This window comes from Roseovarius ramblicola, assembly GCF_042430665.1.
In the GTDB taxonomy this organism is placed as follows: domain Bacteria; phylum Pseudomonadota; class Alphaproteobacteria; order Rhodobacterales; family Rhodobacteraceae; genus Roseovarius; species Roseovarius ramblicola.
Genome location: NZ_JBHMEC010000017.1, coordinates 503,064 through 556,797, shown reverse-complemented (window position 1 = coordinate 556,797; position 53,734 = coordinate 503,064). Strand labels below are relative to the sequence as shown.

The 53,734-nt window shown below is 68.0% G+C and carries 60 protein-coding genes, 1 pseudogene and 1 riboswitch (2 of these 62 only partly in view); of the genes and pseudogenes, 46 read left to right on the top strand and 15 right to left on the bottom strand.

Annotated elements, in window-relative coordinates:
- From ACFFU4_RS13410 to ACFFU4_RS13325, 18 genes and pseudogenes are all read left to right on the top strand, one after another.
- A protein-coding gene (locus ACFFU4_RS13410) for a 3-hydroxybutyrate dehydrogenase (RefSeq protein ID WP_377070276.1) crosses the window boundary here: on the top strand, positions 1 to 472 show its 3' portion. The gene continues 302 nt to the left of window position 1, outside the view; 472 of the gene's 774 nt are visible here — the last part of the coding sequence; the start codon falls outside the window, past its left edge; it ends in the stop codon at positions 470 to 472.
- A 45-nt stretch (positions 473 to 517) separates the two neighbouring features.
- The gene (locus ACFFU4_RS13405; RefSeq protein ID WP_377070275.1) at positions 518 to 955 is read left to right on the top strand and encodes a tellurite resistance TerB family protein; all 438 of its coding nucleotides are present in this window, start codon (positions 518 to 520) and stop codon (positions 953 to 955) included.
- Between the two features lie 14 nt (positions 956 to 969).
- On the top strand, positions 970 to 1,701 hold the full coding sequence (locus tag ACFFU4_RS13400) for a phosphate/phosphite/phosphonate ABC transporter substrate-binding protein (protein WP_377070274.1): 732 nt from the start codon (positions 970 to 972) through the stop codon (positions 1,699 to 1,701).
- A 121-nt stretch (positions 1,702 to 1,822) separates the two neighbouring features.
- Complete coding sequence (locus tag ACFFU4_RS13395; protein ID WP_377070273.1) at positions 1,823 to 2,596, top strand: ABC transporter ATP-binding protein; 774 nt, start codon at positions 1,823 to 1,825, stop codon at positions 2,594 to 2,596.
- A 27-nt stretch (positions 2,597 to 2,623) separates the two neighbouring features.
- Positions 2,624 to 3,343 (top strand): transporter substrate-binding domain-containing protein, encoded by a 720-nt coding sequence (locus tag ACFFU4_RS13390; RefSeq protein WP_377070272.1) that lies wholly within the window; start codon positions 2,624 to 2,626, stop codon positions 3,341 to 3,343.
- 58 nt (positions 3,344 to 3,401) lie between these two features.
- Positions 3,402 to 4,286: an ABC transporter permease gene (locus ACFFU4_RS13385; protein WP_377070271.1), complete on the top strand. Its 885-nt coding sequence runs from the start codon at positions 3,402 to 3,404 to the stop codon at positions 4,284 to 4,286.
- Positions 4,283 to 5,089 (top strand): ABC transporter permease, encoded by an 807-nt coding sequence (locus tag ACFFU4_RS13380; protein ID WP_377070270.1) that lies wholly within the window; start codon positions 4,283 to 4,285, stop codon positions 5,087 to 5,089. The genes ACFFU4_RS13385 and ACFFU4_RS13380 overlap by 4 nt, the downstream gene beginning before the upstream one ends.
- Positions 5,086 to 5,694, top strand: coding sequence for a nucleotidyltransferase family protein (locus ACFFU4_RS13375; protein WP_377070269.1), 609 nt, complete (start codon positions 5,086 to 5,088; stop codon positions 5,692 to 5,694). The genes ACFFU4_RS13380 and ACFFU4_RS13375 overlap by 4 nt, the downstream gene beginning before the upstream one ends.
- A 189-nt stretch (positions 5,695 to 5,883) precedes the next feature.
- Complete coding sequence (locus ACFFU4_RS13370; protein WP_377070268.1) at positions 5,884 to 6,240, top strand: hypothetical protein; 357 nt, start codon at positions 5,884 to 5,886, stop codon at positions 6,238 to 6,240.
- Positions 6,161 to 7,504 (top strand): DNA-packaging protein, encoded by a 1,344-nt coding sequence (locus ACFFU4_RS13365; RefSeq protein WP_377070267.1) that lies wholly within the window; start codon positions 6,161 to 6,163, stop codon positions 7,502 to 7,504. Before ACFFU4_RS13370 ends, ACFFU4_RS13365 begins: the two co-directional genes overlap by 80 nt.
- A 129-nt stretch (positions 7,505 to 7,633) precedes the next feature.
- On the top strand, positions 7,634 to 7,930 hold the full coding sequence (locus ACFFU4_RS13360) for a DNA primase (protein ID WP_377070266.1): 297 nt from the start codon (positions 7,634 to 7,636) through the stop codon (positions 7,928 to 7,930).
- A 40-nt stretch (positions 7,931 to 7,970) separates the two neighbouring features.
- Complete coding sequence (dnaG, locus tag ACFFU4_RS13355; RefSeq protein WP_377070265.1) at positions 7,971 to 9,926, top strand: DNA primase; 1,956 nt, start codon at positions 7,971 to 7,973, stop codon at positions 9,924 to 9,926.
- A 149-nt stretch (positions 9,927 to 10,075) separates the two neighbouring features.
- Positions 10,076 to 12,067 carry an RNA polymerase sigma factor RpoD gene (gene rpoD / locus ACFFU4_RS13350; protein WP_377070342.1) on the top strand — a complete coding sequence of 664 codons (1,992 nt, stop codon included), beginning with the start codon at positions 10,076 to 10,078 and terminating at the stop codon, positions 12,065 to 12,067.
- A 31-nt stretch (positions 12,068 to 12,098) separates the two neighbouring features.
- A complete protein-coding gene (locus ACFFU4_RS13345) occupies positions 12,099 to 12,491 on the top strand; it encodes a hypothetical protein (protein ID WP_377070264.1) in 393 nt (130 codons plus the stop codon).
- 52 nt (positions 12,492 to 12,543) lie between these two features.
- Positions 12,544 to 12,672 (top strand): annotated as a pseudogene (locus ACFFU4_RS13340) (Txe/YoeB family addiction module toxin); the annotation flags it as partial.
- A gap of 46 nt (positions 12,673 to 12,718) precedes the next feature.
- Entirely contained in the window at positions 12,719 to 13,006 is a 288-nt protein-coding gene (locus tag ACFFU4_RS13335; protein WP_377070263.1) for an HlyU family transcriptional regulator, read from the top strand.
- A 90-nt stretch (positions 13,007 to 13,096) separates the two neighbouring features.
- Positions 13,097 to 14,206, top strand: a complete 1,110-nt coding sequence (locus tag ACFFU4_RS13330; RefSeq protein WP_377070262.1) for a Ppx/GppA phosphatase family protein — start codon at positions 13,097 to 13,099, stop codon at positions 14,204 to 14,206.
- Positions 14,206 to 14,922 (top strand): RlmE family RNA methyltransferase, encoded by a 717-nt coding sequence (locus ACFFU4_RS13325; RefSeq protein ID WP_377070261.1) that lies wholly within the window; start codon positions 14,206 to 14,208, stop codon positions 14,920 to 14,922. The genes ACFFU4_RS13330 and ACFFU4_RS13325 overlap by 1 nt, the downstream gene beginning before the upstream one ends.
- A gap of 88 nt (positions 14,923 to 15,010) precedes the next feature.
- Here the strand turns inward: ACFFU4_RS13325 and metG are convergent, their stop codons facing one another.
- Complete coding sequence (metG, locus tag ACFFU4_RS13320; RefSeq protein WP_377070260.1) at positions 15,011 to 16,741, bottom strand: methionine--tRNA ligase; 1,731 nt, start codon at positions 16,739 to 16,741, stop codon at positions 15,011 to 15,013.
- A 208-nt stretch (positions 16,742 to 16,949) separates the two neighbouring features.
- On the opposite strand from metG, the gene ACFFU4_RS13315 reads away from it, so the two are divergent.
- Positions 16,950 to 18,218 (top strand): MFS transporter, encoded by a 1,269-nt coding sequence (locus ACFFU4_RS13315; RefSeq protein ID WP_377070259.1) that lies wholly within the window; start codon positions 16,950 to 16,952, stop codon positions 18,216 to 18,218.
- Between the two features lie 161 nt (positions 18,219 to 18,379).
- The gene (locus ACFFU4_RS13310) at positions 18,380 to 19,282 is read left to right on the top strand and encodes an EamA family transporter (RefSeq protein ID WP_377070258.1); all 903 of its coding nucleotides are present in this window, start codon (positions 18,380 to 18,382) and stop codon (positions 19,280 to 19,282) included.
- Between the two features lie 251 nt (positions 19,283 to 19,533).
- On the opposite strand, the gene ACFFU4_RS13305 is transcribed toward ACFFU4_RS13310, so the two are convergent.
- Both ACFFU4_RS13305 and ACFFU4_RS13300 read right to left on the bottom strand, forming a co-directional pair.
- Positions 19,534 to 20,241, bottom strand: a complete 708-nt coding sequence (locus tag ACFFU4_RS13305; protein ID WP_377070257.1) for an NUDIX hydrolase — start codon at positions 20,239 to 20,241, stop codon at positions 19,534 to 19,536.
- Between the two features lie 25 nt (positions 20,242 to 20,266).
- Entirely contained in the window at positions 20,267 to 20,665 is a 399-nt protein-coding gene (locus tag ACFFU4_RS13300) for a DUF983 domain-containing protein (protein WP_377070256.1), read from the bottom strand.
- A 220-nt stretch (positions 20,666 to 20,885) separates the two neighbouring features.
- On the opposite strand from ACFFU4_RS13300, the gene ACFFU4_RS13295 reads away from it, so the two are divergent.
- Genes ACFFU4_RS13295 through ACFFU4_RS13280 form a run of 4 tightly spaced genes read left to right on the top strand, consistent with a single transcriptional unit; the run spans position 20,886 to position 22,949 of the window.
- Positions 20,886 to 21,455, top strand: a complete 570-nt coding sequence (locus ACFFU4_RS13295; RefSeq protein ID WP_377070255.1) for an EF-hand domain-containing protein — start codon at positions 20,886 to 20,888, stop codon at positions 21,453 to 21,455.
- A 54-nt stretch (positions 21,456 to 21,509) separates the two neighbouring features.
- Positions 21,510 to 22,100, top strand: coding sequence for an RNA polymerase sigma factor (locus ACFFU4_RS13290; protein WP_377070254.1), 591 nt, complete (start codon positions 21,510 to 21,512; stop codon positions 22,098 to 22,100).
- Positions 22,087 to 22,455, top strand: coding sequence for a hypothetical protein (locus ACFFU4_RS13285; protein ID WP_377070253.1), 369 nt, complete (start codon positions 22,087 to 22,089; stop codon positions 22,453 to 22,455). The genes ACFFU4_RS13290 and ACFFU4_RS13285 overlap by 14 nt, the downstream gene beginning before the upstream one ends.
- Positions 22,455 to 22,949, top strand: coding sequence for a periplasmic heavy metal sensor (locus ACFFU4_RS13280; protein WP_377070252.1), 495 nt, complete (start codon positions 22,455 to 22,457; stop codon positions 22,947 to 22,949). The genes ACFFU4_RS13285 and ACFFU4_RS13280 overlap by 1 nt, the downstream gene beginning before the upstream one ends.
- Positions 22,950 to 23,468: 519 nt before the next feature.
- Here the strand turns inward: ACFFU4_RS13280 and ACFFU4_RS13275 are convergent.
- Entirely contained in the window at positions 23,469 to 23,780 is a 312-nt protein-coding gene (locus tag ACFFU4_RS13275) for a hypothetical protein (RefSeq protein ID WP_377070251.1), read from the bottom strand.
- A gap of 90 nt (positions 23,781 to 23,870) precedes the next feature.
- On the opposite strand from ACFFU4_RS13275, the gene ACFFU4_RS13270 reads away from it, so the two are divergent.
- A complete protein-coding gene (locus tag ACFFU4_RS13270) occupies positions 23,871 to 24,629 on the top strand; it encodes an alpha/beta fold hydrolase (RefSeq protein WP_377070250.1) in 759 nt (252 codons plus the stop codon).
- Between the two features lie 9 nt (positions 24,630 to 24,638).
- Here ACFFU4_RS13270 and ACFFU4_RS13265 read toward each other — a convergent pair whose 3' ends face one another.
- Complete coding sequence (locus ACFFU4_RS13265) at positions 24,639 to 24,824, bottom strand: CTP synthetase (RefSeq protein ID WP_377070249.1); 186 nt, start codon at positions 24,822 to 24,824, stop codon at positions 24,639 to 24,641.
- A gap of 245 nt (positions 24,825 to 25,069) precedes the next feature.
- On the opposite strand from ACFFU4_RS13265, the gene ACFFU4_RS13260 reads away from it, so the two are divergent.
- From ACFFU4_RS13260 to ACFFU4_RS13250, 3 genes are all read left to right on the top strand, one after another.
- The gene (locus ACFFU4_RS13260; RefSeq protein WP_377070248.1) at positions 25,070 to 25,951 is read left to right on the top strand and encodes a GAF domain-containing protein; all 882 of its coding nucleotides are present in this window, start codon (positions 25,070 to 25,072) and stop codon (positions 25,949 to 25,951) included.
- 109 nt (positions 25,952 to 26,060) lie between these two features.
- Positions 26,061 to 27,581, top strand: coding sequence for an aldehyde dehydrogenase (gene adh / locus ACFFU4_RS13255; RefSeq protein ID WP_377070247.1), 1,521 nt, complete (start codon positions 26,061 to 26,063; stop codon positions 27,579 to 27,581).
- 126 nt (positions 27,582 to 27,707) lie between these two features.
- Positions 27,708 to 27,827 carry an entericidin A/B family lipoprotein gene (locus ACFFU4_RS13250; RefSeq protein WP_377070246.1) on the top strand — a complete coding sequence of 40 codons (120 nt, stop codon included), beginning with the start codon at positions 27,708 to 27,710 and terminating at the stop codon, positions 27,825 to 27,827.
- A 30-nt stretch (positions 27,828 to 27,857) separates the two neighbouring features.
- Here the strand turns inward: ACFFU4_RS13250 and ACFFU4_RS13245 are convergent, their stop codons facing one another.
- On the bottom strand, positions 27,858 to 28,895 hold the full coding sequence (locus ACFFU4_RS13245; protein ID WP_377070341.1) for an AI-2E family transporter: 1,038 nt from the start codon (positions 28,893 to 28,895) through the stop codon (positions 27,858 to 27,860).
- A gap of 140 nt (positions 28,896 to 29,035) precedes the next feature.
- Positions 29,036 to 29,662, bottom strand: a complete 627-nt coding sequence (locus ACFFU4_RS13240) for a histidine phosphotransferase family protein (RefSeq protein WP_377070245.1) — start codon at positions 29,660 to 29,662, stop codon at positions 29,036 to 29,038.
- A gap of 26 nt (positions 29,663 to 29,688) precedes the next feature.
- On the opposite strand from ACFFU4_RS13240, the gene ACFFU4_RS13235 reads away from it, so the two are divergent.
- The 7 genes from ACFFU4_RS13235 (at position 29,689) to ACFFU4_RS13205 (ending at position 35,570) form a co-directional block, all read left to right on the top strand.
- On the top strand, positions 29,689 to 29,871 hold the full coding sequence (locus ACFFU4_RS13235; RefSeq protein WP_377070244.1) for a DUF3553 domain-containing protein: 183 nt from the start codon (positions 29,689 to 29,691) through the stop codon (positions 29,869 to 29,871).
- 121 nt (positions 29,872 to 29,992) lie between these two features.
- Positions 29,993 to 30,760 carry an L-ornithine N(alpha)-acyltransferase gene (olsB, locus tag ACFFU4_RS13230; RefSeq protein WP_377070243.1) on the top strand — a complete coding sequence of 256 codons (768 nt, stop codon included), beginning with the start codon at positions 29,993 to 29,995 and terminating at the stop codon, positions 30,758 to 30,760.
- Positions 30,757 to 31,587, top strand: coding sequence for a lyso-ornithine lipid O-acyltransferase (gene olsA / locus ACFFU4_RS13225; RefSeq protein ID WP_377070242.1), 831 nt, complete (start codon positions 30,757 to 30,759; stop codon positions 31,585 to 31,587). The genes olsB and olsA overlap by 4 nt, the downstream gene beginning before the upstream one ends.
- 184 nt (positions 31,588 to 31,771) lie before the next feature.
- Positions 31,772 to 33,001: a beta-ketoacyl-ACP synthase I gene (gene fabB / locus ACFFU4_RS13220; RefSeq protein WP_377070241.1), complete on the top strand. Its 1,230-nt coding sequence runs from the start codon at positions 31,772 to 31,774 to the stop codon at positions 32,999 to 33,001.
- Between the two features lie 7 nt (positions 33,002 to 33,008).
- Positions 33,009 to 33,800, top strand: a complete 792-nt coding sequence (locus ACFFU4_RS13215; protein WP_377070240.1) for an enoyl-ACP reductase FabI — start codon at positions 33,009 to 33,011, stop codon at positions 33,798 to 33,800.
- 73 nt (positions 33,801 to 33,873) lie between these two features.
- Entirely contained in the window at positions 33,874 to 34,179 is a 306-nt protein-coding gene (locus tag ACFFU4_RS13210) for a hypothetical protein (RefSeq protein ID WP_377070239.1), read from the top strand.
- 83 nt (positions 34,180 to 34,262) lie between these two features.
- A complete protein-coding gene (locus tag ACFFU4_RS13205; protein WP_377070238.1) occupies positions 34,263 to 35,570 on the top strand; it encodes a glycine cleavage T C-terminal barrel domain-containing protein in 1,308 nt (435 codons plus the stop codon).
- Positions 35,571 to 35,577: 7 nt separating this feature from the next.
- On the opposite strand, the gene ACFFU4_RS13200 is transcribed toward ACFFU4_RS13205, so the two are convergent.
- Complete coding sequence (locus ACFFU4_RS13200; protein ID WP_377070237.1) at positions 35,578 to 36,453, bottom strand: glycosyltransferase family protein; 876 nt, start codon at positions 36,451 to 36,453, stop codon at positions 35,578 to 35,580.
- Positions 36,454 to 36,564: 111 nt separating this feature from the next.
- Between ACFFU4_RS13200 and miaB the strand changes: the two genes are divergently transcribed.
- The 9 genes from miaB to trmB all read left to right on the top strand — a co-directional run bounded on the left by miaB (position 36,565) and on the right by trmB (position 45,025).
- Positions 36,565 to 37,887 (top strand): tRNA (N6-isopentenyl adenosine(37)-C2)-methylthiotransferase MiaB, encoded by a 1,323-nt coding sequence (gene miaB / locus ACFFU4_RS13195; protein WP_377070236.1) that lies wholly within the window; start codon positions 36,565 to 36,567, stop codon positions 37,885 to 37,887.
- Positions 37,888 to 38,052: 165 nt separating this feature from the next.
- Complete coding sequence (locus ACFFU4_RS13190; protein WP_377070235.1) at positions 38,053 to 38,634, top strand: OmpA family protein; 582 nt, start codon at positions 38,053 to 38,055, stop codon at positions 38,632 to 38,634.
- Between the two features lie 13 nt (positions 38,635 to 38,647).
- A complete protein-coding gene (locus ACFFU4_RS13185) occupies positions 38,648 to 38,953 on the top strand; it encodes a hypothetical protein (protein ID WP_377070234.1) in 306 nt (101 codons plus the stop codon).
- Between the two features lie 129 nt (positions 38,954 to 39,082).
- Entirely contained in the window at positions 39,083 to 40,084 is a 1,002-nt protein-coding gene (locus ACFFU4_RS13180) for a PhoH family protein (protein WP_377070233.1), read from the top strand.
- 3 nt (positions 40,085 to 40,087) lie between these two features.
- Positions 40,088 to 40,597 (top strand): rRNA maturation RNase YbeY, encoded by a 510-nt coding sequence (gene ybeY / locus ACFFU4_RS13175; RefSeq protein ID WP_377070232.1) that lies wholly within the window; start codon positions 40,088 to 40,090, stop codon positions 40,595 to 40,597.
- A gap of 23 nt (positions 40,598 to 40,620) precedes the next feature.
- Positions 40,621 to 41,508 (top strand): hemolysin family protein, encoded by an 888-nt coding sequence (locus ACFFU4_RS13170; protein ID WP_377070231.1) that lies wholly within the window; start codon positions 40,621 to 40,623, stop codon positions 41,506 to 41,508.
- Positions 41,501 to 43,009 (top strand): apolipoprotein N-acyltransferase, encoded by a 1,509-nt coding sequence (gene lnt, locus ACFFU4_RS13165; RefSeq protein ID WP_377070230.1) that lies wholly within the window; start codon positions 41,501 to 41,503, stop codon positions 43,007 to 43,009. The genes ACFFU4_RS13170 and lnt overlap by 8 nt, the downstream gene beginning before the upstream one ends.
- A 38-nt stretch (positions 43,010 to 43,047) precedes the next feature.
- A riboswitch (SAM-SAH riboswitch) is annotated at positions 43,048 to 43,095 on the top strand.
- A gap of 6 nt (positions 43,096 to 43,101) precedes the next feature.
- Positions 43,102 to 44,268, top strand: a complete 1,167-nt coding sequence (gene metK, locus ACFFU4_RS13160) for a methionine adenosyltransferase (protein ID WP_377070229.1) — start codon at positions 43,102 to 43,104, stop codon at positions 44,266 to 44,268.
- 43 nt (positions 44,269 to 44,311) lie between these two features.
- A complete protein-coding gene (gene trmB, locus ACFFU4_RS13155; protein WP_377070228.1) occupies positions 44,312 to 45,025 on the top strand; it encodes a tRNA (guanine(46)-N(7))-methyltransferase TrmB in 714 nt (237 codons plus the stop codon).
- A 62-nt stretch (positions 45,026 to 45,087) separates the two neighbouring features.
- On the opposite strand, the gene ACFFU4_RS13150 is transcribed toward trmB, so the two are convergent.
- From ACFFU4_RS13150 to ACFFU4_RS13120, 7 genes are all read right to left on the bottom strand, one after another.
- A complete protein-coding gene (locus ACFFU4_RS13150; protein ID WP_377070227.1) occupies positions 45,088 to 45,726 on the bottom strand; it encodes a sulfotransferase family protein in 639 nt (212 codons plus the stop codon).
- A 185-nt stretch (positions 45,727 to 45,911) separates the two neighbouring features.
- Positions 45,912 to 47,069: a glycine cleavage T C-terminal barrel domain-containing protein gene (locus ACFFU4_RS13145; RefSeq protein ID WP_377070226.1), complete on the bottom strand. Its 1,158-nt coding sequence runs from the start codon at positions 47,067 to 47,069 to the stop codon at positions 45,912 to 45,914.
- A 189-nt stretch (positions 47,070 to 47,258) separates the two neighbouring features.
- A complete protein-coding gene (locus tag ACFFU4_RS13140; protein WP_377070225.1) occupies positions 47,259 to 47,771 on the bottom strand; it encodes an Lrp/AsnC family transcriptional regulator in 513 nt (170 codons plus the stop codon).
- 137 nt (positions 47,772 to 47,908) lie between these two features.
- Complete coding sequence (locus tag ACFFU4_RS13135; protein ID WP_377070224.1) at positions 47,909 to 50,152, bottom strand: xanthine dehydrogenase family protein molybdopterin-binding subunit; 2,244 nt, start codon at positions 50,150 to 50,152, stop codon at positions 47,909 to 47,911.
- A 1-nt stretch (position 50,153) separates the two neighbouring features.
- Positions 50,154 to 50,618: a (2Fe-2S)-binding protein gene (locus ACFFU4_RS13130; RefSeq protein ID WP_377070223.1), complete on the bottom strand. Its 465-nt coding sequence runs from the start codon at positions 50,616 to 50,618 to the stop codon at positions 50,154 to 50,156.
- Between the two features lie 447 nt (positions 50,619 to 51,065).
- Entirely contained in the window at positions 51,066 to 51,671 is a 606-nt protein-coding gene (locus ACFFU4_RS13125) for an MlaC/ttg2D family ABC transporter substrate-binding protein (protein ID WP_377070222.1), read from the bottom strand.
- A complete protein-coding gene (locus tag ACFFU4_RS13120) occupies positions 51,661 to 52,419 on the bottom strand; it encodes an MlaA family lipoprotein (RefSeq protein ID WP_377070221.1) in 759 nt (252 codons plus the stop codon). The genes ACFFU4_RS13125 and ACFFU4_RS13120 overlap by 11 nt, the downstream gene beginning before the upstream one ends.
- Before the next feature lie 289 nt (positions 52,420 to 52,708).
- Between ACFFU4_RS13120 and ACFFU4_RS13115 the strand changes: the two genes are divergently transcribed.
- Positions 52,709 to 53,170, top strand: coding sequence for a RidA family protein (locus ACFFU4_RS13115; RefSeq protein ID WP_377070220.1), 462 nt, complete (start codon positions 52,709 to 52,711; stop codon positions 53,168 to 53,170).
- Positions 53,167 to 53,734 carry the 5' portion of a glycerophosphodiester phosphodiesterase family protein gene (locus ACFFU4_RS13110; RefSeq protein WP_377070219.1) on the top strand. 200 nt of this gene lie beyond the right edge of the window, so the window shows 568 of its 768 coding nt (coding positions 1-568); it begins with the start codon at positions 53,167 to 53,169; the stop codon falls past the right edge of the window. Before ACFFU4_RS13115 ends, ACFFU4_RS13110 begins: the two co-directional genes overlap by 4 nt.

Sequence of the window (53,734 nt, the reverse complement as noted above, 5' to 3'; positions counted from 1 at the left end):
GGACAAATGGGACGCGATCATCGCGATCAACATGAACTCGGCCTTTCACACCACCGCCGCCGCGCTGCCCCTGATGCGCAAGGCGGGCTGGGGCCGGATCGTCAACATCGCCTCGGCGCACGGGCTCCGCGCCTCGCCCTTCAAGGCCGCCTACGTCACCGCCAAGCATGGTGTCGTCGGCATGACAAAGACGGTCGGGCTCGAGACCGCGAAGGAGCCGATCACCTGCAACGCCGTCTGTCCCGGCTACGTGCTCACCCCGCTGGTGGAAGCGCAAATTCCCGATACGGCCAGGCAATACGGCATTTCCGAGGATGCCGCGATCGAGCAGGTGATCCTCGCCAAACAGCCGTCCAAGGATTTCGTCACGGTCGAACAGCTTGCCGGGACCGTGCTCTATCTCTGCTCGGACGCGGCGGCGCAGGTCACCGGCACGACGATCAGCGTCGATGGCGGCTGGAGCGCGCAGTAACAACGGGGCATTGGCGCGGGCGCGCGGGCGGTCTATATCGGCGGCATGTTCGGAGATTTGCTCAGCCGGCTTCTGGCCCCCGCCCCCGAGACCCTGCCCGACGAGGACGCGCGGCGCGCGCTGTCGGCGTTGATGGTGCGCCTAGCGCGCGCCGACGGCCATTATGACGCCGACGAGCGCGCGCGCATCGCCCGCATCCTGTCCGAGCGGTACGCGCTGGACGCGACCGGGGCCGAGGTGCTGCGCGGCGACGCCGAGGCGCTCGAGGCCGAGGCGCCCGATACGGTGCGCTTCACCCGCGCGATCAAGGACGCGGTGCCCTATGAGGCGCGCGCCGAAATTATCGAGGCGCTGTGGCAGGTTGCGCTGGCCGATGGCGCGCGCGAGGCGCACGAGGACTCGCTCATCCGGCTGGTGACGAGCCTTCTGGGCCTCACCGATCAGGACAGCGCCCGCGCCCGCCAACGGGTCATGCGCGGATGATTGCCAGCCTGCCGATGTATGACCGGCCCGAGACGGCGGCGGCCAATGACCGGCTGTGGCAGGGCGTGCGCACGCGGCTGGGCGAGGGGCCGGAGCGGCTCACCCGTGAGGGAGACCTCTGGGACCATTGGCAGAGCCCCGACCTGCTCTTGTCGCAGACCTGTGGTTTGCCTTACCGTTCAAGGCTTTACGACAAGGTGAACCTTGTGGGCCCCCCGGTCTGCGACCTGCCGGATTGCCCTCCGGGCCACTACTACAGCGTGTTCGTTGCACGCCGCGACGATCCGCGCGACGACCCGCGCGAATTCGCCGGGGCGGTGCTGGCCTACAACGACGCGCTGTCGCAATCGGGCTGGGCCGCGCCGCAGGCATGGGCGGCGGAGCGGGGTTTTGCCTTTACCGAAACACTGCGCACGGGCGCACACGCGGCCTCTGCCCGGGCGGTTGCCGAGGGCCGCGCGGACATCGCCGCGCTCGACGCGCTAAGCTGGAGGTTCATGGCGCGAACCGACAGGTTCGCGCGCGACCTGCGGGTGGTCGGACGCACCGATCCCACACCCGCGCTGCCCTGGATCACCGCCGCCACGCGCGACCCCGCCCCGATCCGCGCCGCGCTCTCGGCGGCGCTGGCGGCGATGACGCGGGAGGATCGCGACACGCTGGGGATTTCGGGGCTGGCCCGGATCGCACCCGAGGCCTATCTCGCGCTGCCGATCCCGGCGCCGCCTGCCTCCGAATTGACCTGATCGGGCGTCAATTCGGAGGTCACGCGCCCTGTTCCGCCGTATTGCAAGTTGCATCGCGCGGAATTTTCGGCCCTATTGTCACGAGAACGTCACAAGACAAAAGTCCGACAGGGGGACGCGCGTGGCCGAGACGCCGGTGATCGAAATCCGCAACCTGCACAAGGCCTATGGTGCGCTTGAGGTCATAAAGGGCGTCGATATCACCGCGCCGCGCGGCCATGTCATCTCGCTCATCGGATCGTCGGGATCGGGCAAATCCACCATCCTGCGCTGTGCCAACCTGCTGGAGGACAGCCAGCAGGGCGACATCCTGTTCAATGGCGAACCGGTCAAGTGGAAGGGCGAGGGGCTGGGCCGCCATCCCGCTGATGCCAAACAGGTTTTGCGCATCCGCACCAATCTGAGCATGGTGTTCCAGCAGTTCAACCTTTGGGCGCACATGACCATCCTGCAAAACGTGATGGAGGCGCCGGTCACGGTGCTGGGCCGCGACCGGGCCGAGGTGGAGCACGCGGCGCGCGGCTATCTCGACAAGGTGGGCATCGGCGACAAGTGCGACGTCTACCCCGCACAGCTCTCGGGCGGGCAGCAACAGCGCGCCGCAATCGCCCGCGCGCTGTGCATGGAGCCCGAGGCGCTGCTCTTTGACGAGCCGACCTCGGCGCTAGACCCGGAACTGGAGCAGGAGGTGATCCGCGTCATCAAGGACCTCGCGAACGAGGGACGCACGATGATGCTCGTTACCCACGACATGAGCATGGCCCGCGACGTGAGCGATCATGTCGTCTTTCTCCATCAGGGCCTGATCGAGGAAGAGGGCGCGCCGGACGCATTGTTCGGCGCACCGGAATCAGAGCGGCTGCGGGGCTTTCTCAGCTCCACGATGGCCGCCTGAAATTTACCAACCAGGAGGGAAAAACACATGAAGAAACTACTGATTTCCACCGCCGCCGTGACCATGATGGCCGGCATCGCGATGGCGCAGGACGTGGTGCGGCTGGGCACCGAGGGGGCCTATCCGCCGTGGAACTTCATCAACGATGCGGGCGAGGTGGACGGCTTCGAGCGCGATCTGGGCGACGAGTTGTGCACGCGCGCCGAGCTCAACTGCGAGTGGGTGACGAACGACTGGGACAGCATCATTCCCAATCTCGTCTCGGGCAACTACGACGCCATCATCGCCGGCATGTCGATCACCGACGAGCGCGACGAGGTGATCGACTTTACCCAGAACTACACGCCCCCGGACCCGTCCGCCTACCTGGCGATGTCCGACGATGTCGATCTGACGGGCGGCGTGATCGCGGCGCAGACCGGCACGATCCAGGCAGGCTACGTGGCCGAATCGGGCGCGACCTTGCTGGAATTCGCCACGCCCGAGGAGACCATCGCGGCGGTGCGCAACGGCGAGGCCGACGCGGTTCTGGCCGACAAGTCCTACCTCGCACCGATCGCGGAGGAGGACCCGGGCCTGATGTTCGTAGGCGATGACGTGCCGCTGGGCGGCGGTGTCGGGATGGGCGTGCGCGAATCCGACGGCGAGCTGCGCGAGACCTTCGATGCGGCGATCCAGTCGATGAAGGATGACGGCACGCTCAACACGATGATCGAGAAATGGGAAGTGTCCTCGACCTTCGAGTGACCGCTTTCATCCCCGCGCGCCATGCGGCGCGCGGGCCGATCCGCCGGGGGCCGCGCGCATGTTTTCCTTCTGCTCCGATCCCGCGACGCTCGACGGTGCGCGGTGGCTGGCCTGTTACCTGACCACGGTCAAGCACGCCAATCTCTACATCGCGGTGGGCACGGTGCTGCTCTTGCTGGCGATCACCGCGCCGACGGCCCTCGCCTTCGGCTTTGGCGGGGCGATGGCGGCGCGGTCGCGGATCTGGCCGCTGTCGTGGTTCGGCAAGTCGTATATCGCCATCGTGCGCGGTGTGCCGGATATCGCGTTCTTCCTGTTCTTCGTGATCGCGCTCGACCAGATTTTCGAGGTGATCCGCCATCAGGTCAAATGCCCCGACTGGCCCGACGAGATCTGGCAGGGCAATGATTTCGTGGTGTGCCAGGCGGCCAAGCTGCCCTTGGGCAACTCGCCGCAATGGGTGCATGACACCTATGGATTTTTCCTCGCCGTTCTGACGTTCGCCATCGTGTTCGGGGCGTTCGCCGCCAGCGTGCTCTATGGCGCGATGCGCGCGGTGCCGCGCGCGCAGATCGAGACGGCGGAGGCCTATGGGATGAGCCGCCGGCAGAGTTTCTGGCGCATCCTCGTGCCGCAGATGTGGGTCTATGCGCTGCCGGGCCTCAGCAACCTGTGGATGGTGCTGACCAAGGCCACGCCGCTGCTGTTCCTCCTCGGGGTGGAGGATATCGTCTACTGGGCGCGCGAGATGGGGGGCACCGCGCTGCCGCGCTTTACCGACTATCCGCATGGCGACTGGCGGATGTGGTATTTTCTGGCACTTCTGGTGTTCTATCTCGGACTGACCAAGGTCTCGGAGGTGGCGCTCGAGCGGGTGATGCAGCGCCTCAGCCACGGGCAGGCCACCACCGGCGGCGAAGCGCAGCGGAGGGCGGGCGCATGAGCTGCTGGCAGACGGTGCAGGATTACGCGCTGCGCAGTCTCGGCCATGGCGAACGGCTGTTGCCGCGCGAGGGCTATACGCTCTGCGAGCATTTCACGCTGATCGGGTCGGGCATGATCTGGAACGTGTATTTCGGGGCGCTGGCGCTTTTGGCGGGGTTTTTCCTGGCCACGCTGGTGGCGGTGGGCAAGGGATCGCGCAACCGGGTGATCCGCAAGCTGTCGGAATGGTTCATCTTTGTCTTTCGCGGCTCGCCGCTCTTCATCCAGTTCTTTTTCGCCTATTTCCTGTTTCTGTCGCTGAAATCGGTCAGCCCGGTCTTTGACGCATTCACGTCGGCGTGGCTGGGGGCGCTGATCGTGCTGTTTCTCAATACCGCAGCCTATTCCGGCGAGATCTTCTATGGTGCGCTGCGATCGATCCCCAAGGGCGATGTGGAGGCGGCGGACGCCTATGGCTTTTCGGGCTGGACGCGGTTTCGCAGGATCATCTGGCCCACCATGCTGCGGCTGGCGTGGCCTGCCTATACCAACGAGGCGATCTTTCTGTTCCATTCGACGACGCTGGTGTTCTTTTCCGGCTTTCCGGCGTGGCAGCAGCGGGGCGACGCGCTGTATTATGCCAATTATTTCGCCGACAAAACCTTCAACCCGTTTGTGCCCTACCCGATCCTCGCGGGGTATTTCATCCTGCTGACGCTGGTGGTGATCGGGATATTCGGTGCGGTGAACCGGCGGCTGAACCGGCACCTGCCGCAGGAGGCGCGTCGCGGGCTGCGGCTGCGGCTCAACGTCATCCGGTGAGCGGTGCGGTGGCGATCCTGGTGCCGGCGGCGGGGGCGTCGCGGCGGATGCGGGGGCGCGACAAGCTGATGGAGGAGGTGCGCGGGCGGGCGCTGCTGGCCGATCGGGTGGCGGCGGCGCTGGACCTCGGCGGCGAGGTGCTGGTGACGTTGCCGCCCGGGGGGGACGCGCGGGCGCGGGCGCTGGCGCCGCTGACGGGGCCGCGCCTGTGGCTGGAGGAGGTGCCGGAGGCGGGCGAGGGCATGGCCGCGTCGCTGCGCCGGGGGGCGGATTGGGCCACGGCGCGCGGGGCGGGGGCGCTGATGGTGCTGTTGCCCGATCTGCCGGATCTGACGGTGGCGGATTTGCGGGCGGTTCTGGGGGCGTTTGACGGGGTCCGTATCCTGCGGGCCACTGCCGAGGATGGCCGCGTGGGGCACCCGGTGGTGTTCCCGGCGCGGTATCTGCCGGAGATGGCGACGCTGCGCGGGGATGCGGGCGCGCGGGCGATCCTTGCGGCGCATGAGGTAGCGCATGTCGCGCTGCCGGGCGCGCGCGCCGTGACCGACCTCGACACCCCCGAGGACTGGGCTGCGTGGCGCGCGGGCGGGATGCCGAAACCTTAAGAAAACCCAAACATGACGGGCGTTTGGCCGGTGGCGCAGATTTGACCGATCGCAGGAGATCGCGTATAGGTTGTGCCTTGCTGGACGAGATGGACGGGCGGTCGCGGGGTGCCAAAGGCGACCGTCTTTTCGTGCCGGCGCGGGCGGGGGGCATCGCGAGAAGGGAAACGGCATGAGGCAGCGACACGCATGGTTCTGATCACCCCGGAGGAGGGGCCCTCGGGCCTGAGCAATGCGATCAATTCGCTTGAAGAGCAGCTTGCGGACATGCGCGGCGAGCTCGAGGCGCTTTATCGGCGGATACGGGCCGGGGAATTCGACGAATTGAAGAACGCGACGCGGGCCACGGCGGAAATCCGTCAGTGGCTCAGGATCGCCATCGATATGGAGGCACAGCTTGAAAAACGCAGACAACACGAGCGTGGCATCGTCCACGGCTACGCCATCGACTTCGACGCCGCCCGGGTTGAGATCCGGTGCCGCATGGATCGTCTCGCAAGGAAGCGATGCGCAGCACGAGTTCCTCGATGCCCTGGGCGAGGGTGAATTGCTGGCGCTGCCCTATGTGTTCGAGTTCTGGGCGATGGCGCATCAGTTGCCGCCCGGCGGCGACTGGCGCACATGGGTGATCCTGGGCGGACGCGGCGCGGGCAAGACGCGGGCGGGGGCCGAATGGGTGCGCGCCCGCGTCGAAGGCGCGAAGCCGCTGGACGAAGGTGCGTGCAAGCGGCTGGCGCTGGTCGGCGAGACGGTCGAGCAGGTGCGCGAGGTCATGATCTTTGGCGAGAGCGGGATCATGGCGTGCAGCCCCCCGGACCGCCGCCCCGAGTGGCAGGCCACGCGCAGACGGCTCGTATGGCCCAACGGGGCGGTGGCGCAGGTGTTTTCCGCGCACGAGCCCGAGGGGCTGCGGGGGCCGCAGTTCGACGGTGCCTGGGTGGATGAACTGGCCAAGTGGAAGAAGGCGCGCGACACCTGGGACATGCTGCAATTCGGGCTGCGGCTGGGCGAGGCGCCGCAGGTCTGCGTGACCACGACGCCGCGCAACGTGGGCGTGCTCAAGGATATCCTTGCCAGCGACAGCACGGTGGAGACGAGCGCGCCCACCGAGGCCAACACCGCCAATCTGGCGCAGGGGTTCCTCGAGGAGGTGCGCGCGCGCTATGCCGGCACGCGGCTGGGGCGGCAGGAGCTTGACGGCGTGTTGATGGACGCCGCCGAGGATGCGCTGTGGACGCCCGCTATGATCGAGGCGGGGCGGGTCGGGGCGGCGCCGGAGCTGGACCGGATCGTGGTGGCCGTGGACCCGCCGGTGACTGGCCATTCCGGGTCGGATGAATGCGGGATCGTGGTGGTGGGTGCGGTCACGCAAGGGCCCGTGTCGGACTGGCGGGCCTGGGTGCTGGCCGATGCGAGCGTCAGCGCCGCGAGCCCGATGGCCTGGGCGAAGGCCGCGATCCGCGCGATGGAGCGCTGGGGGGCCGACCGCCTGGTGGCCGAGGTCAACCAGGGCGGCGACCTGGTGGAACAGGTGATCCGGCAGGTGGACCCGCTGGTGCCGTTCCGCAAGGTCCACGCGAACCGGGGCAAGGTGACGCGCGCCGAGCCGGTGGCTGCGCTCTACGAGCAGGGGCGGGTGCATCACCTGCGCGGACTGGGCGCGCTGGAGGACCAGATGTGCGCGATGACCGCGCGCGGCTATGAGGGGCGCGGCAGCCCCGACCGGGTGGACGCGCTGGTCTGGGCGCTGACCGAGCTGATCGTGGAGCCGGGGGCGACGTGGCGCCGCCCGAGCGTGCGCGCGCTGTGAGCGGCGGGCGGGCGGTGCGGCGGTGGCGGATGATCACGCGTCGCCCGCCCGCCGGTCTGTCGCGACCCGCTGGCACGCGGGACGGGAATCGCTTAGCTTGCGACCTGTTTCAAACGGGAGGCCGGATCGATGCGGATGATATCCTTGGGGCTTGTGGTGCTGTGCGCGCTGGCACCACTGGCTGCGGCGGCGCAGAATCCGATCTGCGCCCCCACCGGCGAGATCGTCGCTGCCGCCGTCGAGGCGCGCAAGGCCGGGCAGGGGGCCGGGGACGCGAAGGCCGGGATCACCGACAGCCTCGGTGCCGGGCGGGAGGGCTATGCGCCCGCCGTGCCCCCGCTGGTGGACTGGGTTTACGATCTGCCCGACAAGGACCTCGACAAGGATGTGGCCGCGGCGTGGGTGGCACAGTGCGAGGCGCAGTGAGCCTCTGGACATGAGCGCGCCCGCACCCGATATATGAGGCATGAGCCTGCCCCCGGGATTCCTTGATGAATTGCGCACGCGTCTGTCGCTCAGCGATGTCGTGGGCCGCAAGGTCATGTGGGACATGCGCAAGTCCAACCAGGCCAAGGGCGACATGTGGGCCCCGTGCCCCTTTCACCAGGAAAAGACCGCGTCCTTTCACGTCGATGACCGCAAGGGGTTCTATTACTGCTTTGGCTGCCACGCCAAGGGCGACGCGATCAGCTTCGTCCGCGAGACCGAGAATGTCGAGTTCTTCGAGGCGGTGCGCATCCTGGCGGGCGAGGCCGGGATGCCGATGCCCGAGCGCGACCCGCAAGCGCAGGAAAAGGCCGACCGGCGCGCGCAACTGACCGAGGTGATGGAGCAGGCGGTCAGGTATTTCGGCCTGCAACTGCGCGCGGGCGCGGGGACAGCGGCACGGGACTATCTCAGGCGCCGGGGGTTGAGCGGGGAGACGCTCACGCAGTTCGACATCGGCTTTGCCCCCGATGGATGGCAGGGGCTGTGGGATCACCTGACGGGCAAGGGGGTGGTGCCGGAGATGATCCTGGCCTGCGGGTTGGCGCGCGAGAGCGAGCGGGGCGGGCGCCCCTACGACGTGTTCCGCAACCGCATCATGTTCCCCATCCGCGACGCGCGCGGGCGCTGCGTCGCCTTTGGCGGGCGGGCGATGGACCCGAATGACAACGCCAAGTATCTCAACTCGCCCGAGACCGAGATTTTCGACAAGTCGCGCACGCTCTACAATCTTGCGCCCGCGCGCGAGGCGGCGGGCAAGGGTGCCCCCCTGATCGTGGCCGAGGGCTACATGGACGTGATCGCGTTGGTGGCCGCCGGTTTCGGGGCGGCGGTGGCCCCCCTGGGCACGGCGGTCACGGAGGATCAGTTGCAGCTATTGTGGCGGATCGCGGACGAGCCGGTGATCATGCTCGACGGCGATCGCGCCGGCCTCGGCGCGGCCTACCGGGTGATCGACCTTGCCCTGCCGCTGCTGGAGGCGGGGCGGACGCTGCGGTTTGCGCTCATGCCCGAGGGAAAGGACCCCGACGACCTGCTGCGCGCCGAAGGCCCCGGCGCGGTGCAGGCGCGCATCGACGCGGCGCTGCCGCTGGTGCGGCTGTTGTGGCAGCGCGAAACCGAGGGGCGCGATTTCGCCACGCCCGAGCGCAAGGCGGCGCTGGAGCGGACCTGCCGCGACAAGGCGGCGTTGATCCGCGACCCGTCGCTGCGTGGCTATTACGAGCGCGAGCTGAAGGATCTGCGCTGGCAGCTCTTCAACCCGCGCAGGCAGGCGGCGCAGGCACCGCGCGGGCGCGGGCCGAGGGGCAAGTGGTCCCCGCCCGAGACGGCGCGCGCCGAGACGCGCAACTCGGTGCTGGCCTCGGGCGACCCGGCGCAGGCGGTGCGCCTGCGCGAGGCGGTGATCCTCGCCACGCTCATCTCCTGTCCGGACGTCGCCGAGATGTTCGAGGCCGAGATCGAGCGGATGCCGTGCCGCGACCCCGACCATGCGGCCTTGCGCGCGGCGATCCTGCACCACGCCGGGGCAGGGGAAAAAACACTGCGTGCGCAGATCGCGGCGGAGATCGGCGACGAAACCCTTGAAAAGCTGATGGCGCTGCCCCATGTCGCGCTGGCCCCGCCGGTGCGCCACCCGGGTGACGCCGAGCGCGCGACGCTCACCCTGCGCGAGGAATTCGCCAAGTTGGCGGCGGGCGCTGGCGTGGAGGCGGAACTGCGCGAGGCGGTCGAGGATATCGACGGCCTGGCCGACGAGACGCTGACATGGCGCGTGGCGCAGGCGGCGGAGGCGCGCAACCGTGCGCAGCGCAGCGTTGAGGAGGATCGCACCGTCTACGATCTTGGAGAGAATGGCCTGCGCCTCGATCGCGAGGAGCGCGAAGCGTTTGCCCGGCTGCTCGGGCAACTGGACCGCCCCAAGCCGGGGCATTGACGAGCCGGAGCGTGGCCGAATCGCAATTCGTTGCGGAAGAGGCAGGAAATAAACAGTAAACGGGTGTGCGAATCAGTTGATCGCGCTATTGATTCGGGTCAACGAATCAGATGGCTGCAACCGCCCCCGGAATCGCCAAGGAGATGCGCATGGCCGCCAAGGACACCGACGAGCAAAAGCCCGACGAGCAGGAACCGGAGGTTTCGCTCGACATGAGCCAGGCCGCGGTGAAGCGGATGATCTCGGAGGCCCGCGAAAAGGGCTTCATCACCTATGACCAGCTCAACCAGGTGCTGCCGCCCGACCAGGTGTCGTCCGAGCAGATCGAGGACGTGATGTCGATGCTGTCGGAGATGGGCATCAACATCATCGAGGCCGAGGAGGCCGAGGAGGATGACGGCAAGACCACCGCCGTCGCCGAGATCGGCAAGAAGGGCGAGATCACCCTCGGGTCGGGCAAGGAGGAAAAGCTCGACCGTACCGACGATCCGGTGCGCATGTATCTGCGCGAGATGGGGTCGGTCGAGCTGCTGAGCCGCGAGGGCGAGATCGCCATCGCCAAGCGCATCGAGGCGGGCCGCAACACGATGATCGCGGGCCTGTGCGAGAGCCCGCTGACCTTTCAGGCGATCACCATCTGGCGCGACGAGCTTCTGGGCGAGGACATCCTGCTGCGCGACGTGATCGACCTCGAGACCACCTTTGGCAACACCCCCGGCGAGGAGGGCGAGGAGCCGGTGGTCGCCGCGAATGTCAGCACGCCGCCCGCCGGCGCGGCGACCGACGGGGCCGACAAGTCGCAGGAGCTTGACGCCGACGGCAACCCGATCCAGCGCGCCGAGGACGACGACGAGGAGGACGAGCAGGCCAACATGAGCCTCGCCGCGATGGAGGCCGCGCTCAAGCCGCGCGTGCTCGAGACGCTCGACCGCATCGCCGAGGATTTCGCGCAACTGAGCGAGATGCAGGACAGCCGCATCTCCGCCACGCTGAACGAGGACAGCTCGTTTTCCGAGGCGCAGGAGGCGAAATACCAGAAGCTGCGCGCCGAGATCGTCGAACTGGTCAATTCGCTGCACCTGCACAACAACCGCATCGAGGCGCTGATCGACCAGCTTTACGGTATCAACCGCCGGATCATGCAGATCGACGGCGCGATGGTGAAGCTGGCCGATCAGGCGCGCATCAACCGCCGCGAATTCATCGAGGAATACCGCGGGCGCGAGCTTGACCCCGCCTGGCTTGAGGACATGGCGAAGAAGCCCGGGCGCGGCTGGCAGATGTTCATCGAGCGGTTCGCCGACAAGGTGGCCGAGCAGCGCGCCGACATGGCGCAGGTGGGCCAGTATGTCGGCCTCGACATCAGCGAATTCCGCCGCATCGTCGGGCAGGTCCAGAAGGGTGAGAAGGAGGCCCGCGTCGCCAAGAAGGAAATGGTCGAGGCCAACCTGCGGCTGGTGATCTCGATCGCCAAGAAATACACCAACCGCGGGCTGCAGTTCCTTGATCTCATTCAGGAAGGCAACATTGGCCTGATGAAGGCGGTGGACAAGTTCGAGTATCGCCGCGGTTATAAATTCAGCACCTATGCCACATGGTGGATCCGGCAGGCGATCACCCGCTCGATCGCCGATCAGGCGCGCACCATCCGCATCCCCGTGCACATGATCGAGACGATCAACAAGCTGGTGCGCACGGGCCGCCAGATGCTCCACGAGATCGGCCGCGAGCCGACGCCGGAAGAGCTGGCAGAAAAGCTCCAGATGCCGCTGGAGAAGGTCCGCAAGGTGATGAAGATCGCCAAGGAGCCGATTTCTCTGGAGACGCCCATCGGCGACGAGGAAGACAGCCAGCTTGGCGATTTCATCGAGGACAAGAACGTCATCCTGCCGCTCGACAGCGCGATCCAGGACAACCTGCGCGAGACGACGACGCGGGTGCTGTCGTCGCTCACCCCGCGCGAGGAACGGGTGCTGCGGATGCGGTTCGGCATCGGGATGAACACCGATCACACGCTCGAAGAGGTGGGGCAGCAGTTCTCGGTGACGCGCGAGCGCATCCGGCAGATCGAGGCCAAGGCGCTGCGCAAGCTGAAGCATCCCAGCCGGTCACGGAAGCTAAGGAGTTTCCTGGATCAGTGAGGTTTTAGCTTTTATCGGTTTTGAGGCGAAAATGACCGGAGACCTGATTTCCGAACTCGACATGCGACGTGGACTGACTGACACGGGAAGGCAGTGCCTCCGGGTTCTTCGTGACGAGACTTCAGTATTGCCATTCGATCTGAAAATTCAGAAGCGTGGTCATTTTGGGGATGTGCTTCGTTGGACCTGTAACGGAAAGCTCTGGTTCGACGCTCTCCCGGCGAAGCAATGGGTTTTATTTTATCTCAACAAACGGGCGTTAAGCGAGCCTGGCTTGAGCTATTCTTCTGTTTCTGCACGCCTGCCACATGCAGTTGAGCGACGAGATTTAATCGTGAATGTGCGTCTTCACGACAAGTCCGAAGCGTCGACAATGGCAGCTTTGATAAGGGATGCCGCGCGATTTCTGTCCAGCCCTGTGTAGCGCAGGCGCCGACACTCCTTCGGCATGATCGCATGCCGGGCTCGCCGGATTTCGCCCTCCCGAGCCGCTGCGGGGCGATCTGGCGGGGTATTGGTCGCGGCGGATCGACCGGGAGCATCGTCTGGTCTATCATGTGACGCAGGACGAGATCGTCATCCTGCAATGCCGGTATCATTATTGAGGGCAGTCCCCGCGAGGGCCGTGCCCGCACCACAAAGGAGGCCCCGATGTCCATCCTGTCAAAACTGTTCGGAGGCGGTGGCGGTGACGCGAAGCGCGATGCACCGGGATTTCCCGCCGAGGACTACAACGGCTACAGCATCACGCCCGCGCCGCAGCCGGAAGACGGCGGCTGGCGCGTGGGCGCGCGGATCGAGCGGCAGGTGGGCGGCGAGGTGAAGGTGCACCACCTGCTGCGCGCCGACGTGCTGCGCGACGAGGGCGAGGCGGCGGCGGTGTCGCTGCGCAAGGCGAAACAGGTGATCGACGAGCAGGGCGAACGGATTTTTCACTGATCGCCGGGCGCGGCACGGCGGCGCGGGGTCTTGCACGGGCGCGCGGATGCGCCTACTCTCAAGGTAACTTGTAATGGAGGGCGTGTTGTCATGGCGCCCAAGCGTCCGATTGGTGCGGGCGCTATCCCGGACCCGGTCGAGAGCCCCGCGCCGAGCCTGCCGGATCGGGTGCCGCTTTACGCGGCGCTTGATCTTGGAACAAACAGTTGTCGCATGCTGATCGCCCGCCCCGAGGGCAGGACGTTTCGCGTGATCGACAGTTTCTCGAAATCGGTTCAGCTCGGCACCGGGCTGGAGCGGTCGGGGCGTTTGTCGCGCGCCGCGATCTACCGCACGATTCAGGCGCTGCGCGTGTGCCGGCAGAAGCTGCGCCGCCACAGGGTAACGCGGATGCGGCTGGTGGCCACCGAGGCGTGCCGCCGCGCCGTCAACGGTGCCGAGTTCATGGCGCGGGTGGAGCGCGAGACCGGCCTGACGCTCGATGTGATCCCGACCGAGGAGGAGGCGCGGCTGGCGGTGATCTCCTGCGCGCCGCTGGTGAGCGCGCGGACCGAGCAGCTTCTGGTGGTGGATATCGGCGGCGGCTCGACCGAGCTTGTCTGGATCGACCTGCGCGACGTGCCCGAAGCCGAGCGCAAGCGCGCCATCATGCAGATGCACATGGGGTTTCAGTCCAAGGGGACCGCCCCCGCCGCGCGGGTGGTGGACTGGATCAGCGTGCCGCTGGGGGTGGCGACGCTGCGCGAGCAGTTCCGCGATGTCGAGGACGATGCCGCGCGCTTTGCGCTGATGAGCTGGTATTTCGAGGAGAACCTCGCCGAGTTCGCCCCCTACAAGGACGAGCAGAGCCGCGACGGATTCCAGATCGTCGGCACGAGCGGCACCATCACCACCGTGGCGGCGAGTCACCTGGGCCTACGCCGCTATGACCGCAACAAGGTGGACGGGCTGACCATGACCAGCGACGAGATCGACCGGGTGATCCGCTCCTACCTCTCGCTCGGCCCCGCCGGGCGGCGGCGCGATCCGCGCATCGGTCAGGACCGGCAGACGCTCATCATGTCGGGTGCCGCGATCCTTCAGGCGCTGCTGCGCTGCTGGCCCACGGACCGGCTGTCGGTGGCGGACCGGGGGCTGCGCGAGGGGATGCTCTATGCGCAGATGGCTGCCGATGGCGTGCTCGAGGATGGAGAGGACTGATGGCGAAGGGGCCGGACGGCAAGAACACATCCGGGCGCGGGCAGCGCGATCTGACCGTGAAGGTCAAGACCGCGCGAGGGCGGCGCGCGTCGTCGACGCGGTGGCTGCAGAGGCAGCTCAACGACCCGTATGTCAAGCGCGCGCAGGCCGAGGGCTACCGTGGCCGCGCCGCGTTCAAGATCATGGAACTGGACGACAGGTTCCGCTTTCTCGTGCCCGGCGCGCGGGTGGTCGATCTGGGCTGTGCGCCCGGCGGCTGGTGTCAGGTGGCGGTGCCGCGCATCAACGCGTTGGGCGACCGCGCGGGCAAGCGGCAGGGCCGTCTCATCGGTATCGACCTGCAGGAGGTGGAGCCGATCGCCGGGGCCGAGATCCATCAGCTCGATTTCATGGACGAGGGCGCCGACGAGCAGGTCAAGGCCTGGCTCGGCGGCAAGGCGGACGTGGTGATGTCGGACATGGCGGCGTCAAGCTCGGGGCACAAGCAGACCGATCACCTACGCATCATCGCGCTGTGCGAGGCGGCGGCCTATCTGGCCTTCGACGTGCTGGAGGAGGGTGGCACCTTTGTGTCCAAGGTACTGGCGGGCGGGGCCGAGGGCGATTTGCAGAAGGTTCTCAAGCAGCGATTCGCCAAGGTGGCCAACGTGAAGCCCCCGGCCTCGCGCGCCGACAGTTCCGAGAAATTCGTGGTGGCCACGGGCTTTCGCGGCTGAGAGGCGCGGGGGCGGGCCACCGGCGCTCCGGGGCGGTTCACGCCGCGTGGACATGCCCGGCGGCGGCCCGCGGGCGTGGCCGCGACGCTCAGCCCCGGGTGCCCGAGAACCGCGCCTGCCAGTCCTCGCGCGCCTCGTCGGTGATCTTGGCAAAGAGCACATCGGGCACCTCGAAGGCGTGGCCCGGTGCCAGGTGCCCGAGCGCGGCGGGGACGTCGTCGGGCCAGCTAGTATCGTCGGTCTTCATCGCCGTCAGCATCGCCTGCGCCGCGTCGGGAATGAAGGGCGCGGACAGCACCGCGTAGAGCCGGACGAGATTGAGCGCGAGCCGGATCTGCGCCGCTGCCTGCGCGGGGTCCTCCTTGAAGGTGGCCCACGGCGCGGCCTCCTGCAGGTACTCGTTGCCCTCGACCCAGATCGCCCGCAGCGCGCCCGCCGCCTTGCGGATCTCGATCGCCTCCATGTGCGCCTCGTAATCCCCGATCCGCGCCGACAGCCGGTCGGTCAACGCCTGTTCCTGCGGGCCATACACGCCCCCTTCCGGCACTGCCTCGCCGAATTTCGAGCGGCAGAACTTGGTCACGCGGGAGACAAAATTGCCCAGTACGTCGGCAAGGTCCTTGTTCACGCTGGCCTGAAAATTCTCCCATGTGAATTCGCTGTCGGAATTCTCGGGCGCGTGGCTCAGCAGCCACCAGCGCCAGTAATCGGCGGGCAGGATGTCGAGCGCGTCGTCCATGAACACGCCGCGCCCCTGGCTGGTGGAGAACTGGCCGCCATCGTAGTTGAGGTAATTGAACGACTTGATGTAATCGACGAGCTTCCACGGCTCGGTCCCGTCATGGTTTGCGCCCATCAGCGTTGCTGGAAAGCTGAGCGTGTGGAACGGCACGTTGTCCTTGCCCATGAACTGGGTGTAGCGCACATCCGCGGCCCCTTTGTCGGTGCGCCACCAGCGCTCCCACGCCTCGGCCTCCAGCCCCTGCGCCTCGGCCCATTCGGCGGCGCAGGCGAGGTACTCGATGGGTGCGTCGAACCACACGTAGAAAACCTTGCCCTCCATGCCCTGCCAAGGCGCGCCCTCGAACTGCACCGGGATGCCCCAGTCGAGATCGCGGGTGATGCCGCGATCCTGGAGCCCGTCGCCGTCGTTGAGCCACTTGCGCGCGATAGAGGTGGTGAGCAGCGGCCAGTCGGCCTTGGTGTCGATCCAGTCGCTGAGCGCGCGGCGCATCACCGATTGCCGCAGATAGAGGTGGCGCGTCTCGCGCACCTCCAGATCGGTCGCGCCCGAGATCGCCGAGCGCGGCGCGATCAGGTCGGTGGGGTCGAGTTGCTTGGTGCAGTTCTCGCACTGGTCGCCGCGGGCCTTGTCATAGCCGCAATTGGGGCAGGTGCCCTCGATGTAGCGATCCGGCAGGAAGCGGCCATCGGCCTTTGAATAGACCTGTTTCTCGCGCACCTCCTCGATAAGCCCGGCCTCGTGCAGCCGCACCGCGAGATGCTGGGTCAGGCGGCGGTTCTGCGGGCTGGAGGAGCGACCGAAATGGTCGAAGCCGAGGCGGAACCCGTCGGAGAGCCGTTTCTGAACGGACCACATCTCGGCGCAGTATTCATCCACCGGCTTGCCCGCCTTGGCGGCGGCAAGTTCGGCGGGGGTGCCGTGCTCGTCCGTGGCGCACAGATAGAGCACCTCGTGGCCGCGCCCGCGCAGGTAGCGCGCGTAGAGATCGGCGGGAAGCTGGCTGCCCACGAGATTGCCGAGGTGCTTGATCCCGTTGATATAGGGGATCGCCGAGGTGATGAGGTGACGTGCCATCGTGCCGGACTGCCTTTGTCGCCTTGAACTGGGTTCCCCGCGTTTAACCGCCCCGTGCCCAAAGGGCCAGAGGCCGCGCCCCTGCCTGCCGCATATTTGCGCATGTGCCGGGGCGCGCTGCGGGGGCTGCGAATCGGGTTTGACGCGGCCCGCCGTCGGGTGTAGCGGCGCGGGCGTACGGGGCTGTCAACCACAGGGAATCGCCACGATGTTCAAGGTTATCGGCTCGGTCTGGGCGCTGCTGCTGGGCATGATGCTCGTGATGATCGGCAACGGGATGCAGGCCACGCTCATGGGGGTGCGCGGCGGCATCGAGGGCTTTGGCACGCTGGAGCTGTCGATCATCACCTCGGCCTATTTCGTGGGCTTTCTGGCGGGCAGCCGGGCAACGCCCGAGATGATCCGCCGGGTGGGGCATGTGCGGGTGTTCGCGGCCTTGGGCTCGTTCCTGTCGGCGGGGCTGATCGCGTTCCCGGTGCTGACCGATCCCTATAGCTGGACGGTGATCCGGGTGCTGCTGGGCTTCTGCCTCGCGGGGGTCTACGTGACCGCCGAGAGCTGGCTCAACAACGCCGCCACAAACACCACGCGCGGCAAGATCATCTCGGCTTACATGATCGCCCAGACCTCGGGCATCATCGCCGCGCAGGGGCTGATGAACCTGGGCGACGCGGGCGGCTATCTGCTGTTCGTTGTGCCCTCGATCCTCGTGTCGCTGAGCTTCGCGCCGATCCTTCTGTCGGCCTCGCCCACGCCCGCCTTCGAGACCGACAAGCCGATGACCTTGCGCCGGCTCTATGACAGCTCGCCGCTGGCCAGCGTGGGGATGCTGATCCTTGGTGGCATCTTTGCCGCACAGTTCGGCATGGCCTCGGTCTATGGCGCGCAGGCGGGGCTCAGTGTGGCGCAGATCAGCGGCTTCGTCGCCGCCATCTTTGCCGGCGCGGTGGCGTTCCAGATGCCCATCGGCTGGCTGTCGGACCGGATCGACCGGCGGTGGCTCATCCTCGGGGTGGCGGCGGTGGGCGCGGTCAGCACCGGGGTGGGCGCATTCCTCGGGGTCGATTTCGAGACGCTGCTGGTGCTGGGCTTCATCATGGGGGGGATGGCCTCGCCGCTCTATTCGCTGTTCATCGCCTATACCAACGATTTCCTTCAGGTCGAGGACATGGCCGCCGCGTCGGGCGGGCTGGTGTTCGTCTACGGGATGGGGGCAATCGCCGGGCCGATGGTGACGGGGCAGTTGATGGACATGGTCGGGCCGCACGGGTTCTGGCTCTTTCTGGCGGTGCTGTTCGCGCTGATCGCGGCGTATGCCGCGTGGCGGATGACCTGTCGGCCCTCGGTGCCGGTGGACGAGACCGGGGCCTATGTCGGCGTCTCGCCCACCGGCTCGCCGGTGGCGCTGGCGGCGGCGCAGGAATGGTACGTGGAGACCGCCGAGGACAGCGCAGCGGAAGAGGCGCGCGAGGGCTGAGGCGCGCGGCCCGGGCGGCGGCCGGTCGCCGCACCGCATCCGGCAACCTTTGCGGCCGCCCCTCCAGCCCGGCCCGACGCCGGTTTCCGGCCGCCTCGGGTATGTGGCGCGCTGCTCTCTTGCTGGCTGGCCTGTCGCGTCGATCCGGTGCATGACGGGGCATGGACGCCTGGATTATCCTCTCCGTCGCCGCGGCGGCGTTTCAGACCCTGCGCTTCGTGCTGCAGAAGCGGCTGAGCATGGGCGCGCTCAGCGCCGGCGGGGCGACGCTGGCGCGATTTCTGTATTCCGCGCCTTTCGTGGTGGTGCTGGCCGGTGGCTACCTCATCGCCACGGGCGCGGTCTGGCCGGGTCTGACACCTGCCTTCTGGCTCTATGCCGTGGCTGGAGGGCTGGCGCAGATCGCAGCCACCTGGGCCGTGGTCGCGCTCTTTGCCGAGCGCAATTTCGCGGTGGGTATCGTCTTCAAGAAGACCGAGGTGGTGCAGACCGCGCTGGTCGGCCTCGTGGTGCTGGGCGACCGGATCGGGCTGGCGGGTCTGGGCGCGATCATCGTCGGGCTGGCCGGTGTTCTGCTTTTGTCGCAGACGCCCGGCACAGCCGGGCGCTGGTGGCGGCACCTCGGCTCGCGGGCGGCGATGCTGGGCCTCGGTTCGGGGGCGTTCTTTGCCGTCTCGGCGGTGGGCTATCGCGGCGCGACGCTGGAGATCGCGAGCGCCGATCCGCTGGTGCGGGCGGGGATCACGCTGACGGCCGTGACGCTGATGCAGGCGCTCGCGCTGTCGTTGTGGCTCGGCTGGCGCGAGCCGGGGCAGGTGGGCCGCGTTTTCGCGGCGCGGCGGGTGGCGGTGTGGATCGGGCTGTCGGGCATGGCCGGGAGCCTGTGCTGGTTCACCGCCTTCACGCTTCAGGCCGCCGCGCTCGTCTTTGCCGTGGGTCAGGTCGAGGTGATTTTCTCGCTGCTGGCGTCGGTGCTGATCTTCGGCGAGAGGCTCACACGGCGCGAGGGGTTTGCCATCGCGCTGGTCACGGTCTCGGTGGTCGCGGTGGTGATGGTGCGGTGAAGGCGGGTGATCTGGCCTGAAGGGGACTTCTGGGTGAGCCGCGCATCGACGGGCCGCAGTGCGGCGATCCAACGTCAGTTTGGCAGTGCTTTATGCCAGCCAAACCCGAAAAACATCAGAGATCAGAGCAGGTTGCAGCCAAATCGCCGTGCCGGGGGGGCGGCCCGGCGATGCGCGGCGGGCTTCGCCCTTGATTCCGCGCATGGGTATAGACGTCAACGTCCGCTCAAGGCCACAAACGACGAGGACCCTCAGTCCGTTTCCATCCCACTGAGCCGCAGGAACAGGCTTGCCTCGTCATCGTTGCGGAAGAACGGCACCGAGGCGGGCGGGCTTCGGTCATGGGCGCGGGCGCTCACCTCGGCGAGCACCACCTCGGTAATGAACGGCAGGTCGTGGCGGCGCACCTCAGCGAGCGGCACCCACTGCAGGTGGCTCAGTTCCTCGCAGGCGGCCGAGAAATCATCCGGGTCGCCCGCGATCGCCTCGGCATGGACGAGGAAGAAACGCGCGTCGAAGCGGCGCGGGCGGCCCGGCGGCGTGATCGCGCGGAACACGAATTGCAGCGCATCGGCCACCGGCACGAGGCCACGGCCGGCGAAGCCTGTCCAATCCGGCGGGACCGCGCCGGGCCACGCGCCGGGCGTGCCGAGGGCGAGACCGGTTTCCTCCCACAGCTCGCGGATCGCGGCGGCGGCGAGCGCGTGGCCGAGATCGCTCTCGCAATCCGCGCGCAGCCGGTCGGCGCAGACCGGCGGCAGCGGTCGGGCGAGCGGCACATCGGCATCGCCCACGTCCACCGCACCGCCGGGAAACACCACCTTGTTGGGCATGAACACGGCACCGGCCCCGCGCTGGCCCATCAGCACATGGGGCGCGCCCGCGCGTTCGCGCAGCACGATCACCGTGGCGGCATCGCGCACCGGCACCTGTGCCGCGTCTGTCTGCGTCTCGGTCATGCGCCCCTCCAATCGTCTCGGGGCGTCAGTCCTCGTCCCCGAAACCGTGCATTCTCTTGGCCCATTGCAGGCCCACCATGCCCCCCTTGAGGCGCGGCAGAAGGTAGAGCGACAGCGCGATGGTGCCAACAGAGAATGTGGTGAACAGTACGAGCGGCTCGGGTCGCCATGTCTCGAACACGAACATCAGGAGCGGTGCCATCAGATGGCCGACGATCAGGATGGTCAGGTAGGCGGGCCCGTCATCGGCGCGCTGGTGGCTGAGGTCCTCGCGGCACACCGGGCAGTGGTCGCGCACCTTGAGATAGCCGCGCAGAAGCGGACCGCTGCCGCAATTGGGACACTTGCCGCGAAACCCGCGCCACATGGCGCGCCGGGTGTCGCGCTCGGCCTCTGTGACCTCGGTGATGGTTGTGTCGCGCATTCCTGCTTCCTCGCGGCTGTTGGCGCGAACATGGCCGGGCGCGCACCGGATTTGAAGGCGACAGCCCGTCCTTGCGGCACCATGTCGCGCGCCCGTGCGGGACGGACGCGAAAAAACCGGGCACGGCGCGCCGGAACCGGCAGAGGAGAGCGTATCAGCAGACAGGTGCGCGCGAAAGAGGCGGTGCCGGGAAACACGATGAACAGCAAGAGGGAAGATAATGCAACATATTGGACGTCTGGCGGGTCTCGCGCTCGTTATCGCTCTGGGCGGCGGGCTGAGCGCCGCGGTCGAGGCGCAACAGCAGAACGGCATGGGCCAGGGCATGGGGATGCATCACGGGATGCAGGGTGACGGCCCGATGGACATGGCCGAGCGTTTCGGCGAGGCCGATGCCGACGGCGACGGCAAGGTCAGCCGCGACGAGATGGTGACGCGCATGACCGAGCGGGCCACAGGCCGGATCGAGGCGCGGGTGGACCGGATGATCGCGTATCACGACGGCGACGGCGATGGCATGCTGACGCTGGAGGAAATGCGCGCAGGCCCCGCCGGGCGCATGTTCGACCGGCTCGACGCCGATGGCAATGGCGCGGTGTCACGCGAGGAATTCGCCAGGATGCGCGAGATGCGCGGGAAGATGCGGCGTGGCAAGGGCCGTGGCATGCATCACGGCATGCATCAAGGCATGCGGCATGGCGAGGGCGACGGCATGGCCCGTCACAGCCTCGGCAAGGGCAGCGTGGTGCAGGGTGATCTTGTTATCCACCACCACTATCACGAGAACTGAGCCCGCCCGCGCCCGCCGCTTGGCACGCGGCGGGCGCGGCGCTAGCCTCGTGAGATGACCATGCCGCTGGACGCCCATGACGACCTGTCAGACGAGGACCTGCTCGACGCCTTTGCCGGCGGCGACAGGGCGGCTGCGCGCACCCTCACGCTACGGCTCACGCCGCGCGTGCTGGCCCATGCCGCGCGGCTTCTGGGCAATCGCGCAGAGGCCGAGGAGGTGGCGCAGGAGGCGATGCTGCGGCTGTGGCGGCAGGCCCCGCGTTGGCGCGCGGGCGAGGCGCGTGTCACCACCTGGCTCTACCGCGTGGTGGCCAACCTGTGCATCGACCGGAAGCGGCGGGCGCGCGGCGGCACGGTGGCGCTCGACGATGTCCCCGAGCCGCCCGACCCGGCCCCCGACGCGCCCGCGTTGATGCAGACACGCACCCGCGCCGCCGCGCTGCAGGCGGCGCTGGCGGAGTTGCCTGCGCGGCAGCGGCATGCGGTGGTGCTGCGCCATATCGAGGGCTGCACCAATCCCGAGATCGCCGGGATCATGAACACCACGGTCGAGGCGGTCGAAAGTCTGACCACGCGCGGCCGGCGCGCACTGGCAACCGCGCTGTCCGCGCGCAAGGAGGAGTTGGGATATGTCGATGACTGACGAGGACAGGCGGCAGGAGGCGGCGCTCGCGCCGTTTTTCGAAGCCGCACGCAAGGCCGCGCCCGCGCCCTCACCCGACCTGATGGCGCGGGTGCTGGAGGACGCCGGGGCCGAGCAGGCGCGGTACGCGGCGGTCGTGGCGCGGCCTGCCGCGCCGCGCGCCGGTCTGTGGGCGCGTATCACGCGGGCGCTGGGCGGCTGGCCGGCGATGGCCGGACTGGGTGCGGCGGGGCTGGCCGGGGTGTGGATCGGGCTCGCCCTGCCCGAGACGCTGCCGGGTCTGGCGTCGGCTACGGGCGATTACGTGGTCGATATCGCGCCCGATCTGGCGCTGGAGACGGGAGGGGGGTTCTGATGTCTGAGCAGTCCGGGAACCACGGGCGCGGCTGGCGCGTCGTGCTGATCCTGTCGCTGGCGCTCAACCTGGTTGTGCTCGGGGCGATTGGCGGCTGGGTGTTGCGCCACGGGATCGGGCCGCATGGCGCATACGGCCCGCACGCCGCGCGAATGGCGCAGATGGGCGGGCCGCTGACCCACGCGCTCGACGCCGAGGGGCGCGAGGCCGTCGCGGCGCGATTGCGCGACGGGCGGGGCGCGCATGCGGCGCGCCGCGCGGCGCTTCGTGAAAGCTTCGAGGCGCTGCTGTCCGACCTGCGGGCGCAGCCCTTTGATCCGGCACCGGTGGAGGCACGGCTCGCCGCGCAGCGCGTGCGGGTGGCGGAGAGATTCGAGGCCGGACACGCCGCGCTGGTGGCGCACCTCATGGCGATGAGCGACGCCGGACGTTCCGCCTATGCCGGGCGGCTGGAAGAGAACGTGCGCCGCTGGCGGCACCGGCACCATCGCTAGGGTTGGCCACCTGACAGAAGCGTCCGCAGGGAAGGCGGGTATCGGGCACTGGTCCGGTATCCTTGTGTGAAACAGTCGAAGGACGACCGGCAGCCGGAAATGCGGACGACGGTGGAGTGGGACGACCGACGGGAATGGCCTGGAGGGGACGGTGGCCGTCTGGTCCCGGCGCGGAGTCAAGGCCGAAGGCCGCCGCGCCATCGCATGTCCGCCCCGTCGCACCGGAGGTGCGCCGGTATACGCGGCACGCCTTCGGCGTGACGGACAGGCGATATGGCTCAGCCAGCGCGCCGATTAAGACTTTTGCGGGTATGGAGGGATAAAGTGCCCTGAAACACCGTTGGCTCGCCTGCCCGCGGACATGCGATGGCGCGGCTCACTGCAATGCCCCCTCCAGACCAATCGCACCCCTCGCGACGCATTCGGTCACAGGCCGCACCGTTCGCACCCGGCGCTAAACTCCAAGCCACCAATCAGCCGGGCAGGGCTGGATCGGAACAGCCCGTTGACAGCGCACATCTAGGCGGAGAGGACGTAGCGCCACAACAGGTAGAGCAGCGCTCCAAACAGCATCAGGTTGAGCACGATCCCGCCCGCGATCCGCAGGAGTGCCGTCTTGCGCCGCGCGCGCCGCCCGCTGCCGCCGGGGGCGGCGTCTGCGGTGCGCGGGGCGAGCAGGCGGGCGAGCCTTGGGTGGTCCGTCCCGCGCTGACCCGCCTGAAGCGTGGCGTCGGCGCGGCGCGTCAGGCGGTCTCGCGCCGGTCCGCGCGACCCCGTCCTGTCGCACAGGCGCGCGGCGATCCGGCCGCGGGGTTGGCTGGTGTCTGTCATCGGCATGCAGCCTTCGTCTGTGTCCTCGTGCCGGGCGCAGGTCCGGCACCGGGGCTGGTCATCGGCGTGGCACGGCGCTATGCACGTCCCATGTTGAACATGATCGAGCATGGCAGCCCCTCTGACAAGCCGGGAGTGCTGATCGCGCACGGGCTCTACGGCTCGGCGCGCAACTGGGGCGTGATCGCCAAGCGGATGTCGGACAGCCGCCGCGTGGTGGCGGTGGACATGCGCAATCACGGCGGCAGCCCGTGGTTCGACAGCCATGGCTACGACGATATGGCCGGTGACCTGGCCGAGGTGATCGGGCATCTGGGCGGTGCATGGGACGTGTTGGGCCATTCGATGGGCGGCAAGGCCGCGATGGTGCTGGCGCTGACGCGGCCCGATCTGGTCAACAGCCTGATCGTGGCCGATATCGCGCCGGTGGCCTACACGCACAGTCAGGTCCAGTATGTCGAGGCGATGAAGGCGGTGGATCTGGACCGCGTCGAGCGGCGCGCCGACGCGGGCGCGCAACTGCTGGAGCGGGTGGATAACCCCGATCTGGTCCCGTTCTTCCTGCAATCGCTCGACGTGAAGGAAAAGCGTTGGCTTCTCAATCTCGACACGCTGACGCGCGAAATGCCGAAAATCATCGGGTTTCCCGATGTGTCCGGGGTCTACGAGGGCCGCACGCTGTTCCTGACGGGGGCGGAGTCGGACTATGTCGCGCCGCAGCACCGTGACCGGATCAAGGCGCTGTTTCCCGCCGCGCGCTTCGCGAAGATCCCCGGCGCGGGCCATTGGCTCCACGCCGAGAAGCCCCGCGAATTCGAGGCGGCGGTGCGCGCGTGGCTCGACGGCTGAGCGCGGCGGTCAGCCATTCTCCCAGAGCTTTTTCGTCACCACATAGGTCACCGGAAAAGCCGCGACGAAACCGAGTGCCGCGGCGATCAGGATCGGGATCAGCGTATCCTGCCCGATCACGAGCGCGGCGATGACGGCAGAGCCCGCGAGGGTGGAGCCGATGAAGAGATGCAGGATGAAACCAAGGCGCAGCATGGGCCCCTCCGGGTCTGAGGATCGTTGCGGCGATTGTTAGTCGCGGTTTCGCGCGGGCACCTTGATCTGGGTCACGATAGTCCGGATTTGCAGGCACGGGCCGCGCGAGGTATCCTTGTCGGATAGCGATATGCGGGAGACGCCCCATCACCGACAAGCGCAACCATATCGACAAGGTCCTCGAACAGTCGCAGTCGGCCTCAGCCCCGGCGCGGTCGCGGGTGGTGGCGTCCTGGCGGCGCTCGATGCTCACGCATGGGCTGGACCCCGCCGAGCGGCGCGCGCCCGAGCGGGTGGAGGCGGCCGAGTTGCGGCAGCGGCAGGTGGGGCTGGAGCAGTTCCTGCAAGTGGCCGCGCCGAAGCTGGATCAACTTTTCGGTCTGCTGGGCCATTCGGGCTGTGCCGTGCTGCTGACCGACGCCGAGGGGGTGGTGCTGGATCAGCGCTGCGCCGAGGGAGATGCGTCGATCTTCGACGATTGGGGTCTGTGGCAGGGGGCCGACTGGTCCGAGGCCGCCGAGGGCACCAACGGGATCGGCACCTGCATCGCCGAGGACCGCCGCGTCATCATCCACCGTGACGAGCATTTTCTTGCGCGCAACACCGCGATGAGCTGCATGGATGCGCCGATCTACGGGGCCGACGGGCGGATCATGGCGGCGCTTGACGTGTCCTCGGCGCGGTCGGATCAGACCGAGGCGTTCAACCGGCTGATCGGCGCGATGGTGGCGCAGACCGCGCGGCAGATCGAGGCCGACAATTTCCGCGCCGCCTATCCGCGCGCGCGTATCCTCTATGCCGATCACGACGACAGCGAGGCGGCGATGCTGCTGGCCGTCGATGGCGACGATATCGTCGTGGGGGCCACGCGCGCCGCGCGCAAGGCGTTCGGTCTGGGGCAGGCGGCGGCGATCCGCCCGGTGCCTGCAAGCGACATTTTCGGCCGCGAGGACGGGCCGCGCGGCTTTGAGAAGGCCGAGCGCGCGGCGGTGATTCGGGCGCTGGCGCGGGCCGGGGGCAATGTCTCGGAGGCCGCGCGCGCGCTCGGGATCGGGCGCGCGACGCTCTATCGGCGGATGAAACGGCTGGGTCTCAACGAAAGCACTGGCGACCTGTCTCAGGACTGAGACAGGTGCGCCCGCCCGTCCTCCGCGCATGGGGTGACGCGGGGTGCTGTGGTGTGCAGGGTAGCCTCATTCCCCGGCGGAGGACCGGGGGACAACCGGAGGAAACCCAATGAACGAGATGACACAGGTGGCGGGCCAGCAGGGCGCGCCGTTCAAGACCCGTTACGACAATTTCATCGGCGGCGCGTTCGTGCCCCCCGTGAACGGGCGCTATTTCGACAACATCACCCCGATCACCGGCGCGGTCGTGTGCGAGGTGGCGCGCTCGGACGCGGCGGATGTGGATCTGGCGCTCGATGCCGCCCATGCCGCGAAAGAGGCCTGGGGGCGGACATCCGCCACCGAACGGTCGAACATCCTGCTGAAGGTCGCCGATGTGATGGAGGCCAATCTGGAGCTTATCGCGCTGGCCGAGACATGGGACAACGGCAAGCCCATTCGCGAGACGATGGCCGCCGACATTCCGTTGGCGGTCGATCATTTTCGCTATTTTGCGGGCGTGCTGCGCGGGCAGGAAGGCACCATGTCCGAGATCGACCATGACACGGTCGCCTATCACTTCCACGAGCCGCTGGGCGTCGTGGGACAGATCATCCCGTGGAATTTCTCGATCCTGATGGCGGCGTGGAAGCTCGCGCCGGCGCTGGCGGCGGGCAATTGCATCGTGCTCAAGCCCGCCGAGCAGACCCCTGCCGCGATCATGGTGCTGGCCGAGTTGATAAACGATCTTTTGCCTGCGGGTGTGCTGAACATCGTCAACGGTCTGGGGGCCGAGGTGGGGGCGCCGCTGGCGAGATCGCCGCGCATCGCCAAGATCGCCTTTACCGGCTCGACCGAGACCGGGCGTAAGATCATGCAGGCCGCGAACGAGAACCTTATTCCCGTCACGCTGGAACTGGGCGGCAAGTCGCCCAACATCTTCTTTTCCGACGTGATGGCGCAGGACGACGCATTCCTCGACAAGGCGGTCGAGGGCTTCGTGCTCTTTGCCTTCAATCAGGGCGAGGTGTGCACCTGCCCGAGCCGCGCGCTCATTCAGGAGGATATCTACGAGGAGTTCATCACCCGCTGCATCGCCCGCGTGAAGGCGATCAAGCAGGGCGATCCGCGCGACCCCGAGACGATGGTGGGCGCGCAGGCAAGCGCCGAGCAGCAGGACAAGATCATGTCCTACCTGACCATCGGTGTCGAAGAGGGGGCCGAGGTTCTGGTCGGCGGCGAGGCCGCGCGCTTCGACGGGGACCTCTCGGGCGGCTATTACGTGCAGCCCACGATCCTGAAAGGCCACAACAAGATGCGGGTCTTCCAGGAAGAAATCTTCGGCCCCGTGGTCAGCGTCACCACCTTCAAGGACGAGGCCGAGGCGTTGGCGATCGCCAATGACACGATGTACGGCCTCGGCGCCGGGGTCTGGACCCGCGACGGCAGCCGCGCCTATCGCTTTGGTCGCGCGATCGAGGCGGGGCGTGTTTGGGTCAACAACTACCACGCCTATCCGGCGCATGCGGCCTTTGGCGGCTACAAGCAGTCGGGCGTCGGGCGCGAGAACCACAAGATGATGCTCGACCACTACCAGCAGACCAAGAACATGCTGGTCAGCTACAACCCCAACAAGCTCGGGTTTTTCTGAGGCTGTAAGCGCAACGAGTGCTGGCCGTCGGGGAAACCCGGCGGCCTTTCGGCATGTGTGCGATGACGTTTGCGACCGGTTGGCCAGCGTTGTATGGATGTGGCGACAAAAAAGGGAGACTGCGGGATGAAACGGCTGACGATCGGGTTGCTGGCCTGCATGGCGCTGGCGGCGTGCGAGACGGTGCAGGGGGCGGGGCGCGACCTGCAAAATGCCGGGCGTGCCGTGGAGCAGGCGGCGGACTGAGCCGTCGCCGCGCGCGCGGAGCGCGCGGGCTCAGGCGGCCGGACGCGGCGCGTCGAGCTCGTCCTCGGTCTCGGGCAGGCCCTCGCGCGACAAGAGCACCGCGATCGGCCGCAGCCCCGGCAGGTGGCTGAACACGATCATCGCGCCCACCATGATCGGCACCGCGAGAAACATTCCCGGTATGCCCCAGACCGCGCCCCAGAAGGCGAGGCTGATGATGATGCCAAATGACGACACCCTGAGCGCGCGACCCATCAGCATCGGGTCGATGATGTTGCCGTTGAGGAACTGGATCGCGCCGGTGATGGCAAAGATACCCAGCGTGACCGGGCCGCTGCCCAGTTGCACGAAGGCCACCAGCGCCACCAGTACCGTGGCCACGATCGAGCCGATGGCGGGGATGTAGTTTAGCACGAAGGTGAGGATGCCCAGCGCCCCGGCGAGATCGAGCTCGAAGAAGCGCGCCACGCCGTAGACCATCCCCCCCGTGACCGCGCTGACCAGCGTCTTGACCAGCAGGTAGTGGTTCACCCGGTGGATGATCGAACCGATGATGCGGCCCGCGCGCTCGGCCTGTGCGCGGTCTCCCAGCAGGCTTTCGAGCTTGGTGTCGAACCACACCCGCTCGGCGAAAAGAAAGCCCACGAAGAGGATCACCAGCACCGTGCCCTGCATCAGGCTGCCCGCCTGTCCGGCGATGGTGCGCAGATAGCCCGCGACGTCGAAGGTGGCCACCGCCTGCCGCACCGCCGTCTCCGCCTGCGGGCCGAGCCACGCCACCGCTGCGGCCAGCGCCTCGGGGGCGCGGTCGGCATAGGCGATGGTGGTCGAGAGCACCGTGTTGGCCTGCGCCAGGATGATCGCCGACAGGCTGAGCAGCGCCGAGGAGATCATCACCAGCGCCGTGAGGCTGGCCAGCCAGTTGGGGATGCGCGCCGGGCCGATGCGTACCCGCGCGATGGAATTGATCGCGTCGGAGGTGAGGCTGAAAAGGATGATCGCCGTGGCCAGAGAAATGAGCAGGAACCGTGCCTGCACCAGCAGGAACAGCACCACGGCAAACGCCATGATGATCTGTGCGACGGTGCGCACGCGCTGGAAATCCTGCGTCTCGGTGCGGAGGGGGCGGGGCTTGGTCACTTGGGCGGGCGCTCGCTTGTCGGCTGATCGGGCGGTTTACCCTCAATATCGGGAAAAACCGGGGAAGATCAATCTTGCGCGGGCGTCGACAGGACGATCGCGACGTTTTGCGCGTCGCGGGTGACCGTGATCCGGGCATTGCCGCGCGCGATATGCGCGGCCAGCAGGTGAAACTCCACCTGCCGGGGGTCGGGGGCGGGCAGGGCCGACTGGTCCGCCAGCCCGTCCCACAGCGCAGGATCGGCAGTGAGATCGCCCCCGGCTGTGACGGTGACGCGGACGTCCTGCGCGCTGCGCGCCACTGCCAGCGTGCCGCCGCGCGGCAGCGCGTGGGCGGCGCACAGGATCGCAAGGGCCAGGTGCTGTTCGGTTGCCGGTGTGAGTGGGCCGTCCAGCGCCCAATCGAACTGCAGCCGGGGGCGCGCGGCGAGGTGGCCGCGCGCCGTCGCTCCGAGGGAGGCGGCATCGCGCGCCGCGCCCGTGCCCGCCCGTCCGAAGGCCGTGCGCAGCATTTCGAGCGTGGCGCGCGCGCCGGTCAGGCTGTCGCGCAGGAGCGCCATCACCCCGGGGTCGGCGGTGCCGGGCGCGCCCGAAAGGAAATCGAGCCCGGTGAGCGCCGCGCCGACGGGGCTTGCGAGATCGTGGCAGATGCGCGAGCCTGTGAGGGCCGTGATGTCGGGGTCATCCGGCGGCATGGCTTCGGTCGGGCAGGGGGCAGGACATGACGGATCTCAACGCGCTGCTGGAGCCGGGGATGCTGGTGGAGAACCCCGACCGCCCCGACTGGGGTGTGGGGCAGGTGCAGTCGAATATCGGCGGGCGCATCACGGTGAACTTTCGCGAAGAGGGCAAGGTGGTGATCGACGGCAACCGCGTGACACTGTTGCCGGTCCTTGATGGCTGATCGCGGTTAGCAAAGGGTTAACACCGGTTGATATCACGGGCGGTGCAAACGGGCCAGCACCGCGTTGCAACCCGGGGCGCGGCTGCGTAGAAGCCTTGCAGCCGCATCAGAGACGAGGCCGATGACCGGACATGCCCCCCGATTCCGTGCCGAGCTTGCGCATGACCCCGCCGATATCGAGGCCGCGCAACGGCTACGCTACGAGGTTTTCGTCGAGGAACTGGGTGGCGACGGGCCGCTTGTGGATCACGCCGCACGGCTGGAACGCGACCGCTTCGACCCGGTCTTCGACCATCTGATCCTGCGCGATCTGAGCCGCGCGGGTGCCGTGGTGGGCGTCTACCGTCTGCTGCGCGAGGAGGGCGCGGCGCGCGCCGGGCAGTTCTATTCCGAGGACGAGTACGACCTCGCGCCGCTCCGCGCGAGCGGGCGGCGGCTGCTGGAGCTGGGCCGGTCCTGCGTGGCGCGCCCCTATCGCGGCGGCGAGGCGCTCTATCAACTGTGGCAGGGGCTGGCGCGCTATGTCGAGCGGCACGGGATCGAGGTGCTGTTCGGTGTGGCGAGCTTTCACGGCACCGATGTGGGCGCGCTGGCGCAGCCTTTGTCGTTGCTCCATCACCGTCATCTCGCGCCGCCCGCGCTGCGGGTGCGGGCGCGGGAAGGGCATTTCCAGCCGATGGACCTGGTGGCGGAGACCGATGTGGACCGGTTCGCGGCGATGCGCGCCGTGCCGGCGCTGATCAAGGCCTATCTGCGGCTGGGAGGCTGCGTGGGCGAGGGGGCCTATGTCGATCATGCGTTCAACACCACCGATGTGTGCCTGGTCATGGATACCGCGCTGCTGAGCGCGCGCCAGCGCGCGCTCTACACGCGCGGCGGCGACGGATGAGCGTCACTTGGCACTCGCCCGCGCCCCGGCCCGCAGTCGCCCGCGCCCCGGGGCACTGGCGGCGGGTGGCGTGGCGCGGGGCGCGCATCGCGCTGGTGATCGGGGCGGGGGTACTGGCGACGCTGCTGCTGCGGCCGGTGGAGCGGCCGGTGCACGGCATGGCGCGGCCGTGGACGCAGCCGGTCACCGTGTGGGTGTGCCGCCGGGTGCTGGTCATCCTGCGGATCGCGCACGAGGTGGCGGGCACGCCGATGGAGGGGCCCGGTGCGGTGGTGGCAAACCATGTCTCATGGCTCGACATCTTCGCTCTCAATGCGCGCAAACGGGTGTATTTCGTGTCCAAGGCCGAGGTGGCGGGCTGGCCCGGCATCGGGTTCCTGGCGCGGCTGGTCGGCACGGTGTTCATCACCCGCGACCCGCGCGCGGCGAGGGCGCACACGGCGCTCTTGCAGGCGCGGCTGGCGGCGGGGCAGCGGTTGTTGTTCTTTCCCGAGGGCACGAGCACCGACGGGATGCGCGTGCGCCCGTTCAAGACGACGCTGTTCGAGGCGCTCTGCGCCCCCGGCACGGGGCTGGACGGGGCGCGGGTGCAGCCCGTCACGCTGGTCTACGAGGCCCCCGAGGGCACCGACCCGCGCGTCTACGGCTGGTGGGGGGACATGGCGTTCGCAAGCCACCTGCTGACGGTTCTGGGGATGCCGCGGCAGGGGCGGGTGCGCGTGGTGTGCCACACTCCCGTGCCGCTCGGCGAGGGACGCAAGGCGCTGGCCGCCGCTTGCGAGGCGGCGGTGCGGGCGGGGATGCCGGAGGACCGGCGCGGGGTGTGAAGAGGGGGCGGACTGGCCCGGTGCGGACGGTCGGTATAATGGCCCGGCGCGGCGCATCGCCTTGCGCTCATGATCCGCAACAGGGCATTCCGGGCGAAACCGTCTTTGCCGTGCGCCGCTAACCGCTTGCCCCCCATACCGGGCTGTCCTACACAAGGCGGGAGCGCAACGAAGGAGGGCGGCGATGCGTCGAGTCGTGGTGACCGGGCTGGGAATCGTCTCCAGCATCGGCAACAACGCCGAGGAGGTTCTGGCCTCGCTGCGGGAGGGGCGATCGGGGATCGTCGCGGATGACGCGATGGCCGAGCACGGCTTTCGCAGTCGGGTGGCGGGCGCGATCAATATCGACATCGCCGCGCATGTCGACAAGCGCACGCTGCGGTTCATGGGGCCGGGTGCTGCCTATGCCCATATCGCCATGGAGCAGGCCATCGCCGATTCGGGGCTGGAGGAGGCCGATATCGTCAACCCGCGCACCGGGCTGATCGCCGGTTCGGGCGGGCCATCGACCTCGGCCATGTTGCAGGCGCACCAGACGGTGCTCAAGTCCGGCGGCACGCGGCGCGTCGGGCCGTTCGCCGTGCCCAAGACCATGTGCTCGACGATCTCGGCCAATCTGTGCACCGCGCACCGGATCAAGGGCATCAACTACTCCATCACCTCGGCCTGCTCGACCTCGCTGCACTGCATCGGCAACGCTGCCGAGCAGATCATGATGGGCAAGCAGGACGTGATGTTCGCCGGCGGCGGCGAGGAACTGGACTGGACGCTGTCGTGCCTGTTCGACGCGATGGGCGCGATGTCATCGAAGTTCAACGACGATCCGGCACGCGCCAGCCGCGCGTTCGACGCCGATCGCGATGGGTTCGTGATCTCGGGCGGCGGCGGCATCGTGGTGCTGGAGGATCGCGACCACGCGCTGGCGCGTGGCGGGAAGATCTATGCCGAGATCACCGGCTACGGGGCCACCTCGGACGGCGAGGATATGGTCGCGCCCTCGGGTGAGGGCGGCGAGCGGGCGATGCGGCTGGCGCTCTCGACGCTGCCCGAGGGCCGCGCGGTGAGCTATATCAACGCGCATGGTACATCCACCCCGGTGGGCGACGTGGGCGAGGTCGAGGCGGTGCGCCGCATCTTCGGGCACGGCACGACGCCCCCCATCAGCTCGACCAAGTCGATGACCGGCCACAGCCAGGGGGCCACCGGCGCGCAGGAGGCAATCTACTGCCTGCTGGCGCTCGAGCACGATTTCATCATCCCGTCGATCAATGTCGAGACGCTCGACCCCGCGCTCGACGCGGGCGAGATCGCCACCGCACGGGTGGACGCGGCCGGGCTCGACACGGTGATGACCAACAGTTTCGGCTTTGGCGGCACCAACGGGGCCATGCTGCTGAGCAAGTATCACGGATGACGGGCAGATGACGATTTCGATGCAGGGCAAGCGCGGGCTGATCATGGGGGTGGCCAATGATCGGTCGATCGCCTGGGGGATCGCCCGCGAGATGCGCGCGGCGGGGGCAGAGCTGGCCTTTACCTACCAGGGCGAGGCGTTCGGCAAGCGCGTGGCCCCGCTGGCCGAAAGCCTCGGGTCCGACCTGCTTCTCGACGTGGACGTGACCGACGACGAGTCGCTCGGAGCGGCGTTCGGCACGCTGGCCGGGCGCTGGCCGACGATTGATTTCGTGGTCCATGCCATCGCCTATTCGGACAAGTCGGAGCTGACCGGGCGGTTCCTCAACACCTCCCGCGCGAATTTCAAGCATTCGCTCGATATCTCGACCTATTCCTTCATCGAGGTGGCGCGGCGCGCCTATCCGATGATGAAGGCGAATGGCGGATGCCTGCTGACCCTGACCTATCAGGGGTCGAACAAGGTGGTCCCGAATTACAATGTCATGGGCGTGGCCAAGGCCGCGCTGGAGGCGACGACGCGTTACCTCGCCAACGATCTCGGCCCCGACGGCATCCGCGTCAACGCGCTTAGCCCCGGCCCGATGAAGACGCTGGCGGGCGCGGCGATCGGGGGTGCGCGCAAGACCTTCAAGCACACGGAGATGAACGCGCCGATGCGCGCGAATGCCACGCTGGAGGCGATCGGCGGCACGGCGGTCTGGCTTGCCTCGGACGCCGGGGCGTGCACCAGTGGCGAGATCATCCATATTGATTGCGGTTACCATGTTCTGGGGATGCCACAGGCCGAGAACCTCTGAGCGCCACCCCCGCGCCGTTCCGGTGCCGTCTTTTCGCCGCATTTCCGCCACCGTCCGGTGGCAATGTTTCGCGATGGCGATGCCATTCCCCGATATCGCGCCGCCCCGGGCGGATAGACGCGCCGCGCGCGCACGGCGCGCGCGACTCTGGGCCTGGCCGGTGCGGCTGGCGCTGCTGGCCTGTCTCGGGGTCGCGATCTGGCAGGAGCCGCGGTTGTCGCCCTCGCTGCACGCGCGGATGCAGGCGACCGTCGCCCATGCGCAGGCCATGCTGGAGCGCACGGCGGGGGCCGGGCGGCGGCTGGCCTGGGCTGGTCGCATCTCTCCCTACAAGGGGGCGGGCGTCTCGGGGTGGATCGTCGAGGTGTTGTCACCCTGAGGCGGCACGCGGGGCGGGCCACGCCACGCGCCCGTGATCGCGGCATGTGTTGATCACGACGCGAAAATGCCCATCTTGAGGGCATGACACAGATGAACCGCACCCACCCGAACGTGCCGGGCGTGGATCAGTCGGACCGCACGGTCCCCGCGAACCTGCGCCAATCCGGTCCCACCCCCGTGCAGATGCTGATTTCCACCCGCGTGCGCAAATCGCCGTTCTGGCACCTGTCGATCGAGGCGGGGGCGTGGCGCGCAACGGTCTATAACCGCATGTACCACCCGCGCGGATATGCAAGGCCCGAGGATGGCGGGGCGATGGCCGAATACCGCGCGCTGGTCAACGGCGTGACCCTGTGGAACGTCGCGGTGGAGCGGCAGATCCGGGTCAAGGGTCCCGACGCGGAGGATTTCGTCAACACCGTCATCACCCGTGACGCCACCTGCATCGCGCCGATGCACGGCAAATACTGCATCCTGTGCAACGACCGGGGCGGTATCCTCAACGATCCGGTGCTGTTGCGGCTGGCCGAGGATGAATTCTGGTTCTCGATCTCCGACAGCGACCTGATGCTGTGGTTGCAGGGGGTCAACACGCCCCGGCGCTGGGATGTCGATATCCGCGAGCTGGACGTGGCCCCGTTGCAGGTGCAGGGGCCGTTGTCGGAGGATCTGATGGCCGATCTGCTGGGTGAGGGGCTGCGCGACATTCCCTATTACGGGCTGATGGAGGCGCAGATCGAGGGCTGTCCGGTGGTCATCAGCCAGACTGGGTTCAGTGGCGAGAAGGGATACGAGATCTATGTCCGCAATGCCTCGCAGACCGCCGAGCGCGTGTGGTACGCGCTGCGCGGGATCGGGGCGCATTACGGCCTGCGGGTGATCGCGCCGGGCCATCACCGCCGTATCGCGGCGGGCATCCTGTCCTGGGGGCAGGACATGGATGCCGAAACCTCGCCGTTTCAGGTCAACCTCGCCTACCAGGTGCCGCGCCACAAGAGCGCCGACTACATCGGCAAACCCGCGCTCGAGGCGCAGCGCGACGAGATCGAGGCGGGGCGCTACCCGTTCGCGCTCAAGCTGGTGGGGCTCAAGATGGGCGGCAAGCCGATCACCGATTACGCGCCGGATTTCTGGCTGGTCGCCGACGAGGATGATCTGCGCTGCGGTTATGTCACCTCACCGTGGTATTCGCCCGACCTGGAGCAGAACATCGCCCTGGCCTTTGTGCCGTGGGACAAGTCGGGCATCGGCACGCGGCTGCGGGTGGAACTGCCGGAGATGTATCAGGAAACCTCGGGAAGGTCGGTCTCGGCGATCGTGTCGGAGGTGCCGTTCGTGGCCTCGGCCCATCCCAGCGCGCGCGAGCGCCGGAAAGACGGCGGATCCTGAGCGCCGGTCAGAACCACTGCCCCGGCTCGATCAGCCCGAGATCGAGCAACTGGCGCGAGTGCCATTCGAAGGGCACCGAATTGTGACAGGTGAAGGTGGCGATGTCGAAGGTCGAGCCGGGGTTGCTCTTGAGCGCCTTGGCGGTGCGGAAGGAAGCGATGGCCGCCGTCAGGCTGTTGTGCCAGGGGCAGGCGTAGGTGTTGTATTCCTCGTCCGAAAAAGTGTGATCGGCGCGCAGCGTGACGTCGGGCTGAGCGCGAAACAGCGCTATGCGGTCGATCTTGCGACGGTCGGGGGGGATGTGCTCCTCGAACCGCCAGCGCAGCCCGCCGTGAAAATCGAGCTGGCGCTCCCTGGGGTGGTTGTGGTTGCCGGGGTCTGGCCGCCCCAGCGCGTAATAGCCCGACCGGTCGAGTTGCGCCTCTTCGAGAGAGACGGCATCGGGGTGGCGCCCGAGATCGGGTGCGTAGAGGTCGATCACGTAGGTGAGCATCGCGTCGCGCCGTTCCTCGGTGTGGAAGGTAAGCAGATCACCAATCGTGCGCGTCTCGCAGAACGGGTAGAACAGGTATTCGGCATTGTAGCAGTAATACATCCACCGGCCCGGTGCGGCTGCGGCAACCGCATTGACGGCGGCGATGGGATCGTCGCCGCTGGCGGTGTCGAAGCGGATCCGGCGGACTGTCGGCTCGGAGATCACATCCGGCGCGGTGGCAAAGGCGTCGGGCGCGAACAGCAGCACCGAGCGGAACCCGAGGTCGAGATGGTGGCGCAGGGTCGAGTCGATCTCGGTCTCGTCCTCGGCGAAGATCATCGCCACGGGCCCCTTCGCAAGCGCGGTGCCGGGCGCGGCCAGGAATTGCTTGAGCGTGGCTGCCGTCATGTGTCTGTCCTGCCCGTTTCGGTGCAGGGTCGGCAAAACCGGCGGGCATTGCAAGAGGGGCGTGCCCTGATGTAGGAGCCGGTCGAGACCTCTGATGCAGGAGCCGGGCGCATGGCCGATCCGAAAAAGCTCTATATCCGCACCTATGGCTGTCAGATGAACGTCTATGACAGCGAGCGCATGGCCGAGGCCATGGGCGGGGCGGGCTATGTCGGGACCGACCGTCCCGAGGAGGCCGACATGATCCTGCTCAACACCTGCCATATCCGCGAAAAAGCCGCCGAGAAGGTCTATTCCGAACTGGGCCGGTTGCGCAGCCTGAAGGCCGACAATCCCGATCTGAAGATCGGCGTGGCGGGCTGCGTGGCGCAGGCCGAGGGCGAGGAGATCATGCGCCGGCAGCCTCTGGTCGATCTGGTGGTGGGGCCACAGAGCTATCACCGCTTGCCGCAGATGGAGGCGCGGGTGCGCGCCGGCGAAACCGCGCTCGACACCGATTTCCCGGCTGATGACAAGTTCGACACGCTGCGGCATCGTCCCAAGGCGAAGCGCGGCCCGACCGCGTTCCTGACCGTGCAGGAGGGCTGCGACAAGTTCTGCGCCTTCTGCGTGGTCCCGTATACGCGCGGGTCCGAGGTGAGCCGTCCGGCGTCGCGCGTGCTGGAAGAGGCGCGCGATCTGGTGGAGCGCGGGGTGCGCGAGATCACCCTGCTGGGGCAGAACGTCAACGCCTATCATGGGGCCGGAGAGGGCGGGGACTGGAGCCTCGCGCGGCTCATTTGGGCCCTCGACGACATCGACGGGCTGGAGCGCATCCGCTTTACCACCAGCCACCCCAACGACATGACCGACGACCTGATCGCGGCGCATGGGGCGTGCGCCAAGCTGATGCCCTATCTGCACCTGCCGGTGCAGTCGGGCAGCGACCGCATTCTCAAGCGGATGAACCGCAAGCACACCGCCGAGGGCTATATCCGCCTGATCGAGCGGATCCGCGCGGCGCGGCCCGATATCCTCATCTCGGGCGATTTCATTACCGGCTTTCCCGAGGAAACCGAGGACGATTTCCAGGCCACGCTCGACCTGATCGAGGCCGTGGGTTACGGGCAGGCGTTTTCGTTCAAGTATTCCACGCGCCCTGGCACCCCCGCCGCCGAGCGCGGCCAGGTGGACGAGGACGTCAAGGCCGATCGGCTGCACCGGCTGCAGGACCTCATCACCCGGCAGCAGCGCGCGGTGCAGGACGCGATGGTGGGCCGCACCGTGGGCGTGCTGTTCGAGAAACCGGGACGGTTGCCGGGACAGATGGTTGGCAAGTCCGACCACCTGCACGCGGTGCATGTCGCCGATGCGGGGCTCGGGGCGGGCGATCTGGCGCAGGTCGAGATCGTCGAGAGCGGGGCCAATTCGCTGGCCGGACGGATCGTCGCGTAGCGCCGCGATTGTGGCACGATTGCGGCGCGTTGGGCATTGTTTCCCATCTGTCCACAATATCTGGTGAAATTCGCTTCACATGGAGTGGAAATCGGATAAACTTGTCAGTGATTTGACAAAGGTCGCGTCTGTCCGGGCGCGGGATTGTGCGGATGGGGGGCTGAGATGGTGACAAGCAGGATATCCGGGATACTGTGCCGGGCGGCGGGCGGTGCCGCTGCGCTGGCGCTTGGCATGTCGGCTCTGGCCGGGCCGGCAAGCGCGCAGCAGGGTCAGCGCACCGTTATCGGCGAGCGCTATGTTCCGACCATTTGGGTCGATCCCGACGGCTGCGAACACTGGGTGATGGATGACGGGGCCGAGGGTTATATGAGCCCGCATGTCAACCGCCAGGGCATCCCCGTCTGCCGCGAGGCCAACCTGTGCGGCACCGTCAACACCGACACGCTCTTTGCCACCGACAGCGCGCGCATCCATCCCTCGGGCAAGCAGCGGCTGCGCGAGTTCTTTCAGCAGACGGAGGCCGTGTCCTACACCATCGTCGGCCATACCGACAGCCGCGCCGCAGACGAATACAACATGCGCCTGTCCTATCGCCGCGCCAATTCGGTGGCGTCGGTCGCGCGTAGCATGGGGGCGCGCATCGCGGATGTGCGCGGCTACGGCGAGCGCCAGCCCAAGGCGTCGAACAACACCGCCGACGGTATGGCGCAGAATCGCCGCGTCGAGATCATGTGCTGGCGCTGAGGGGATATTTGACATGACAGTTTTCAGGATCGCATTCGCCCTGCCGGTGATCGGGCTGCTTTCGGCTTGTGGCCACGGAGGCGTGGGGCCGGACAAGACACAGGACCGCGGCACCGACAAGAAGCATCTGAGCCAGTTGCGGGCCGGTATCTGGGTCGATCCCAACGGCTGCGATCACTGGATCATCGACGACGGGGTCGAAGGATATCTGTCGCAGCGGCTCGACAAGTACGGCAAGCCGGTCTGCTCGGGGGCGGCACCGCCCACGGTGGCAACGGGGCCGTTCAAGGACGGCAGCAACATTTCCGATCCGCTCTGACCGTGACAATGCCGCACATCGGCGCGGGCGCGGGGCCGGGCGGTCTCGCGCCCGTCACGCGCTTGTCGCTTGCGCCCGGCGGCACATCTTGGCACGCTCGGGCGGCAACTCTGATCCTGGGAGACCTGATTGGGTAACACCGCATCGCCCCCCGCCCCCGAATCGCTTCACGAGACGGCGGTCGAATTTCCCGACAACAAGCTGCTGATCGACCTGTGCGGCGAATACGACCGGAATCTCGCCGAGATCGAGCGCGTTCTCGGCGTGCAGATCGTGCGGCGCGGCAACCTGCTTGCCGTGCTGGGCGAGGAGGCCCCGACCGCCGAGGCAACCGGTGTGCTCAACGCGCTCTACGCCCGGCTCGAGGGCGGCAAGGACGTGGAATTCGCCGATGTGGACCGTGAGTTGCGGATGGGGGCCGACGACGCGGACAGCGGCGCGCTCGATGGCGATCAACTGGAGATGTTCAAGGGCGGCGCGGTGGAGATCCGTACCCGCAAGAAACTGATCGAGCCACGCACCGATGCGCAAAAGGCCTATGTGAAATCGCTCTACGCGAACGAGCTGGCCTTTGGCATCGGGCCCGCGGGCACCGGCAAGACCTATCTTGCCGTGGCCGTCGGCGTGAACATGTTCATAGAGGGGCATGTCGACCGCATCATCCTGGCGCGTCCCGCGGTCGAGGCGGGCGAGAAGCTGGGCTATCTGCCCGGCGACATGAAGGACAAGGTCGACCCCTACATGCAGCCGCTCTACGACGCGCTGAACGATTTCTTGCCGGGCAAGCAACTGGCCAAGCTGATCGAGGAAAAGCGCATCGAGATCGCGCCGCTGGCGTTCATGCGCGGACGCACGCTGTCGAATGCCTTCGTGGTGCTGGACGAGGCGCAGAACGCCACCTCTATGCAGATGAAGATGTTCCTGACCCGGCTGGGCGAGGGCAGTCGCATGGTCATCACCGGCGACCGCACGCAGATCGACCTGCCGCGCGGCGTGCCCTCGGGGCTTGCGGATGCCGAGCGGCTGCTGGGGTCCATCCCGCAGATCAGCTTCAACTACTTCTCGGCGCGCGACGTGGTGCGCCACCCGCTGGTGGCGGCGATCATCGAGGCCTACGAGGCCGATGGCTGAGCCATGCCGATGGAGGTGATCGTCGAGGATGCCCGCTGGCACGCGGCGGGGCTGGAGGACCTGGCCCCGCGCGCCGCAGAGGCCGCGCTCGGCCATCTCGGCATCGACCCGGAGCTATGGGAGATCAGCCTGCTGGCCTGCGACGATTCGCGCATCATGGCCCTCAACGCCGATTTCCGGGGCAAGCCTGCCGCCACAAATGTGCTGAGCTGGCCCGCCGAGGACCTGGCACCGGAGGCGCCCGGAGCCCGCCCCGTCCCGCCCGAACCGGGCGTGGAGCCCTTTCTCGGTGATATCGCCATCGCCTGGGAGACCTGCGCGCGCGAGGCCGCGGGGGCGGGTCGCCCGCTGGCCGACCACGTTACCCATCTGGTGGTGCACGCGGTGTTGCACCTCTTGGGCTATGACCACATCCGTGACCCGGATGCCACGCTCATGGAAGCAACCGAGATCGCGATACTTGGCAAGCTGGGGGTTCCTGACCCATATACTGCGCATGACGGGGCGCACTGACCCCACCACCTGAGACGAGACGGATGGACGAGAGCATAGAAGGATCATCTGGCGCGGCGCGGAGCGCGCAGCCCGAGGGCCGAACCGAGAGCGACGAGACGGGCGGATTCTTTCGCCGGGTTATCGGCATTTTCAACCACGGTGACGAAGAGGACGCGGAGGACGAGGTGCCCGACGGATCGGGGGCTGCGATCTTCGGCGTCGATCGGTTGCGCGATGTCACGGTCGAGGACGTGGCCATTCCAACCGCCGAGATCGTCGCCGTGCCCGTGGATATCAGCCTCGCCGACCTCGTGCAGGTGTTTCGCGAGAGTGGCATGTCGCGGCTGCCGGTCTACGAGGGCACGCTCGACACGCCTCTGGGCATGATCCATCTCAAGGATTTCGCCCTCAAGCACGGGTTCAACGGCAAGGGGGCGCGGCTGGCGATCCGGCCGATGCTGCGTCCGCTGCTCTACGTGCCGCCGTCGATGCCGATCGGGGTGCTGATGCAGAAGATGCAGGCCGAGCGGCGGCACATGGCGCTGGTGATCGACGAATACGGCGGCGTGGACGGCCTCCTGACCATCGAGGATCTGATCGAACAGGTGGTGGGCGAGATCGAGGACGAGCACGACACCGACGACGACGCCTACTGGCACAAGGAAGGGCCGGGCAGCTACCTCGCCGCCGCCAAGACGCCGCTGGATCAGTTCGAGGCGGAGATCGGCCTGTCGCTGACCGACACCGACGAGGTCGACGAGGAAGAGATCGACACGCTGGGCGGGCTGGTCTTCATGCTGCTGGGCCGGGTGCCCGCGCGCGGCGAGGTGATCGAGCATCCCACCGGTGCGAGCCTTGAGGTGGTCGAGGCCGATCCGCGCCGGATCAAGCGGGTGCGCGTGCGCGTGCCGAGCCTCGCCGGTGAGTGAGACCCTGGCCGCGCTGCCCGGCCGCATGGGGCGGCCCGCGCGGGCCGCCCTGGTGCTCGGGCTTGGCGCTCTGGCGGCGCTGGGACAGGCCCCCTGGGGGCTGTGGCCACTGACCGTGGCAGCGCTGGCGCTGGTCTACGGGCTGTGGCGGCAGACGGGTGGCTGGCGCGCGGCGGCGTGGCTCGGCTGGGGCGCGGGCACCGGGCATTTCCTGCTGGCCCTTCACTGGATCACCGAGCCGTTCATGGTCGATGCCGCGCGGCATGGCTGGATGGCCCCGTTCGCGCTTGTGGGACTTGCCGCGGGGCTCGGGCTCTTCTGGGGGGCGGCGTTGGCGCTGGCGCGCGCGGCAGGGGATGGGGCCGTGGCCTTTGTCGCTGCGCTGGGGTTGGCCGAGGCGCTGCGCGGGTGGCTCTTCACCGGCTTTCCCTGGGCGCAGCCGGGACACGCGCTGATCGACACACCGCTGCTGCACTGGGCCGCGTGGATCGGCGCGCCGGGGCTGCTGGTGCTGGTGCTGGCGGCGGCAGCGGCGCTCTGGCATCTCGCGACAGGGGCGCGGGTGGCGGCGGCGGCGGTGCTTGGCGCGGTCGCCGCGCTCTGGCCGCTGGGCGCGGCGCTCACGCCCGGGGCCGGGACCGGGCCCGATGCGCCGGTGGTGCGGCTGGTGCAGCCGAACGCGCCGCAGCACGAGAAATGGGACCCCGACAAGGTGCAGATGTTCTATGACCGGCAGCGCGCCTTCTCGGCGGCGGGCGCTGTGGCTCCCGATCTCGTGGTGTGGCCGGAGACGGCGGTGCCGGTGCTGCTGGAGCGCGCGGGGCCGACGCTCGGGGCGGTGGCGGAGGCGGCCCGCGGCGCGCCGGTGGTGTTGGGCATTCAGCGCACCGAGGGCGCGCGCATCTTCAATTCGCTGGCGGTGATCGGGGCGGGCGGCACGGTCAGCGATGTCTATGACAAGCACCACCTCGTGCCGTTCGGCGAGTACATGCCGTTCGGCGACACGCTGGCGCGGTTCGGCATCCAGGGGCTGGCGTCCAATGCGGGGCGGGGCTATTCGGCGGGGCCGGGCCCGCGGCTGGTGGAGATCGCGGGGCTGGGGCAGGCGCTGCCGCTGATCTGCTACGAGGGGGTGTTCGCGCGCGACCTGCTTGCGGCCCCGGCGCGCCCCGATTTCCTGCTGCTCATCACCAATGATGCCTGGTTCGGTCGGATTTCCGGCCCTTATCAACACCTTGCACAGGCGCGGCTGCGCAGCGCCGAGCTTGGCCTGCCGATGATCCGGGTGGCCAATACCGGCGTTTCGGCGATGATCGACGCCACCGGGCGCGTGACCGCGCGCTTGCCCTTGGGCGAGGCGGGCTGGCGCGATGCGGCGCTGCCGCCGCCGCTGCCCGAGACCGTCTATGCGCGGCTTGGCGACGCGCCGATGCTGGTACTCTACGCGGTGCTGCTTGCGTCGTCGCTGTGGCGGCACAGGCGCCGCGCACGGCGCATTTAGCGATTGACGCCGGGGGCTTGCGGGCTTACCCACTGTCAATCCCGTCACAACGGCTTCCTGGCGTGGCGGATGTATCCAATGGAGCGTTTCACATGTCCCGACAGAACTACCTCTTTACCTCCGAGTCCGTTTCGGAGGGGCACCCCGACAAGGTCTGTGACCGGATCTCAGATGCGGTGCTCGACGCCTTCCTCAGCGAGGAGGAAAACGCACGGGTGGCGTGCGAGACCTTTGCCACCACCAATTGCGTGGTGGTCGGCGGCGAGGTGGGGCTGTCGGACAAGTCGCGCCTCGCGGAGTTCATGGGCGGAATCGACGGGATCGTGCGCGATTGCGTCCGCGACATTGGGTATGAGCAGGACGAATTCCACTGGAATACCTTGCAGTTACATAACATGCTTCATCCTCAGTCGGCGCATATCGCGCAAGGGGTGGACCGCGACGGTGCGGGTGATCAGGGGATCATGTTCGGCTTTGCCGTGGACGAGACGCCGGAGCTGATGCCGGCACCGATCCTGTATTCCCATGCCATCCTCAAACGGCTGGCCGACGTGAGAAAATCGGGCAAAGAGAAGACGTTAGGCCCCGATGCCAAGTCGCAGCTCACGCTGCGCTACGAGAATGGCGAGCCGGTCGAGGTGATGCAACTCGTGCTGTCCACGCAGCATACCGACGCGGCGCAGACCAGCGACGACATCCGCGCCATCGTCGAACCCTACATCAGGGATGTCATTCCAAATCAATGGCTTACGGATAAAACCGAATGGTGGGTCAACCCCACCGGCACCTTCGTCATCGGCGGGCCGGACGGCGATGCGGGGCTGACCGGGCGCAAGATCATCGTCGATACCTATGGCGGCGCGGCTCCGCACGGGGGCGGGGCGTTTTCCGGCAAGGACCCGACAAAGGTAGACAGATCAGCGGCTTACGCGGCGCGGTACCTGGCCAAGAACATCGTCGCGGCAGGGCTGGCGCACAAGTGCACGCTGCAACTGAGCTATGCGATCGGTGTGGCGCGGCCGCTATCCATCTATGTCGATATGCACGGAACCGGCCAAGTACCTGAAGAGGCTGTTGAAAACGCCATCCGTCAGGTCATGGACCTGACCCCGCGCGGCATCCGCGAGCACCTGCAACTGACCCGCCCGATCTATGCCCGCACCGCTGCCTATGGCCATTTCGGACGCGCGCCGGAGGCCGATGGCGGCTTTAGCTGGGAGCGGACCGACCTTGTCGATGCGCTGAAAAATAACGTCTGAGCAAAGGCTTGCCAGATGTTTCTAATGTGTGGCGATAGGTGAAATGACCACCGGTAGCTATCCCAAGGACGCACCCTGGCGCAATTTCCACGGGCGCATCAAGGGCAAGGCGCTGCGCCCAAATCAGGAAGCGTGGCTGGACGAGGACCTGGGCCGGCTGTCGCCCGGTTCGATCGGTTGGGATGTCAATCCAGAGCGGAAACCCATTGATCTAAAAGAATATTTCGGAAGTCGTGAGGTCTGGCTGGAGATCGGCTTCGGGGGCGGCGAGCACATGGTGCATCAGGCCGTGGCCAACCCGGATGTGGGCATCGTCGGGTGCGAGCCCTACATCAACGGCGTGGCCATGCTGCTGGGCAAGATCCGCGCCTCCGGGGCACAAAATATTGCGGTCTATCCGGGTGATGTCCGCAACATGTTTGATGTTCTGCCCGAGGCGTCGATCTCGCGCGCCTTCCTTCTTTACCCTGATCCGTGGCCGAAAAAGCGCCATCACAAGCGCCGCTTCGTCACCGAAGAGCATTTAGCACCGCTCTCCAAGTGCCTGAAAAAAGGTGCTATTTTTAGAGTTGCCACGGATATTCCCGACTATGTACGCCAATGCCTCGAACAGGTGCCGCGCTTTGGCTTCGAGTGGCTGGCGGAGCGGCCCGGCGATTGGCGGGTGCCGTGGAATGACTGGATGTCAACGCGTTACGAGCAAAAGGCGCTGCGCGAGGGGCGGGTGCCGCATTACCTGACCTTCCGCCGCATCTGAGCCGCGAACCTGCAGGTTCGCGCGTCGAACCGCAAGGTTCGCGCCGGGCGGCGCGCGGTGCGTTAACCCGATTCCGGCTCGCCGCCGAAATGCGCCCAGAACTCGTCGCGCGGGTTGGACCGGGGAAACGGCGTGTCGGGCACCGGCCGGCCCAGGAAATCGCAGAGCGGCCCCCATCCATCGGCAACGTGAAAGACCAGAAGCCGGTCGGCGGGGACGGTCTCGCGCACCGCGCGGTTGTTGGCGCGGTAGGCGGCGATGGCGCAGTCGCGATCGGTGTGGTCGGCGAAGGTCTGTTTCAGGAACCAGCCGGACATGGTGTCGAAGATGTCGCGGATATGCGGTGGCAGGTCCATCGCGGGCGCGTTCACGAAGAACTTGCTGATGGTGGTGCTGAAGCTGCGCCACCACTCCTCCTCCGGGCGCTCGGTATGGATGACCCTGGCGTCGGGAAAGGCGTGGATTGTCTGTGGCCAGACGGCGGCGCCGGGCCAGTCCACCTGCGACCGGAACCCGGCGAAGACCGCGTGCCAGTCCACCGACGCACCGCGCGCGATGGCGGCCCAGTGGGCCGGTTGGTCGGGGCGCTGCATCACCTCGTACATGTGGTGGCAGGGGCCGAAGCCCAGCACCTCCAGCGCAAGCTTGGTGGACATGGTGCCGGTGCGCCCGAAGCCCGAGCCGATGATCTGAAGGGACATGCCGTGGTCTCCCGATACGCGGAACGCGGGCAGGATACGCGAGAGGGCGGGATTGACCTAGCGCATTAGCAAGCGAGCGGGGGCGGTGTTGACCTCTTGCCGCCGCGCGGGCGGGCACCGGCCCCCTGTGCGCCCGACAAGACAAGGGCACCGCGCGCCGCGCGATGCCCCGGTGCTCCGTGGTCTCAGCCGGTCGCCACGCCGGTTGCCGCGATCTGCTTTTTCGGGTCGAAGAAGGGCTTGTCGACCACCGTGGCCTCCACCGGGCCCGCCAGCGTGTGCACCTCCAGCGATTCGCCCAGCCCGGCGTGTTCGATGCCGACCATCGCCAGCGCGATGTTCTGCTGCAGCCGCGGCGACCAGATCGCCGACGTGACCTTGCCCACCGTCTCGCCGGCGTGGCTCACCGGCCAGAACCAGGTGTTCGGCCCCGACAGCGGCGCGCCGCCCAGCCGCAGGCCCACCTGCTTGCGCGCGACGCCATTGTCGCGGATGCGCCGGAGCGCGAACTTGCCAATGAAGTCGGCCTCCATGTCGACGTTCACCAGCCGGTCGAGGCCCAGCTCGTAAGGGTTGGTGTGGATGTCGGCATCGGCGTGATAGCTGAGCATCCCGCCCTCGATGCGGCGGATGGTCGAGGTGTGGCCCGGTTTGAGCCCGAAGGGCAGCCCGGCGGTCATGATCCGCTCCCACAGCGCATCGCCCCAGTCGCCGTCGCGCAGGTAGATCTCGTAGCCCAGCTCGCTCGACCAGCCGGTGCGCGACACGATCAGCGGGATGCCGTCAAGCTCCATCTCGCGGAACCAGTAATAGCGCAGGTCCATGATCCCGTCGCCAAACAGCGCGCGCATGATCTCGCCCGATTTGGGCCCCTGCAATTGCAGCGGCGACACGTCCGGCTCGGTGATCTGCACGTCCATACCCGAATGCACCGCCACGCCCTGCGCCCAGAGCAGGATGTCGCTGTCGGCGAGCGACAGCCAGAAATGGTTCTCGCCCAGCCGCAGGCAGATCGGATCGTTGAGGATGCCGCCCTCGGCATTGGTGATCAGCACGTATTTGCACTGCCCCACCGCCATGCCCGACAGGTCGCGCGGTGTCAGCATCTGCGTGAAGCGCGCGGCGTCCGGCCCGGTGATCTCGACCTGCCGCTCGACACCCACGTCGCACAGGATCGCGTCGTTGACGAGGGTCCAGAAGTTCTGCTCGGGGTCGCCGAAATCGCGGGGGATATACATGTGGTTGTACACCGAGAAGCCCTGCGCCCCCCAGCGCACGGTCGCGTCGAAATACGGTGACTTGCGTATTTGCGTGCCGAAGCCGAAATCGTTCATCTGCGCCATGTCAGTCGCCTCCCTTGTCAATCGGCGGCCATCCGGGCCGCGCGGCGTTGCGATACCGGCGCTTGTAACGCAGCATCCGGGGGGCTGTGGTCTGAAGAATCCTCGCGCAAGGATCGTGCGGGCTGTTTTCCCGGCCCTGTTCAGGCCAAACGGTCCTGTGTCGCGGCGCGCGCCCGCGCGCGGCCCGAATCAGCCGGTGTCGGCGGAGGGGCGGGCCGCCGGGATGGCGGCGAGCTTGGCGAGGTCGGGGGCCGTGTGCTTGACGGTGCGGGTGGTGAAATAGGTCACGTAGCGGTCGATCCCGAGGTCGGAATCGAGCAGGCCCGCCATCAGCGTCTCGAACGCGGCGACGCTGCGGACATAGATGGTCATGATGTAATCCATGCCGCCGCCGGTGGCGACGCAATCGGTGATCTCGTCGAGCGTGGCGACATGTCCCTCGAACCGGTCGAAATCCGCCCGCCGGTGATGGATGAGCGAGACGGTCACGATCACGCGGGTGAAATCGACGATCCGCTCCAGCGCGATCTCGCCGCGATAGCCGCGGATATAGCCCGCAGACTTGAGCCGGTCGAGCCGGGCCCAGCATGGCGTGGGCGACAGGCTGACGATCTCGGCCAGCCGCGTCTTGCTGAGTTGCCCGTGCCGCTGCACGGCACCGAGGATGCGGATATCAATCGCGTCGAGTCCGGTCTTCTTCATCCATGCGCCTTCGTGCGGGAGCCTGACCATGCCGCACGCCCCATGCGACCACTCTGGCACAGGATTTAGGGTATAGCTTGCCAATTTCGACCGCTTGCCGCCGGATCGCGTCGTCCGCGGGCGGCGCGCCGCCTCTGTCAGCCGGCGAAGGACACCCGCCGGTCGAACGGCATCTCGCGCAGCCGTGTGCCCGTCGCGGCAAAGATAGCATTGGCCAGCGCCGGGGCGGCGGGCGGCACCGGCGGCTCGCCGATGCCGCGCACCTTGGCCGCGGTTTCCAGCCCGCGCACCACGATCTCGGGGCATTCATGCAGGCGCATCGACCGGAACGTGTCGAAATTGCGCTGCTCCACAGCCCCTTCCGTATAGGTGAGTGCCCCGTGCATCGCGTGCCCGAGGCCCCAGACCACGCCGCCCTGCATCTGCGCCTCGAAGTTCACCGGGTCCACGATGCGGCCCACGTCGGCGGCCACCCACACGCGGGTGATGCGAATGCCGTCGCCGGTGTCGCGCACCTCCACCACCTGCGCGCAGGGCACCCCGAACGAGAGGCAGAACGCCACGCCGCGCCCCTCGCCGGGGCCCATGCTGCCGCCCCAGCCCGACATCTCGCCCACCGCCGCGAGCACCGCGCGCGAGGGCGCGTGGTGGCACAGGCGCAGCCGCTCCTCCAGGGGGTCGGCCCCGGCGGCGTGGATCAATTCATCCAGCAGGCAATCGTGAAAGAAGCCGTTGGTGGACGCCCCCACCGAGCGCCACGACGAAACCGGTGCCAGCTCCGGCGCGCGGTATCCCGTCACCCGGTAATCGGGGACGGCAAAGGGCTGATCCCACGCCCCCGCCACGATCTGCAGGTCGGGGCCCGGCGTGGGGATCGCCTGCCGCCCCATCTGCGAGGTGAGGATCGAGGGCATGGCGATGCCCAGATCATACGCCGTGACGCGGCCCCCCGATACGCGCCCGCGCCCGCGCGCCATAGCGATCTGGCGGGGGTATTCCTGGCCCATGTCCTGCTCGCGCGCGTATGTCAGCTTGACCGGCGTGCCCGGCACCGCCATCGCCAGCCGCGTGGCGTGTTGCACCACGGTATCCTCCAGCCGGTGGCCAAAGCTGCCGCCCGCCACGCGCACATGCACATGCACGTCGCCCGCATCCTGCCCGGTGATCGCGGCGGCATTGCCCTGCACGAAGCGCGGCACCTGCGTGCCGGTCCAGATATCGGTGCGCTCGGCCGTGTAGCGGACGGTGGCGTTCAATGGCTCCAGCGGCGCATGGGCGAGGTAGGGCGCGCGGTATTCCACCTCGACATCCGCGCCCTCTGCGAGCGCCGCCGCCACGTCGCCCTCGTCGCGCAGGCGGCTGTCCTGCCGGTCGGGGGTGAAGCTGTCGGCAAGCGTCTGCCAATGGCCGTCCATCCCGGCGGGGTAGGGGGCCGGGGCCCAGTCGCAGGCGATCGCCTCTGCCGCCCGCATCGCGCGCCATGTGTTGTCGGCGATGATTCCGACGCCGCCGGGCAGCTCCACGATTCGCGTCACCCCGCGCATTCCCCCGGCCCCTGCCGCGTCATAACCCCGGAGCGCCCCGCCGTGGCCCGGATTGAGCCGGATCGCGGCGTGGAGCATGCCGGGCTGATCCTCGTCGATGCCGTAATCCTGTGTGCCGGTGGATTTCGCCACGATATCCAGGCGCTGCACCGGCGTGCCCACCAGCCGCCATTCGTCGGGATCGCGCAAGCGCACATCCGTCACAGGCTCGGTGTGCGCGGCCTCGGCGGCGAGGCTTTCGTAGCTCAGCCTTGTCCCGTCGGGCAGGATCACCGCGCCGCCCTCGGTGCGCAGCGCCGCGCGCTCCACCCCGTGCAGCCGCGCCGCCGTGGCCTTGAGCGTCTCGCGCGCCACCGCGCCGGCGCGGCGCAGCTTTTCGTACCCGTCGGGCACGGTGGTCGAGCCGCCGGTGATCTGCATGCCGAGGAATTTCATCGGCGCGTCCATCACGTCGCGCGCGGTCTCTGCCAGCCAGCCCCGGTCGGTGGCGCGGAACGGCACCGCCTCCTCCGACAGCGCCGTGTTCCAGTAGGCGCGGTCGGGCGGTCCGAATTCGGTCGCCACCTGCGCCGGGTCCACGTCCAGTTCCTCGGCGATGAGCATCGCCTGCACCGACACCGCCCCCTGGCCGACATCGGCGCGCGGGGTGATGAGGGTGATCGCCTCCCCGGTGATCCGCACATAGGGCGTCAGCGCCGCCGCCCCGTCGGGCAGGTCGTCCAGCAGCGGGTTGTCATAGGGCGTGGCATGGCGCCATATGCCAAAGGCGACGCCGCCTGCCACGGTGACCGAGCCGATCAGGAACGCGCGCCGGGCGATGGTCTTGCCGCGTGCCATCTCAGGCCCCCTCGCGCAGGGCGCGGGCCGCCGCCCTGACCGCCGCGCGGATGCGTGGGTAGGTGCCGCAGCGGCACAGGTTGCCGGACATGGCGTCGTCGATATCCTGATCGGTTGGGTCGGGCAGCCCGGCCAGCAGGCTCGCCGCCTGCATGATCTGCCCGGACTGGCAATAGCCGCATTGCGCCACCTGTGCGGCGATCCACGCCGCCTGCACCGGGTGCGGCTCATCGGGTGTGCCCAGCCCTTCGATGGTCGTCACCGCGCCCCGGACATCGCCCACCGGCATCTGGCAGGAGCGGACCGCCTCGCCATCCACATGCACCGTGCAGGCGCCGCATTGCGCGATGCCGCAGCCGTATTTCGGCCCCCGGATGCCCAGCACGTCGCGCAAGGCCCACAGGAGCGGCATCTCCGGCTCGATGCCGTCGAGCGCGTGTTCGGTGCCGTTGACGGTCAGGCGCATGGGCGGGGCTCCTCTCCGGTGCTCTCACGCGGCAGGATAAACCGCTCGGTTCAGGTGTAAAGCGCGACGTGGCAGCAGGCACCCGGCCCCGCGCCGGTGTGTTGCAGCCCGTCGGGGGCCGGGATCACGCGTTCCCGGTGTGCAGGCAAGACATCGCGCGCACGAGGGCCGGTCCGGGCCTGTTGCTGCCGTTCGCCTCCTGCCCCGCGCGGAATAGAGGCGGGCTTTCCCGCCGCCGCGCGAGCGCCCGACCGCCCCATCGGGCGGGCGCTTTTGCAACGGCGCAAATAGCGGTGATTTCTGAAGTATCTTGCACCATAAATCGCACAGCAAAGACCGAACTGCGCCCACCCGGCGGTCGGGCCCTCGCGCGGCTCATCGCGTCATGCCCAACGACCCCTCCAGGCCAACACCGGACCGGGACGTCACGTCCCGTCCGGCACCGCGCTATCCCGCCGATCTCAGGTCGGAGATCAGCGCGTCGATATCGCCGTTGCGGCGGTCGAGCATCGCCCCGATCTCGGTGCGCTCGGTGATTCGCATGCTGATGCCCTCGATCACGAGATCGAAGAACCGGTCGCGTCCCGACCGGTCGGACACCAGAAAGCTCACCTCGAACGGGGATTGACCGGGCAGGTAGGCCGTCGAGCGCACCTCGTGCCAGGACTTGACCTCGCGCACTCCCTTGACCTCGATCCGCCCGCCCTTGAACTCGTTGAACCGCTTGCCGTATTTGCGCGCGACATAGCTGCGGAATGCCTCGGTGTAGGCGCGCAGTTGCGCCGCCGAGGCGCGGCGGGCGGCGGGCCCCAGCGTCGAGCGCGCGATGATCGACACATCGGCGTAGCGCGCGAAGATGCGCTCGAACTCCGAGATCATCCGGCTCAGCGAGCGTCCCGAGGCGATCACCCGGTTGATATCCTGAACCACCGAATCCACCAGCGCGCGGGCGCGCGCCTCGGTCAGGGCGCGCGCCGGCACGGGCAGGGCGGCCAGCCCCAGCGCGGCCAGCCCGGCGGAGGTCACGGCACGCCGCGTCGGCTCATTCGTCATCGGGCCCCTCCTGCGCGATCGTCTGGCCATACCGGTCATACGGGTCAGAATAGCCGTCTCCCGCCGTACCGCCAAGCTTGAAGCGGCGGTTCTGCAGGTAGATCGAGCGCGACAGCGCGTAGCTGTCCTCGCTCTCGTAGAGGATCTGGTCGATCGTCTCCGAGAAGCGCTCGCGCCGCGACAGCCCCGAGGCGACGCCCGCGACGGTGCCGACGAGGTTTTCGGGACTCTCCAGAACATAGGTCAGCGGGTTGGTGAACAGGTCGAAGAATATCCCGAACGTGTGGCGCGTCGTCGACGGGCCCAGAACCGGCAGTTCGATATAGGCCCCCTCGCGCGCGCCCCAGACATAGAGCGTCTCGCCGAAATCGGTATTGGTGGGCGCGGCCATGCCCATCTCGCTCGCCGGGTCCCACAGGCCGCCGATGCCCACGGTGGTGTTGACCAGAAGCCGCCCGGTATCGCGGAACGCGCCGCGCATGTTGAGCTGCAGGATGTTGTTGACGATGTCGGCGGGCAGCGACAGGTTCTCGGCCAGCCGCACCACGCGGGTCTCGATATCGTCGGGCACGGCGCTGGTATAGCCCTTGGAGACCGGCCGCACCAGCACCCGGTCGAACCCGCGGTTGAACTCGTGCATGCGCCGGTTCTCGCCCTCGTAGGGGTCGAACACGTCGCGGGTGGCGGCAGAGTCCTGCGCGGCACAGCCCGCGACCAGGGTCACGGCGGCCAGGATCAGCGCGGGCATGGTGCGGCGGAGGCCGGTAAAGCATGTCGGGGTCAAGGCAAAATCCACGTCCTGAGTCGAATGCAATCTTACATAACCCATCGCTGGCGCAAACCCACCCCTGCCTTTCGATCGGTCACGTTCCTGTGGCAGAATGGCGACATGACCGCCCGAGGCAGGCCCGAGGCAGGACAGACGCCTCGTGACATGCGGTTCCGGCGGCCCGCGCGCGGGGGCTTTTCATTGCATCGCGCCGCCGCTAGCGTCCGGGCAGACCGCGCACCAGCCGCACACCACAGGAGACCGTGACATGAGCCAGTTCGAAACCCGCCTCGCCGGGATGGGCGTGACCCTGCCCGACGCGCCGATGCCCGCCGCCAATTACGTGCCGTATGTGCAGGTCGGCGAGATGCTCTACGTCTCGGGCCAGATCGCCAAGGACGGCGACCGCCTGCTCACCGGCAAGCTGGGCGCCGATATGGACGTGGCGGCGGGTGCCGAGGCGGCGCGCGTCTGCGCCATCGCCTTGCTGGCGCAGGTCAAGGCCGCCTGCGGCGGCGATCTCGACCGGCTGGAGCAGGTGGTGCGGCTGACCGGCTTTGTCAACTCCACCGCCGATTTCACCGAGCAGCCGCAGGTCATCAACGGCGCCTCGGATTTCCTCGGCGAGGCGCTGGGCGCGGCCGGAAAACACGCCCGCGCCGCCGTCTCCGCCGCGGCGCTGCCGTTTGGCGTCGCGGTCGAGATCGACGGGATCTTCCGCATCCGATGACCGCGCTGCCCGAGGCGTTCCTGGCGGTCCCGCTGGCGCATCGCGGTCTCCATGACCGCGACGCTGGCCGCCCCGAGAATTCGCGCGCCGCGGTACGCGCGGCGGTCGCGGCGGGCTACGGCATCGAGATCGACCTGCAGGCCAGCCGCGACGGCGCGGCGATGGTGTTCCACGACTACGATCTGGGGCGGCTCACGCCCGAGACCGGCCCGGTGCGCCGGCGCGACGCCGCGCAACTGGCGCAGATCCCGCTCACCGGCGGCGATGAGGGCATCCCGGCGTTGCCCGAGATCCTCGCGCTGGTGGCGTGCCGCGTGCCGCTGCTGATCGAGCTCAAGGATCAGCATGGCCAGATGGGCGAGACCGACGGCGCGCTCGAATCCGCAACCGCGGCGGCGCTCGCGGATTACGCGGGGCCGGTGGCGGTGATGTCCTTCAACCCGCACATGGTGATCGCCATGGCGGCGCGCGCGCCGCAAGTCCCCCGCGGCCTCGTCACCGGTGCCTTCTCCGCCGAAAAATGGCCGCTCCTGCGCGAGGAAACCCGCGCGCGGCTCCGCGCCA

Excerpts from the sequence above, each read along its gene's own strand:
- ACFFU4_RS13405 (WP_377070275.1), top strand. The coding sequence starts at position 518 with ATGTTCGGAGATTTGCTCAGCCGGCTTCTGGCCCCCGCCCCCGAGACC.
- ACFFU4_RS13400 (WP_377070274.1), top strand. The coding sequence starts at position 970 with ATGTATGACCGGCCCGAGACGGCGGCGGCCAATGACCGGCTGTGGCAG.
- ACFFU4_RS13390 (WP_377070272.1), top strand. The coding sequence starts at position 2,624 with ATGAAGAAACTACTGATTTCCACCGCCGCCGTGACCATGATGGCCGGC.
- ACFFU4_RS13385 (WP_377070271.1), top strand. The coding sequence starts at position 3,402 with ATGTTTTCCTTCTGCTCCGATCCCGCGACGCTCGACGGTGCGCGGTGG.
- ACFFU4_RS13380 (WP_377070270.1), top strand. The coding sequence starts at position 4,283 with ATGAGCTGCTGGCAGACGGTGCAGGATTACGCGCTGCGCAGTCTCGGC.
- ACFFU4_RS13370 (WP_377070268.1), top strand. The coding sequence starts at position 5,884 with ATGGTTCTGATCACCCCGGAGGAGGGGCCCTCGGGCCTGAGCAATGCG.
- ACFFU4_RS13360 (WP_377070266.1), top strand. The coding sequence starts at position 7,634 with ATGCGGATGATATCCTTGGGGCTTGTGGTGCTGTGCGCGCTGGCACCA.
- dnaG (WP_377070265.1), top strand. The coding sequence starts at position 7,971 with ATGAGCCTGCCCCCGGGATTCCTTGATGAATTGCGCACGCGTCTGTCG.
- rpoD (WP_377070342.1), top strand. The coding sequence starts at position 10,076 with ATGGCCGCCAAGGACACCGACGAGCAAAAGCCCGACGAGCAGGAACCG.
- ACFFU4_RS13345 (WP_377070264.1), top strand. The coding sequence starts at position 12,099 with ATGACCGGAGACCTGATTTCCGAACTCGACATGCGACGTGGACTGACT.
- ACFFU4_RS13335 (WP_377070263.1), top strand. The coding sequence starts at position 12,719 with ATGTCCATCCTGTCAAAACTGTTCGGAGGCGGTGGCGGTGACGCGAAG.
- ACFFU4_RS13330 (WP_377070262.1), top strand. The coding sequence starts at position 13,097 with ATGGCGCCCAAGCGTCCGATTGGTGCGGGCGCTATCCCGGACCCGGTC.
- ACFFU4_RS13325 (WP_377070261.1), top strand. The coding sequence starts at position 14,206 with ATGGCGAAGGGGCCGGACGGCAAGAACACATCCGGGCGCGGGCAGCGC.
- metG (WP_377070260.1), bottom strand. The coding sequence starts at position 16,741 with ATGGCACGTCACCTCATCACCTCGGCGATCCCCTATATCAACGGGATC.
- ACFFU4_RS13315 (WP_377070259.1), top strand. The coding sequence starts at position 16,950 with ATGTTCAAGGTTATCGGCTCGGTCTGGGCGCTGCTGCTGGGCATGATG.
- ACFFU4_RS13310 (WP_377070258.1), top strand. The coding sequence starts at position 18,380 with ATGGACGCCTGGATTATCCTCTCCGTCGCCGCGGCGGCGTTTCAGACC.
- ACFFU4_RS13305 (WP_377070257.1), bottom strand. The coding sequence starts at position 20,241 with ATGACCGAGACGCAGACAGACGCGGCACAGGTGCCGGTGCGCGATGCC.
- ACFFU4_RS13300 (WP_377070256.1), bottom strand. The coding sequence starts at position 20,665 with ATGCGCGACACAACCATCACCGAGGTCACAGAGGCCGAGCGCGACACC.
- ACFFU4_RS13295 (WP_377070255.1), top strand. The coding sequence starts at position 20,886 with ATGCAACATATTGGACGTCTGGCGGGTCTCGCGCTCGTTATCGCTCTG.
- ACFFU4_RS13290 (WP_377070254.1), top strand. The coding sequence starts at position 21,510 with ATGACCATGCCGCTGGACGCCCATGACGACCTGTCAGACGAGGACCTG.
- ACFFU4_RS13285 (WP_377070253.1), top strand. The coding sequence starts at position 22,087 with ATGTCGATGACTGACGAGGACAGGCGGCAGGAGGCGGCGCTCGCGCCG.
- ACFFU4_RS13280 (WP_377070252.1), top strand. The coding sequence starts at position 22,455 with ATGTCTGAGCAGTCCGGGAACCACGGGCGCGGCTGGCGCGTCGTGCTG.
- ACFFU4_RS13275 (WP_377070251.1), bottom strand. The coding sequence starts at position 23,780 with ATGACAGACACCAGCCAACCCCGCGGCCGGATCGCCGCGCGCCTGTGC.
- ACFFU4_RS13270 (WP_377070250.1), top strand. The coding sequence starts at position 23,871 with ATGTTGAACATGATCGAGCATGGCAGCCCCTCTGACAAGCCGGGAGTG.
- ACFFU4_RS13265 (WP_377070249.1), bottom strand. The coding sequence starts at position 24,824 with ATGCTGCGCCTTGGTTTCATCCTGCATCTCTTCATCGGCTCCACCCTC.
- ACFFU4_RS13260 (WP_377070248.1), top strand. The coding sequence starts at position 25,070 with ATGCTCACGCATGGGCTGGACCCCGCCGAGCGGCGCGCGCCCGAGCGG.
- adh (WP_377070247.1), top strand. The coding sequence starts at position 26,061 with ATGAACGAGATGACACAGGTGGCGGGCCAGCAGGGCGCGCCGTTCAAG.
- ACFFU4_RS13250 (WP_377070246.1), top strand. The coding sequence starts at position 27,708 with ATGAAACGGCTGACGATCGGGTTGCTGGCCTGCATGGCGCTGGCGGCG.
- ACFFU4_RS13245 (WP_377070341.1), bottom strand. The coding sequence starts at position 28,895 with ATGGCGTTTGCCGTGGTGCTGTTCCTGCTGGTGCAGGCACGGTTCCTG.
- ACFFU4_RS13240 (WP_377070245.1), bottom strand. The coding sequence starts at position 29,662 with ATGCCGCCGGATGACCCCGACATCACGGCCCTCACAGGCTCGCGCATC.
- ACFFU4_RS13235 (WP_377070244.1), top strand. The coding sequence starts at position 29,689 with ATGACGGATCTCAACGCGCTGCTGGAGCCGGGGATGCTGGTGGAGAAC.
- olsB (WP_377070243.1), top strand. The coding sequence starts at position 29,993 with ATGACCGGACATGCCCCCCGATTCCGTGCCGAGCTTGCGCATGACCCC.
- olsA (WP_377070242.1), top strand. The coding sequence starts at position 30,757 with ATGAGCGTCACTTGGCACTCGCCCGCGCCCCGGCCCGCAGTCGCCCGC.
- fabB (WP_377070241.1), top strand. The coding sequence starts at position 31,772 with ATGCGTCGAGTCGTGGTGACCGGGCTGGGAATCGTCTCCAGCATCGGC.
- ACFFU4_RS13215 (WP_377070240.1), top strand. The coding sequence starts at position 33,009 with ATGACGATTTCGATGCAGGGCAAGCGCGGGCTGATCATGGGGGTGGCC.
- ACFFU4_RS13210 (WP_377070239.1), top strand. The coding sequence starts at position 33,874 with ATGGCGATGCCATTCCCCGATATCGCGCCGCCCCGGGCGGATAGACGC.
- ACFFU4_RS13205 (WP_377070238.1), top strand. The coding sequence starts at position 34,263 with ATGACACAGATGAACCGCACCCACCCGAACGTGCCGGGCGTGGATCAG.
- ACFFU4_RS13200 (WP_377070237.1), bottom strand. The coding sequence starts at position 36,453 with ATGACGGCAGCCACGCTCAAGCAATTCCTGGCCGCGCCCGGCACCGCG.
- miaB (WP_377070236.1), top strand. The coding sequence starts at position 36,565 with ATGGCCGATCCGAAAAAGCTCTATATCCGCACCTATGGCTGTCAGATG.
- ACFFU4_RS13190 (WP_377070235.1), top strand. The coding sequence starts at position 38,053 with ATGGTGACAAGCAGGATATCCGGGATACTGTGCCGGGCGGCGGGCGGT.
- ACFFU4_RS13185 (WP_377070234.1), top strand. The coding sequence starts at position 38,648 with ATGACAGTTTTCAGGATCGCATTCGCCCTGCCGGTGATCGGGCTGCTT.
- ybeY (WP_377070232.1), top strand. The coding sequence starts at position 40,088 with ATGCCGATGGAGGTGATCGTCGAGGATGCCCGCTGGCACGCGGCGGGG.
- ACFFU4_RS13170 (WP_377070231.1), top strand. The coding sequence starts at position 40,621 with ATGGACGAGAGCATAGAAGGATCATCTGGCGCGGCGCGGAGCGCGCAG.
- metK (WP_377070229.1), top strand. The coding sequence starts at position 43,102 with ATGTCCCGACAGAACTACCTCTTTACCTCCGAGTCCGTTTCGGAGGGG.
- trmB (WP_377070228.1), top strand. The coding sequence starts at position 44,312 with ATGACCACCGGTAGCTATCCCAAGGACGCACCCTGGCGCAATTTCCAC.
- ACFFU4_RS13150 (WP_377070227.1), bottom strand. The coding sequence starts at position 45,726 with ATGTCCCTTCAGATCATCGGCTCGGGCTTCGGGCGCACCGGCACCATG.
- ACFFU4_RS13145 (WP_377070226.1), bottom strand. The coding sequence starts at position 47,069 with ATGGCGCAGATGAACGATTTCGGCTTCGGCACGCAAATACGCAAGTCA.
- ACFFU4_RS13140 (WP_377070225.1), bottom strand. The coding sequence starts at position 47,771 with ATGAAGAAGACCGGACTCGACGCGATTGATATCCGCATCCTCGGTGCC.
- ACFFU4_RS13135 (WP_377070224.1), bottom strand. The coding sequence starts at position 50,152 with ATGGCACGCGGCAAGACCATCGCCCGGCGCGCGTTCCTGATCGGCTCG.
- ACFFU4_RS13130 (WP_377070223.1), bottom strand. The coding sequence starts at position 50,618 with ATGCGCCTGACCGTCAACGGCACCGAACACGCGCTCGACGGCATCGAG.
- ACFFU4_RS13125 (WP_377070222.1), bottom strand. The coding sequence starts at position 51,671 with ATGACGAATGAGCCGACGCGGCGTGCCGTGACCTCCGCCGGGCTGGCC.
- ACFFU4_RS13120 (WP_377070221.1), bottom strand. The coding sequence starts at position 52,419 with ATGCCCGCGCTGATCCTGGCCGCCGTGACCCTGGTCGCGGGCTGTGCC.
- ACFFU4_RS13115 (WP_377070220.1), top strand. The coding sequence starts at position 52,709 with ATGAGCCAGTTCGAAACCCGCCTCGCCGGGATGGGCGTGACCCTGCCC.